The sequence below is a fragment of the Vibrio mytili genome (genome assembly GCF_000830505.1).
Lineage (GTDB): Bacteria > Pseudomonadota > Gammaproteobacteria > Enterobacterales > Vibrionaceae > Vibrio > Vibrio mytili.
The window spans coordinates 115,344-173,014 of record NZ_JXOK01000006.1; the positions used below are offsets into that span (position 1 = coordinate 115,344).

General features: G+C 44.5%; 45 protein-coding genes and 7 pseudogenes (2 of these 52 cut by a window edge). 22 read left to right on the forward strand and 30 right to left on the reverse strand.

Annotated features, from left to right (window positions below):
* Nucleotides 1-968: the 5' portion of a DNA repair helicase YoaA gene (yoaA, locus tag SU60_RS02950; protein ID WP_041154237.1), read on the reverse strand. Its footprint begins 943 nt before the window's first position; only the first 968 of its 1,911 coding nucleotides appear in the window; its start codon is at nt 966-968; its stop codon lies off the left edge, out of view.
* Between the two features lie 216 nt (nt 969-1,184).
* Here yoaA and purU point away from each other — a divergent pair, with 216 nt between their 5' ends.
* Nucleotides 1,185-2,018 carry a formyltetrahydrofolate deformylase gene (gene purU, locus SU60_RS02955; protein ID WP_041154238.1) on the forward strand — a complete coding sequence of 278 codons (834 nt, stop codon included), beginning with the start codon at nt 1,185-1,187 and terminating at the stop codon, nt 2,016-2,018.
* 163 nt (nt 2,019-2,181) lie between these two features.
* Here purU and SU60_RS02960 read toward each other — a convergent pair whose 3' ends face one another.
* Nucleotides 2,182-2,778: a VOC family protein gene (locus SU60_RS02960; protein WP_041154239.1), complete on the reverse strand. Its 597-nt coding sequence runs from the start codon at nt 2,776-2,778 to the stop codon at nt 2,182-2,184.
* Between the two features lie 319 nt (nt 2,779-3,097).
* On the opposite strand from SU60_RS02960, the pseudogene argS reads away from it, so the two are divergent.
* Nucleotides 3,098-4,829, forward strand: a pseudogene (argS, locus tag SU60_RS02965) (arginine--tRNA ligase).
* Between the two features lie 100 nt (nt 4,830-4,929).
* Entirely contained in the window at nt 4,930-5,358 is a 429-nt protein-coding gene (locus SU60_RS02970) for an HIT family protein (protein ID WP_041154240.1), read from the forward strand.
* A gap of 131 nt (nt 5,359-5,489) precedes the next feature.
* On the opposite strand, the gene SU60_RS02975 is transcribed toward SU60_RS02970, so the two are convergent.
* The 5 genes from SU60_RS02975 to znuA form a co-directional block, all read right to left on the reverse strand.
* A complete protein-coding gene (locus SU60_RS02975) occupies nt 5,490-5,720 on the reverse strand; it encodes a FeoC-like transcriptional regulator (protein ID WP_041154241.1) in 231 nt (76 codons plus the stop codon).
* A complete protein-coding gene (gene feoB / locus SU60_RS02980) occupies nt 5,717-7,993 on the reverse strand; it encodes a Fe(2+) transporter permease subunit FeoB (protein ID WP_041154242.1) in 2,277 nt (758 codons plus the stop codon). The genes SU60_RS02975 and feoB overlap by 4 nt, the downstream gene beginning before the upstream one ends.
* Nucleotides 7,993-8,220 (reverse strand): FeoA family protein, encoded by a 228-nt coding sequence (locus tag SU60_RS02985; RefSeq protein WP_041154243.1) that lies wholly within the window; start codon nt 8,218-8,220, stop codon nt 7,993-7,995. The genes feoB and SU60_RS02985 overlap by 1 nt, the downstream gene beginning before the upstream one ends.
* A gap of 931 nt (nt 8,221-9,151) precedes the next feature.
* On the reverse strand, nt 9,152-12,535 hold the full coding sequence (locus SU60_RS02990; protein ID WP_041154244.1) for an AraC family transcriptional regulator: 3,384 nt from the start codon (nt 12,533-12,535) through the stop codon (nt 9,152-9,154).
* A gap of 288 nt (nt 12,536-12,823) precedes the next feature.
* Nucleotides 12,824-13,711, reverse strand: coding sequence for a zinc ABC transporter substrate-binding protein ZnuA (gene znuA, locus SU60_RS02995; protein WP_041154245.1), 888 nt, complete (start codon nt 13,709-13,711; stop codon nt 12,824-12,826).
* A gap of 78 nt (nt 13,712-13,789) precedes the next feature.
* Here znuA and znuC point away from each other — a divergent pair, with 78 nt between their 5' ends.
* Together znuC and znuB are read left to right on the forward strand one after the other, a co-directional pair.
* On the forward strand, nt 13,790-14,575 hold the full coding sequence (gene znuC / locus SU60_RS03000; protein ID WP_041154246.1) for a zinc ABC transporter ATP-binding protein ZnuC: 786 nt from the start codon (nt 13,790-13,792) through the stop codon (nt 14,573-14,575).
* The gene (znuB, locus tag SU60_RS03005) at nt 14,568-15,353 is read left to right on the forward strand and encodes a zinc ABC transporter permease subunit ZnuB (RefSeq protein WP_041154247.1); all 786 of its coding nucleotides are present in this window, start codon (nt 14,568-14,570) and stop codon (nt 15,351-15,353) included. Before znuC ends, znuB begins: the two co-directional genes overlap by 8 nt.
* Nucleotides 15,354-15,487: 134 nt before the next feature.
* On the opposite strand, the gene sucD is transcribed toward znuB, so the two are convergent.
* The 8 genes from sucD to sdhC form a co-directional block, all read right to left on the reverse strand.
* The gene (gene sucD, locus SU60_RS03010) at nt 15,488-16,360 is read right to left on the reverse strand and encodes a succinate--CoA ligase subunit alpha (RefSeq protein ID WP_041154248.1); all 873 of its coding nucleotides are present in this window, start codon (nt 16,358-16,360) and stop codon (nt 15,488-15,490) included.
* The gene (gene sucC / locus SU60_RS03015; protein ID WP_041154249.1) at nt 16,360-17,526 is read right to left on the reverse strand and encodes an ADP-forming succinate--CoA ligase subunit beta; all 1,167 of its coding nucleotides are present in this window, start codon (nt 17,524-17,526) and stop codon (nt 16,360-16,362) included. The genes sucD and sucC overlap by 1 nt, the downstream gene beginning before the upstream one ends.
* Nucleotides 17,527-17,753: 227 nt before the next feature.
* On the reverse strand, nt 17,754-18,959 hold the full coding sequence (gene odhB / locus SU60_RS03020; protein WP_041154250.1) for a 2-oxoglutarate dehydrogenase complex dihydrolipoyllysine-residue succinyltransferase: 1,206 nt from the start codon (nt 18,957-18,959) through the stop codon (nt 17,754-17,756).
* Between the two features lie 14 nt (nt 18,960-18,973).
* A complete protein-coding gene (gene sucA, locus SU60_RS03025) occupies nt 18,974-21,820 on the reverse strand; it encodes a 2-oxoglutarate dehydrogenase E1 component (protein WP_041154251.1) in 2,847 nt (948 codons plus the stop codon).
* Nucleotides 21,821-21,992: 172 nt separating this feature from the next.
* Complete coding sequence (locus SU60_RS03030; RefSeq protein WP_041154252.1) at nt 21,993-22,703, reverse strand: succinate dehydrogenase iron-sulfur subunit; 711 nt, start codon at nt 22,701-22,703, stop codon at nt 21,993-21,995.
* 14 nt (nt 22,704-22,717) lie between these two features.
* Nucleotides 22,718-24,484 (reverse strand): succinate dehydrogenase flavoprotein subunit, encoded by a 1,767-nt coding sequence (sdhA, locus tag SU60_RS03035; protein ID WP_041154253.1) that lies wholly within the window; start codon nt 24,482-24,484, stop codon nt 22,718-22,720.
* Entirely contained in the window at nt 24,485-24,829 is a 345-nt protein-coding gene (sdhD, locus tag SU60_RS03040) for a succinate dehydrogenase, hydrophobic membrane anchor protein (RefSeq protein WP_041154254.1), read from the reverse strand.
* Nucleotides 24,823-25,215: a succinate dehydrogenase cytochrome b556 subunit gene (gene sdhC / locus SU60_RS03045; protein WP_041154255.1), complete on the reverse strand. Its 393-nt coding sequence runs from the start codon at nt 25,213-25,215 to the stop codon at nt 24,823-24,825. Before sdhC ends, sdhD begins: the two co-directional genes overlap by 7 nt.
* A 394-nt stretch (nt 25,216-25,609) precedes the next feature.
* Here sdhC and SU60_RS03050 point away from each other — a divergent pair, with 394 nt between their 5' ends.
* Nucleotides 25,610-26,899 (forward strand): citrate synthase, encoded by a 1,290-nt coding sequence (locus SU60_RS03050; protein ID WP_041154256.1) that lies wholly within the window; start codon nt 25,610-25,612, stop codon nt 26,897-26,899.
* Between the two features lie 174 nt (nt 26,900-27,073).
* Here SU60_RS03050 and SU60_RS03055 read toward each other — a convergent pair whose 3' ends face one another.
* The gene (locus SU60_RS03055) at nt 27,074-27,832 is read right to left on the reverse strand and encodes a Nif3-like dinuclear metal center hexameric protein (protein ID WP_041154298.1); all 759 of its coding nucleotides are present in this window, start codon (nt 27,830-27,832) and stop codon (nt 27,074-27,076) included.
* Between the two features lie 276 nt (nt 27,833-28,108).
* On the opposite strand from SU60_RS03055, the gene SU60_RS03060 reads away from it, so the two are divergent.
* Complete coding sequence (locus tag SU60_RS03060) at nt 28,109-28,864, forward strand: DUF1853 family protein (RefSeq protein WP_041154299.1); 756 nt, start codon at nt 28,109-28,111, stop codon at nt 28,862-28,864.
* A gap of 103 nt (nt 28,865-28,967) precedes the next feature.
* Here the strand turns inward: SU60_RS03060 and pgm are convergent, their stop codons facing one another.
* Both pgm and seqA read right to left on the reverse strand, forming a co-directional pair.
* Complete coding sequence (gene pgm, locus SU60_RS03065) at nt 28,968-30,614, reverse strand: phosphoglucomutase (alpha-D-glucose-1,6-bisphosphate-dependent) (protein ID WP_041154257.1); 1,647 nt, start codon at nt 30,612-30,614, stop codon at nt 28,968-28,970.
* Between the two features lie 91 nt (nt 30,615-30,705).
* Complete coding sequence (seqA, locus tag SU60_RS03070; protein ID WP_041154258.1) at nt 30,706-31,248, reverse strand: replication initiation negative regulator SeqA; 543 nt, start codon at nt 31,246-31,248, stop codon at nt 30,706-30,708.
* 92 nt (nt 31,249-31,340) lie between these two features.
* Between seqA and SU60_RS03075 the strand changes: the two genes are divergently transcribed.
* The 4 genes and pseudogenes from SU60_RS03075 (at nt 31,341) to fcrX (ending at nt 33,686) form a co-directional block, all read left to right on the forward strand.
* Nucleotides 31,341-32,105: an alpha/beta fold hydrolase gene (locus SU60_RS03075; protein WP_041154259.1), complete on the forward strand. Its 765-nt coding sequence runs from the start codon at nt 31,341-31,343 to the stop codon at nt 32,103-32,105.
* Between the two features lie 114 nt (nt 32,106-32,219).
* Nucleotides 32,220-32,434, forward strand: a pseudogene (locus SU60_RS03080) (DUF2788 domain-containing protein).
* A 53-nt stretch (nt 32,435-32,487) separates the two neighbouring features.
* On the forward strand, nt 32,488-33,021 hold the full coding sequence (gene fldA, locus SU60_RS03085) for a flavodoxin FldA (protein WP_041154260.1): 534 nt from the start codon (nt 32,488-32,490) through the stop codon (nt 33,019-33,021).
* 215 nt (nt 33,022-33,236) lie between these two features.
* Nucleotides 33,237-33,686, forward strand: a complete 450-nt coding sequence (gene fcrX, locus SU60_RS03090) for a ferric iron uptake transcriptional regulator FcrX (RefSeq protein ID WP_041154261.1) — start codon at nt 33,237-33,239, stop codon at nt 33,684-33,686.
* Between the two features lie 275 nt (nt 33,687-33,961).
* Here the strand turns inward: fcrX and glnS are convergent, their stop codons facing one another.
* Nucleotides 33,962-35,632 carry a glutamine--tRNA ligase gene (gene glnS, locus SU60_RS03095; RefSeq protein WP_041154262.1) on the reverse strand — a complete coding sequence of 557 codons (1,671 nt, stop codon included), beginning with the start codon at nt 35,630-35,632 and terminating at the stop codon, nt 33,962-33,964.
* A 285-nt stretch (nt 35,633-35,917) separates the two neighbouring features.
* The gene (gene nagE, locus SU60_RS03100; protein ID WP_041154263.1) at nt 35,918-37,489 is read right to left on the reverse strand and encodes an N-acetylglucosamine-specific PTS transporter subunit IIBC; all 1,572 of its coding nucleotides are present in this window, start codon (nt 37,487-37,489) and stop codon (nt 35,918-35,920) included.
* Nucleotides 37,490-37,976: 487 nt separating this feature from the next.
* Here nagE and nagA point away from each other — a divergent pair, with 487 nt between their 5' ends.
* The 4 genes from nagA (at nt 37,977) to asnB (ending at nt 43,915) form a co-directional block, all read left to right on the forward strand.
* On the forward strand, nt 37,977-39,113 hold the full coding sequence (gene nagA / locus SU60_RS03105; protein ID WP_041154264.1) for an N-acetylglucosamine-6-phosphate deacetylase: 1,137 nt from the start codon (nt 37,977-37,979) through the stop codon (nt 39,111-39,113).
* Between the two features lie 2 nt (nt 39,114-39,115).
* Nucleotides 39,116-40,330 (forward strand): DNA-binding transcriptional regulator NagC, encoded by a 1,215-nt coding sequence (nagC, locus tag SU60_RS03110; protein WP_041154265.1) that lies wholly within the window; start codon nt 39,116-39,118, stop codon nt 40,328-40,330.
* Nucleotides 40,331-40,433: 103 nt separating this feature from the next.
* On the forward strand, nt 40,434-42,023 hold the full coding sequence (locus SU60_RS03115; protein ID WP_041154266.1) for a cation:proton antiporter family protein: 1,590 nt from the start codon (nt 40,434-40,436) through the stop codon (nt 42,021-42,023).
* A 227-nt stretch (nt 42,024-42,250) separates the two neighbouring features.
* A complete protein-coding gene (asnB, locus tag SU60_RS03120; protein WP_041154267.1) occupies nt 42,251-43,915 on the forward strand; it encodes an asparagine synthase B in 1,665 nt (554 codons plus the stop codon).
* 96 nt (nt 43,916-44,011) lie between these two features.
* Here asnB and rfaH read toward each other — a convergent pair whose 3' ends face one another.
* Nucleotides 44,012-44,512: a transcription/translation regulatory transformer protein RfaH gene (gene rfaH, locus SU60_RS03125; RefSeq protein ID WP_041154268.1), complete on the reverse strand. Its 501-nt coding sequence runs from the start codon at nt 44,510-44,512 to the stop codon at nt 44,012-44,014.
* A gap of 331 nt (nt 44,513-44,843) precedes the next feature.
* Here rfaH and SU60_RS03130 point away from each other — a divergent pair, with 331 nt between their 5' ends.
* A complete protein-coding gene (locus tag SU60_RS03130) occupies nt 44,844-46,238 on the forward strand; it encodes a peptide MFS transporter (protein ID WP_041154269.1) in 1,395 nt (464 codons plus the stop codon).
* Nucleotides 46,239-46,319: 81 nt separating this feature from the next.
* Here the strand turns inward: SU60_RS03130 and hemH are convergent.
* From hemH to htpG, 3 genes and pseudogenes are all read right to left on the reverse strand, one after another.
* A pseudogene (hemH, locus tag SU60_RS03135) lies at nt 46,320-47,296 on the reverse strand (ferrochelatase).
* A gap of 131 nt (nt 47,297-47,427) precedes the next feature.
* Nucleotides 47,428-48,075, reverse strand: coding sequence for an adenylate kinase (adk, locus tag SU60_RS03140; RefSeq protein ID WP_041154270.1), 648 nt, complete (start codon nt 48,073-48,075; stop codon nt 47,428-47,430).
* Nucleotides 48,076-48,389: 314 nt separating this feature from the next.
* Complete coding sequence (gene htpG, locus SU60_RS03145; protein ID WP_041154271.1) at nt 48,390-50,294, reverse strand: molecular chaperone HtpG; 1,905 nt, start codon at nt 50,292-50,294, stop codon at nt 48,390-48,392.
* Between the two features lie 272 nt (nt 50,295-50,566).
* Between htpG and SU60_RS03150 the strand changes: the two genes are divergently transcribed.
* The 4 genes and pseudogenes from SU60_RS03150 to SU60_RS03165 all read left to right on the forward strand — a co-directional run bounded on the left by SU60_RS03150 (nt 50,567) and on the right by SU60_RS03165 (nt 53,123).
* Nucleotides 50,567-51,463 carry a winged helix-turn-helix domain-containing protein gene (locus tag SU60_RS03150; RefSeq protein WP_041154272.1) on the forward strand — a complete coding sequence of 299 codons (897 nt, stop codon included), beginning with the start codon at nt 50,567-50,569 and terminating at the stop codon, nt 51,461-51,463.
* 11 nt (nt 51,464-51,474) lie between these two features.
* A pseudogene (locus SU60_RS03155) lies at nt 51,475-51,989 on the forward strand (regulatory protein ToxS).
* Between the two features lie 51 nt (nt 51,990-52,040).
* Nucleotides 52,041-52,796 (forward strand): sulfite exporter TauE/SafE family protein, encoded by a 756-nt coding sequence (locus tag SU60_RS03160; RefSeq protein ID WP_041154300.1) that lies wholly within the window; start codon nt 52,041-52,043, stop codon nt 52,794-52,796.
* A 48-nt stretch (nt 52,797-52,844) separates the two neighbouring features.
* Entirely contained in the window at nt 52,845-53,123 is a 279-nt protein-coding gene (locus tag SU60_RS03165; RefSeq protein ID WP_041154273.1) for an Rdx family protein, read from the forward strand.
* Between the two features lie 52 nt (nt 53,124-53,175).
* Here the strand turns inward: SU60_RS03165 and yfcE are convergent, their stop codons facing one another.
* From yfcE to SU60_RS03190, 6 genes and pseudogenes are all read right to left on the reverse strand, one after another.
* Nucleotides 53,176-53,721 (reverse strand): phosphodiesterase, encoded by a 546-nt coding sequence (gene yfcE / locus SU60_RS03170; RefSeq protein ID WP_041154274.1) that lies wholly within the window; start codon nt 53,719-53,721, stop codon nt 53,176-53,178.
* 62 nt (nt 53,722-53,783) lie between these two features.
* Nucleotides 53,784-53,993 (reverse strand): hypothetical protein, encoded by a 210-nt coding sequence (locus SU60_RS21185; RefSeq protein WP_084735573.1) that lies wholly within the window; start codon nt 53,991-53,993, stop codon nt 53,784-53,786.
* 127 nt (nt 53,994-54,120) lie between these two features.
* Nucleotides 54,121-54,531: a CBS domain-containing protein gene (locus tag SU60_RS03175; protein ID WP_041154275.1), complete on the reverse strand. Its 411-nt coding sequence runs from the start codon at nt 54,529-54,531 to the stop codon at nt 54,121-54,123.
* A complete protein-coding gene (locus SU60_RS03180) occupies nt 54,528-54,878 on the reverse strand; it encodes a P-II family nitrogen regulator (protein WP_041154276.1) in 351 nt (116 codons plus the stop codon). Before SU60_RS03180 ends, SU60_RS03175 begins: the two co-directional genes overlap by 4 nt.
* Nucleotides 54,868-55,658 (reverse strand): annotated as a pseudogene (locus tag SU60_RS03185) (DUF1538 domain-containing protein). The gene SU60_RS03180 and the pseudogene SU60_RS03185 overlap by 11 nt, the downstream one beginning before the upstream one ends.
* Nucleotides 55,655-56,389 (reverse strand): DUF1538 domain-containing protein, encoded by a 735-nt coding sequence (locus SU60_RS03190; RefSeq protein WP_041154277.1) that lies wholly within the window; start codon nt 56,387-56,389, stop codon nt 55,655-55,657. The pseudogene SU60_RS03185 and the gene SU60_RS03190 overlap by 4 nt, the downstream one beginning before the upstream one ends.
* A 280-nt stretch (nt 56,390-56,669) precedes the next feature.
* On the opposite strand from SU60_RS03190, the pseudogene SU60_RS03195 reads away from it, so the two are divergent.
* Together SU60_RS03195 and SU60_RS03200 are read left to right on the forward strand one after the other, a co-directional pair.
* Nucleotides 56,670-57,585 (forward strand): annotated as a pseudogene (locus SU60_RS03195) (TIGR01777 family oxidoreductase).
* Nucleotides 57,586-57,623: 38 nt separating this feature from the next.
* Nucleotides 57,624-57,671 (forward strand): annotated as a pseudogene (locus SU60_RS03200) (SDR family oxidoreductase) (it continues 779 nt past the right edge of the window).

Consider the following 57,671-nt stretch of genomic DNA (forward strand, 5'->3'; position numbering starts at 1 on the left):
TCAATAGCCAATTCAAGACTGTCTGTTAACCGAGTCAGTTCACGCTTTATCGATTCCGATTGCAACGCTTCACGCCAGTTGCCACGAAACCCGGGTTCGCCAAGCACAATGCGCATATCCATCGCACTTTGAACCAGCTTGTCACCCACCTTCTGTAACTGACGCATGTCTTTCGCTTCCGTTCGATAGGCAATTTCAATATCTTTGGCAAGATCGTGAATTTGGCGGCTGGAGACTGATTGACCAAAATATTCACTGGCAATATCGGGTAACTGGTGTGCTTCGTCAAAAATAAACACATCCGCTTCCGGAATGAGCTCACCAAAGCCGGTTTCTTTAATCGCCAGATCGGCAAGAAATAAGTGATGATTGACCACGACAACATCGGAGTCCATCGCCCGCTTGCGAGCTTTTAGAACAAAGCAATCGGTATAACTTGGGCACTCTTTGCCTAAACAATTATCGTTGGTTGAGGTGATCGTCGGAATGATCATGCTATCTTCCGGTAAATCGTCACAGTCCCCTAAATCCCCTGTTTTCGTTTCCGATGACCAAGCCCGCACTTTAACCAACTGGGTGAGCAAAGTCGGGTCATCTTCGTTGGTGTGGCTTTCGACCATCTGACGGCTAAGACGGTCAAGGCATAAATAATTAGAACGCCCTTTTAGTAACGCAACTTGCCCATAGAATCCCAAGGCATTCACCATAAGTGGAAGATCACGATGATATAACTGCTCTTGCAGGTTTTTAGATCCCGTACTAATGATGACTTTTTTGCCGCTTAATAGTGCTGGGACAAGATAGGCGAAGGTTTTACCGGTTCCAGTTCCTGCTTCGACAACCAATTGCTGTTGTTCTTTGATCGCATTGCTGACCGCTTCTGCCATATCAATTTGTGGTTGGCGAGCCTGAAAGCCTGGAATGGCCTTGCCCAACGCGCCATCAGAGGAAAATGTTTTTGCGATCATGGCTGAGATTCGATTATAAAAAGTAGTCGCAGTATACCAGAGGATCTGCGACGACATCAGCCCACAACGTAAGCAGGCTTTAGCTCAATACGGATATTTTGTTGAAACGAATCCAAGAATAGATTATTTATGGTGAAAGATGACAGTACGATTACCTCATTACGAGTAAGTAACACTGCGTACCCCAATATTTAAATTCACGGAAGTACCTGATTTATGGAAAAGAAAACACTGCTGACTCACTGCTCTGATGCACCGGGTTTGATCTCAAAAATCACCAATATATGTTACAAGCATCAATTAAATATCGTTCATAACAACGAATTTGTTGATAACGCCAGTGGCCACTTTTTCATGAGAACCGAATTGGAAGGATACTTTAACGATCAAACGTTACTCGCAGATCTAGATCAGGCTTTGCCGCCAGGGGCAAAGCGTAAACTGGTGAGCTCGCGACGCAAGCGAATCGTGGTACTCGTGACAAAAGAAGCACACTGTCTTGGTGACATTTTGATGAAAACCTACGATGGCAGCTTGGACGTTGAGATTGCAGCCGTGGTTGGTAACTACGATAAGTTACAAACGCTGACAGAGCGATTCGATATCCCTTACCATCATGTCACTCATGAGCACGTGAGTCGTGAAGAGCACGAGCAAAACTTACTGGACGTGATTGACCAATATGACGCTGACTACTTGGTTTTGGCTAAGTACATGCGTGTCTTAACACCAGGATTTGTCGAAAGATACCACCATAAAATCATCAACATCCATCACAGCTTCTTACCTGCTTTTATCGGTGCAAAACCATACCAACAAGCGTATGACCGTGGTGTGAAGATTATCGGCGCCACCGCGCACTTTGTGACCAACGACCTCGATGAAGGCCCAATTATTAAGCAGGATGTCATTCCCGTCGATCATACGTTCAATGCACAAGATATGGCTCAAGCGGGTCGTGATGTGGAAAAGAATGTTCTAAGCAAAGCGCTAAACAAAGTCATAAATGACCACGTTTTTGTCTACGGAAACAAAACGGTTATTTTGTAAACACTCAAAAGTATCAGCACCGTCTGTTACTTTAAACAATTTTCTATTTTCAAATTCTTGCGTTAGTTCTAATGCTAGGACGGAATTAAAAATTGAAAAAGGGTTGCCAAGATTAGCAACCCTTTTTGTTTTCATTCATCCATCAAACAGCCGTCTGCACGTTTTAACTTTGCTCAGATTCCACAATACGTTTGAGTGAATGTGGATGCAATTTGATACACACGCCTTGGTATTTAAACGCCACTGTCGGGTTACTTAAACGTTCCCCTTCTCCTTTAGGGCTAGAGAGTTTAACTTTGATCCCTAAGTCTGCGAGCTGATCGAATTGAGCGCCAAAGTTCGGGTAGGTATGCTTTAAATCATCAAGAAACTCGTCCGCAGTTTCAGCATGTGACGGAATCACAAACTCCACGTGCTCCCAACCTTCTAGTGAATACACTTTACCCTCTGCCGGATACGGCAATTCCAAGCACTCAATATTCCAACCACGACAGGTTAAGGGCTGATCAAACTCAAGTACAACGATAGGACGACCATTGATGTGTGCTTGGGAGATGACTTTGCCGTAAGACATCCAAGCCTGGTGCGCTTGTTGAGCGACGTCATTATCATTAATTCTTAATGCGATGTGGTCTGCCTGCGCAAAAGTTAAATCCAACCTAATCATTAAAGCCAGAGCTTCAATTTTAGTCATAAACTCGTCCAAATCTTGGATCATCAGTTCTGGTGTTAGGCGTTTTTCAATTAACTGAGCGTTCATTGTTCTTCTCTGTAAGTATTAATACCAATCGTAGTTAATATCAGCGGTCTGCAAATGTAAGCACTATAAACATGGTCTGTATTCATATTCGGTACAATCACTATGGGGATATAAACAGTACTTCAGCCTCTGCTAAGCTCATAATACTATCCCCTCGTCGAACAACATATCCATTCAATCGAAAAAGTACAAATTTCCCCGATTCCTCTCTGTATGAACCGCAATAAAGTTGTTATTATTGGCCCTATTTTCGTGAAGTCCAATTTACTCGGTATCATTCGATGCCGAGTTTTTCGTCCTTGAATAGAAGGGAACGCGTGTGAATATCCAAGCACTTATAAATGACAAAGTATCTCAGGCTCTAGAAGCCGCTGGCGCACCTGCAGGCAGTCCTGCTGCAGTTCGCCAATCAGCAAAGCCACAATTTGGTGACTACCAAGCAAACGGCGTAATGGGCGTTGCTAAAAAACTGGGTACTAACCCACGAGAATTTGCACAGAAAGTACTGGATGTTCTAGATCTTGATGGCATTGCGAGCAAAACAGAAATCGCGGGCCCAGGCTTCATCAATATTTTCCTAAGTGAAGACTTTTTAGCAAAACAAGCACAAGTGGCACTTGCCGACCCACGTCTTGGCGTGACGGAAGAAGAAACCCAAACTATTGTTGCAGACTACTCAGCGCCAAACGTCGCAAAAGAAATGCACGTTGGCACCTACGTTCAACCATCATCGGTGACGCGGTAGTACGTACTCTCGAGTTTTTGGGCCACAAGGTCATTCGTGCTAACCACATCGGTGACTGGGGTACACAGTTCGGTATGCTTATCGCTAACCTAGAACGTGTACAACAGGAGTCTGGCGAAGTTTCTATGGAACTTGCCGATCTTGAAGCTTTCTACCGTGAATCGAAAAAGCTTTACGACGAAGACGAAGAGTTTGCAGTGAAAGCTCGTAATTACGTTGTCAAACTGCAAGGTGGTGATGAGTATTGCGCACAAATGTGGAAAAAGCTGGTCGATGTCACCATGATCCAAAACCAGCGTAACTACGATCGCTTAAATGTATCGCTAACTCGTGACGACATCATGGGTGAAAGCCAGTACAACGATATGCTGCCAACCATTGTTGCAGACCTGAAAGATAAAGGGATTGCAGTAGAAGATGACGGCGCACAAGTTGTATTCTTAGATGAGTACAAAAACAAAGACGGCGAGCGATGGGTGTCATCGTGCAAAAACGTGACGGTGGTTTCCTATACACCACCACGGATATCGCCTGTGCTAAATACCGTTATGAAACACTAGGTGCGGACCGCGTACTGTACTTTATTGATTCTCGCCAGCATCAGCACTTAATGCAAGCTTGGACGATTGTACGTAAAGCAGGTTACGTCCCTGAGTCGGTTTCTCTTGAGCACCACGCATTTGGCATGATGCTGGGTAAAGATGGCCGTCCATTTAAGACTCGTGCAGGTGGTACGGTTCGCCTAGCCGATCTTCTTGATGAAGCTGAAGAGCGTGCAGCGAAGTTGATTGAATCGAAAAACCCGACTCTATCAGCAGAAGAAAAAGAGAAAATTTCTCGCACGGTTGCAATGGCATCAGTGAAATATTCAGACCTGTCGAAGCACCGTACCACTGACTACGTGTTTGATTGGGACAACATGCTTGCGTTTGAAGGCAACACAGCACCTTACATGCAGTACGCATACACTCGTGTTGCGTCTATCTTCGCAAAAGCTGGAGTTGCAATGGATGAGCTTCAAGGTGATATCCAAATCACTGACGAAAAAGAGAAGACGCTGATTGCAACACTTCTACAGTTTGAAGAGGCCGTACAATCTGTGGCTCGTGAAGGTCAACCGCACATCATGTGTAGCTACCTGTTTGAGCTTGCTGGTCAGTTCTCGAGCTTCTATGAAGCATGCCCGATTCTGATCGCAAAAGACGAAGCCGTAAAACAAAGCCGCTTGAAACTGGCAGCACTGACAGCGAAGACGATCAAGCAAGGCTTGTCTCTACTTGGTATTGAGACACTGGAGCGCATGTAAGCTCTAAGCTCTAAAAACAGCAAAGGTTGACGTGAAAGCGTCAACCTTTTGTTTTATTTGGCGTATACTCAAGCTCATCAATTCTAGTCGGGAAATCATAATGAGTTTTGAACTTCACCCACAACTTGCAAAAGACACAACCGTGATTGGTCACTTCCCACTGTGTGTCGCCTTACTACATAAAGACAATGCCGTGCCTTGGGTCATTCTCGTCCCAAAACGTGAGAATTTAAAAGAACTCCATCATTTACCAATGCAAGAACAACAGCAATTCTTAGTCGAATCTCAAGCCGTCAGCCAAGCGTTGGAAGCAACATTCCGTCCCGACAAATTAAATCTCGGCGCATTAGGTAACATGGTGCCTCAACTGCACATTCACCATATTGCACGCTTTAAAGATGACGTAGCATGGCCTGGACCGGTTTGGGGAAATACCTCAGGAGAGTTTCGATCTGAAGAAGAACAACACGCGCTGCTGGGTCGAATCAGAAATGTGCTGTCGCTAAGTTCAATTTTTCAAAAAGCCTAATAGCAACACCCTACCATTTTTTGATCCTAGTTTTTACTGATACAAACTTATTTCTAACGAATGTAGAAAAGCCGCACCATGTTTGATGCGGCTTTGTTGAAGCCCATAGATGAAAATATGGTTCGGCGCTACTACATGGTCACTGTAAGAGACAGACCATCTTTCCTTGTCATCGCATAACGAACTTTTGACACATCATTCACGCTGTTGGTATCAACCAAGCGGCTAATTCGACCCTTCTTGATCCACACATTTAACATGGCATCAACACCGTCTTCGCTCATCCCGAATCGTTTTGATAACTCCAATTGGGAAGCCTGTCCATGGTCAGTAATATACTGATAAAGGTCGTTTAATATCATGCGACTTGCGCCTCAAACTCTATACCTTGTTTTTGTCCAACACGCTTAAATATGCGATAGGTAGCGATAAAGATGGCCACAATCGCAGCCATCCAAGCACCACTTGTGATTGGTGTTTCAACCACATGCATCATCTGGTTATAGAACGCTGCACTTAAGTACGCCAGCCCCATCGTCCAAGTTGCAATCAACGCGGCAAAACGTTGCCCAAATTCGCGCACGTAAGCACCCATCGCCGCCACGCATGGCGTATACAGCAAAATAAAGATGAGATAGGCAAACGCTGCATGACCGCTGACAAATTTATTTTTGATATTACCAAAAATGGAAGCGTCAACTTCCTGCTCAGCCGCAGCGGCATAAGAATCAGAAAGGTCCCCAACTTCAATACCTAACGGATCCGAGTAGCTCAACCCTGCTAAGTTTTCAGGAATACTCATCACGGCTTCTTGCAAGCTGCCCATTAAGTCATATTCAACGTCTTTATCTTCTCCCGGGGACGTGTATAAACTGTTCAAGGTACCCACGACCGCTTCTTTGGCAAAAATCCCCGTGATAATACCGACCGTTGCAGGCCAGTTGTCTTCTTGGATACCAATCGGAGAAAACACCGGAGTGACCACTTGAGCGGCACTGGATAAAACAGATTTTTCACTGTTTTCGTTGCCAAAACTGCCATCCGTGCCGAGAGAGTTGAAGAAGCTAAGAATAGCGACGACGACGACAATCGTTTTACCTGCCCCTAATACAAATCGTTTCAACTTTTGCCACGTTTTGATGACAACGTTTTGTAACGTCGGCAACTCATAGGTTGGCATCTCCATAATAAAGCTTTCACTACTGCCAGGATAAAGTGTCTTTTTCAAGAACAAGCCAGTGAAAACCGCAGCAATAATACCAAGGACGTATAGAGCGAATACCACATTTTGACCAGAGCTTGGGAAAAATGCCGCTGCAAACAAGGCGTATACTGGCAAACGCGCACCACATGACATAAAAGGCGCCATAGAAGCAGCTAACTTACGCTCACGCTCCTGGTCGAGCGTACGCGTTGCCATGATCGAAGGCACATTGCAGCCAAAACCTAGTACGAGTGGAACAAACGCTTTACCAGGTAAGCCAATTTTCTGCATGACTTTATCCAGTACAAACGCAGCACGCGCCATATAACCAGAACTTTCAAGTACCGCTAAGAATAGATACAAACAAGCAATCACAGGGATAAAAGTTGCAACGGTCTGAATACCGCCACCAATACCATCTGCGATAACGGTGACTAACCAGACTGGTAGGTGCCCATCTAAAAGGTGATGCCCACCATCGACGAGTAACGCACCCACACCAATATCAAAGAAATCGATGAACGCGCTGCCGATATTAATCGAGAACATAAACATCAGATACATCACAACAAAGAAGAAGGGAATCCCCACCCATTTGTTCAAAATGAAGTGATCGAGCTTTTCTGTCACACTATGACTGAGCTTCCCTTCGCTACGACGTACTTTTTTACACTGTTCGTGCAAGTGGGTGTATTTGGTATCGGCGACATGCAGGTCAATATCGAGAGTCAGTTGAGAGAGTATGTTCAACACTTCGCTTCTTTCGCGCTCGGGCATACTGTTCAACACCAGAGTGTCTCTTTCTAATGCACGAATTGCTAATGCTCGATGGGACACGGTTTGATCTTGAAACAGCGGGAGAATACTTGCAATCGCTGTCTCCATCTCATCACCGTAATTCAAGTTTCTCTCTTCAAGCGCCACACCTTGGACAACGGATTTATGTAATACACCCTTAAACTCCGCTACCTGTGATCTGTTCGTTGCCGATAAGCTGAACACTGGGCAGCCCAATGCCTTTTCGAGCTCTGAAACGTTGATGACTTGGCGCTCACGCTTTAGAGCATCCATTTTATTCAGTACAACGATCATAGGACGACCAAGTTCGCGTAACTGTAGCGTCATATATAAGCTGCGCTCTAAACTTGTGGCATCAACAACATTAATAATCAGATCGGCTGGGTGAGTCAGCACGGCTCTAGAGGCTATAGATTCGTCGATGCTGTTGCTATCGTTGCCACTATCGAGAGAATAAATACCAGGGAGATCGGTAAGTAAAAAGTCATCACCGGCATGCTTAAACTGCCCCGTCTTCTTTTCAACAGTGACACCAGCCCAGTTGCCTACTTGCTGCTTGGCTCCAGTTAGGCCATTAAACAATGTCGTTTTCCCACTATTTGGATTTCCGACTGTGAGGATTTGATATTGCATCACACTCGCTCCACTTCAATCTTTTGAGCTATGGTTTCTCTCACCGCAACAGACACACCACGGACTTCAACCTGTAACGGGTCGCCCATTGGAGCACGTCTAATCACTTTAACGTCAGTATTCGGTAACAACCCCATGACCATCAGCTTTTTTCTAATGTCGGAAGAAAGCCCATCTAACACCCGAATGGTGACAGTATTGCCAGGCTGAATTTCTGATAACTTCATAGCGAACCTTATGTTTATTGCTAATGAGAAATATTACTATTCATAGTGACAATAATACGCTTCTATGCCTAGTAATTTATTGTGTGAAATCAAAGTTACCAAGATTGATGTCACATTTTCACCGTCAAATTCGTAAATAAGAAACTCGTCATTTACGTCAAAATCACCCAAATTCGCATCATTCTTATTGAAACAAAAGCATCACAAATTCGGAGGAAATAAAAATAATCCTATAATATCAATGATTTAAATTACACCAACAAACATTGTCGCTTTTCTTATGTAAACGTGTCGTTATTTTTATAAGAAAAATAAGTCGCCTTTTGTATAGTAAATCCATCGAGAGGGCAACCTCTCATACGAATTCCAGAGGTGGCATGGTGACATGTCACTCCGGCAGCAAGCGAAGGTGTCATTGACACCCGTGGTATAGTCCCCCCGGCTATACCACGATATTTTTTTTCTCACGTTCGACCATGATATAAACTCTTCCCAACGACACGTTTTTTCCTTTCATTCAACACCTATATTCCCCTAACCAAAATGCACGGCTTAACGTACAACTGTTGATGGCTCAGATTCAATGAAACTGACAAAACATAGTGACGCTACATAGAGACGCTACAGAGAATAGTGACGCGCCCCTACCCCACGTAATTAAGCACTGAAGGTGGTATGCGAAGACCATCTAAATGGACCAGAACAACGACTTCTTGGCTTTAGAAGCTAGGAAGAATAAGCACGTCTCACCCGGCTAAAGCACTCTCAATTTCGAACAAGTAATGAGACGAGTGTATTTAACAACTGCCGACGGGTGCAGGTTGAAGGACTTAATGATTGAGGGGAAAGCAAGCGACTACGAACAGTAAGTGGTGAGCAATGTGAGCGCGAAAACCAATCACTTAAGACGATAGGAAATGAAAACAGACAACTAGGAATCCTGGCTGTCTTGGTTCTCTTGGCTCAATGCAAACTTTGACGGTGGCAAGCCAAAGTGAAGTTTGAACTTTTGACTAAAATACGATGGGTCATTAAAACCGCAGTTAAACGCAACTTCTGCGATTTTCTCACCAGCCAGCAGTTGTTCACAGGCGGTTTCTAAGCGTACTTCTGTTAAGTACTCTTTTAACGTTTTTGACGAAGCCGATTTAAAGCGTCGCTGCAAACTGCGCTCAGACATGAACAGCATCTTGGCCGCTAGAGCGGTACCGAACTCCGGATCGTGATAGTGCTCCTCCACCAGTTGATAGACTTTATGTAACCACTCAATTTCTGGCGTTACGTTCTCTTCTGAGGCTGCTGGTGTCTCGAACTCTGGCAACGAGTCCTCCACATAGCTCAGCTCTCTTGCCGTAGGCCAAGTTATTTCCATTTTACTCTGTACGTCAGAGGTAAACACCGACAAATGCCCACCACTTTCTGTCACCAATTGAGATAAACTGTCGATATTGAGTTCAAGCGAATGATTGTTTGTCGAGCGCCCCGTCGACGCTTTTGTTGGCAACTGCATCCCGTAATCGATAAAGCTCAACACCACGATATCAGGGCCTTCTTCCAGCATAATTTTCACCGACTGTCCTTTGTAAGAACGTTTAATAATATTGGCAAAAATGCTATTGAAAATCACATCCAAGTTAAAGCTTTCCAACGCAATTCGGCTTGATTTATTCGCGTCTATCAACTCGACCAACAACCCGGCTTTCGAAAAATCGTCCTGCCAGACATCAACCACAGACTGAGTAATTTGACTTAAGTTATAGTTTTGGCTGCCATTACTCGTGCCTGCTGGGTTCGCTCTCAATTCATTCAATTGCCAATACGCTTTAGACAAGTGATCATCGACCTGAGCATCTTTATCGCTGTTCAACTTAGAAGCAATGAAATCGACACTCGACTTAATCGACTGAGCAACGTGGTCAACTAACAGGTTTCGTACTTGTATCTGCTTGCGAAGCTGTTGGTTACTTGTTAAAAGAACTCGGCTTTGATGCCTCAACTGATTGGTTTTCAGCGTCACTTGAGCAGCCAGATCCCGGTTAATTTGCACAACATAACGAGATCGCCAATACATCAGTAACGCAAGAATTCCTATTGCGGCAATCGCAAATCCGATAATAGCGAAAGTGGATAAATACCACGGCTTGAGCACGACAAAGCGAGATTCGAGCCCAACCAAACCTAGTGAGATTTGCGACCCATTGCTGACCTGAAGGTGATACTCCCCTGAGTTAAGGTGCTCTAATGTTAACTGTGCTCCCTCTAAGGTTTGCCAACGTTCATCTTCATTTAATCGATAATACAAGTATTGATTGTCCAGCTTCGGCATCACGCCAAAAAGAAAGCTCAAGGAAGCGCCATAGGGAATCTGTACTTGATTCAGATTAGAACTGCCGACTCGAATTACCTTATTATCCAATACGATTTGGCTAATAATAAATCGTGTTTTAGGCGAATTAGATACTAACAACGTAGACGCGTCGGCCTTAACCAAGCCATACTTAGAACCTATGACAAGTTCTCGTTTACCATCTTCCAAACGGCGGACGGCACTGCAAATACCAGGAAGGAATTCGTTATTGATTAAGCCCGATACGGAAGAGTAATGTTTTACCAACTCACCGGAAAGGCGGTAATAGCTCAATCCCACAGACGAAGCGAGCCATACACCTTGTTCATCACTTATCATGCAGGCAGGCCGAGCATTCGCAACTCGCATATCCAAAAGTTGGTGTTCATTGGTTTCATTCGAACTTTTGAATAGACCAAACGACGAAGCAAACCAGTAGCTCCCATCTGCGGCCATAATCATATCGAGTGATTCACCAAAACTTTCAGAAAAACGATTAAAACGAATTTGGCTATCGATATACTCATAGACACCATGGTCGGTGCCAATCAATAAAACGTCATCTGCGTCATATAATCGCGTGATCTTCGCTGGCAGGTAACGACTGACCAACCATTCGCTACCAAAATTTCTTACTTTTTGTTCAACAATATCAATATTATACAGCTCAGTCCCACTCGTCACCCAAAGCTGTTCAGAGCCATCACGCGTGACATGCTCTACAGGTTGTTCAGCCATCACCTGTAGATACGGGAAATTGACTGGCTTGAGACCATCTAAGTCGAAGACTTCCAATCCTTTTGATGTTGCTATCCACAACATACCGCGCTGAAAGGTAAACGCGTTAATTTGGTGACTCAGTTCGAGGACCTTTTCGTTCTCATCGCCCTGACGACGGTAGAGTTTTCTGTCATCAGCAAACCAAAGCAAACCGTCAGGACCAGATACAGTTTGGCGTATTCTTCCTGATAACGTTTGCGTGTCGTAACTGCTAAAAGTAATTCGGTCGAATTTTTTGCTAAAAAGTGAGTAATAACGGATACCCTGATGAGTCGCAATCCACATTCCTCCCATATTGTCACTCAAAAGGGAGTAGATTTTATTACTGTCTAACTCTAATTCAAGAAAGCTAGCGGATGTGAATTCGGTAACCTGACCGGATAGAAATGAATACAAGAACAAACCATTTTCCGTTCCAATCCAATACTCTTGATTGGTTTCAGCGAAACTAAGAACATGCGATCCACCAATTTTGACTACTGGTTTCTCCGGCTGGCTGATATTGACGATAAGGGCACCTTGTAACGTACCAATCAGAATCTCTCGCCGAGTATGAGAGTAATAAATTTTTTCTATGTAATTCTGTCCGGAGGAAACAATGTGCTGAAATACGTTGCCATCGGATAAATAAAAACCGGAGGTCGTTGCCAGAGCCCATTTGGATTCAACTAAAATAGCGTCATTAATCACAACGTTGCTGCTATTGCTGTACTGATACAGTTGCAACAAAGAAAACGTGGCTAGCTCGTTAGTTTCGATATTGTAGGTATAAAAGTGGGCGCCATCACTGACCCAGATATAGCCGCGTGATGAGCCAATTTTTTTAATTTGTGAGCCGGGATTTAAACTGAACACCAATCGGCGTTCTTGGTTTGGGTAAGCTTGGTAAACCTCGTTTTCAACAAATGTCCAAAATGAGCCTTTATGATACGCCACTTGCGTAACAGAACGACTTAAAAAACTGCCTGATTTAGGCAATACGTTTTGTCCATCGTAGAATAGTACTCTGCCGTGAACGTCGTGGATCCATATCCCACCTTGCTCGCCTAAAAATAGTTGCTTTGCCGCAATAAAAGTCCCCTTAACCTGAGTCGGCAAAGGGTAAAAAATGGCATTGGCGCTAGTTTGCGCGAATGCTTGATAAGAAATGAGAAACCCAAATAAAATTAGGGTGATATGGCGAAGCAAGACGAAACCTTAATCTATCGATTTTTATTACAACTCTTACCTACTGCAACCTCTGCCCAACAAGCTCGGCAATAAATACAGTTATTTTGAGTCGCTAATTATCGATAATAATATCTCAATTCCCTTTAGATAAAAGGCTCGTCTTGCCAAAGGTTATAATTCTTACTGTTAGATCACGTTAAAGAGATATTTTTGACACTCAGTGTCTCTTATGTGACCCAAATCCTCAGCAAATACTCGGTACGATAACGTTGCCAACGTACTCACTCAAAGGATGACGTCGATTGTTTATTTGGCACTCAAACATTGCTCAAAACTGCCTGCCATTTCGTTAAGAAACGTAAAATAGCTGCCGACTTTGACGTCGATACCAGTGCCAAGTGGATCAAGAATTCCTGTCGCGACATCACTCCCACGCATCACACTTTCAACCACTGCTGGAGTAAACTGTGGCTCTGAGAAAACACATGCGACCTCCCCTGAGCGCAATGCGTTGCGAATATGGATCAGTGTTTTTGCACCAGGCTTTCGCTCTGGGCTGACGGTGAAATGACCAATGTTATTCAACTGGTATTGCTTTTCGAAGTAGCCATAAGCATCATGAAAAACATAGTACCCTTTGTCGTTTACTGCTGAGAGTCGCTGACTGATTTCGTTGTTTGTCGCATCCAACTGCACCTCAAACTTTGCGAGGTTTGCTTGGTAAACCGTCGAGTTTGAAGGATCAAGCTCTATTAGTTTGTTGGCCACCGCAGACGCCACCTGCTTCACAGGCTTCACACCCAACCAAAAATGTGGATCGTGTGTACCATGATGATGTCCATCGTGATCGTGACTGTGCTCACTATCAAACTTACGCAAAGCCAAGTTAGGGATTTCGCTAATAGTCAGCGTCTGTTCCTTGTCCTTGCCTTCAGTAACCTTTTCTAAGAATGGCTCAAGGTCGTGCCCGTACCATATAACAAGATCAGCCGAAGCGACCTTCTTTACGTCCGATGGGCGCAATGCATAATCATGGGGAGACGCGTTGGATGGCAAAAGTACATCCGGAGTAGAAACACCTTGCGTCAGTTCCGTTACCAGTAACTGGATTGGTTTTATGCTCGTTAATACCGTCATCGCTTGTGCAGGCACAGCTAACATTGCTGCACTAGCAAGAATTATTGCTCTTTTCATAGTGTTAATTGGAATATAGCGTGGAAAGTAAAATGATGTTACATTATAACACTAATAGTTTGCAAATGAGTTTCATTAATGTCATCACTCATCCATCTTGAGCAATTGTGCGTCGAATTTGACGGACGCAGGGTACTCGATAATATCAACATGGAATTGGAAAAGGGCAAAATTACTACATTAATCGGTCCAAATGGTGCCGGAAAATCAACCCTAGTCAAAGTTATTCTCGGCTTGCAAGCACCCACCAGCGGAAAAGTCATTAAACACAAACAATTAAAAATTGGTTATGTTCCGCAGAAGCTAAAGCTCAACGACTCTTTACCACTGACTGTTTCCCGCTTTTTGAATTTAGCAGGTAAATACAGCAAACAAGAGTGTATTGATGCCCTCAGACTCGTCGGTGCAGAGCATCTATTAAAAAGTAACATGCATCGCCTATCAGGAGGCGAGAATCAGCGCGTTTTACTTGCCCGAGCACTCCTTCAAAGACCTGACCTTTTAGTGCTAGACGAACCAGCACAGGGGGTCGACGTGCAAGGTCAAATCGATCTCTACGATTTGATTGAAAGCATTCGTCATCGCTTTGATTGCTGTATTTTTATGGTGTCACATGACTTGCATTTGGTGATGGCTAAAACGGATGATGTCATCTGCTTGCAACACCATGTATGCTGCTCTGGCTCTCCTGCCGCTATTACTCAGCATCCTTCTTACATTGCGATGTTTGGTACAGCCGCGCAACAATCTCTCGCATTTTATCATCACGAACATCACCATCATCATGATCTCGCTGGCTCACCCGTTTCGGGAGAAGCAACATCATGCTCGGTACACGATCACGGACATCACCATCATGATTGAGTTTCTGCTTCCTTCCATTTTGGCGGGTATTGGTATCGCCCTCATCGCCGGGCCGCTGGGCTCTTTCGTTGTCTGGCGTAAGATGGCCTACTTTGGCGACACACTTGCACACGCCTCGTTAATGGGGTTGGCACTTGGTTTCTTACTCGACGTAAACCTCTATTTAGCGCTACTCGTTTGCTGTTTAGTGTTAGCGGTCCTACTCGTGACGCTACAAAAACAACAATTAGTCGCGACAGACACTTTGCTCGGCATTCTTGCCCATAGTTCACTGTCCATCGGTTTGGTCTCAGTGAGCTTTTTAGATAACGTTAGAATCGATCTTATGAGTTATCTGTTTGGTGACCTACTCGCGGTATCGACTCAAGACTTAATATTTATCTATTCTGGAGTGGTAGCCGTCAGTGCATGTTTATATCTATTTTGGCGTCCATTGCTGTCCAGTACAGTCAGTGAAGAACTGGCTCAAGTCGAAGGGGTGAATACCGATCTTGTTCGATTAGTTCTCATGCTAATGGTTGGTATCGTGATTGCGGTAGGAATGAAATTTGTCGGTGCATTGATTATGACTTCACTGTTGATCATCCCAGCTGCGACTGCGCGTAAAATAGCCACATCACCTGAACAGATGGCGCTGTTTGCCGCCATTATTGGCGCAGTGTCCGTATTGATGGGCTTGAGTCTTTCTTGGCACTTCGATACACCAGCGGGACCTTCTGTCGTTATCTGTGCGACCGCGTTGTTTATGCTGAGCCAGCTCTCCCGTTCCAAAGCATAACGATAAAGATACGCCAAGGTTTGGACACGGTTAACGGACCATTATGACGACCGGATGAGCGTCTTTCAGATATAAAAAAGCCTGGCAGTGCCAGGCTTTTTCAAGACAACTTTTCTAACAAGACAAGTGGTTAATTACCAGCCTGTTACTTCACGTAGACCTTGTCCAATCTCCGCTAGAGATTTCACTGTCTTAACGCCTGCCGCTTCTAGTGCAGCAAATTTGTCTTCTGCAGTACCTTTACCACCAGAGATAATCGCACCAGCGTGGCCCATACGTTTACCTGGAGGCGCAGTAACACCCGCAATGTAAGACACAACTGGCTTAGTCACGTTTTCTTTGATGAATGCAGCTGCTTCTTCTTCTGCTGTACCACCGATTTCACCGATCATGACGATCGCTTCAGTTTCTGGATCTTCTTCGAACAGTTTCAAGATATCAATGAAGTTTGAACCTGGAATTGGGTCACCACCGATACCAACACAAGTCGACTGGCCGAAACCTTCGTCAGTTGTTTGCTTAACCGCTTCGTAAGTTAGTGTACCGCTGCGAGATACGATACCGACTTTACCTTTCTTGTGGATGTGACCAGGCATGATACCGATCTTACATTCATCAGGAGTGATAACACCCGGACAGTTAGGACCGATCATGCGAACGCCTGTTTCTTCTAGCTTCACTTTCACGTCGATCATATCTGTTGTAGGGATACCTTCTGTGATGGTTACGATTAACTCGATACCCGCGTCAATCGCTTCTAAGATGGCATCTTTACAGAAAGGCGCTGGTACGTAGATAACTGTCGCGGTTGCGCCAGTCGCTTCTACAGCTTCACGAACGGTGTTGAATACTGGTAGACCTAGGTGAGTTAGGCCACCTTTACCTGGAGACACACCACCAACCATTTGCGTACCGTATGCGATAGCTTGCTCTGAGTGGAAAGTACCTTGACCACCAGTGAAACCCTGACAGATTACTTTAGTGTCTTTGTTAATTAATACAGACATTATTTAGCCTCCGCAGCAGCAACAACTTTCTGAGCAGCATCCGTTAGCGACTCAGCAGCAATGATATCAACATCAGAATTAGCAAGAACTTCACGACCTAGGTCAGCGTTAGTCCCTTCAAGACGAACAACCACAGGTACGCTCACACCTACCTCTTTAACCGCACCGATAATACCTTCTGCGATCATGTCACAGCGTACGATACCACCGAAAATGTTTACGAGTACGGCTTTCACGTTGTCATCAGATAGGATGATCTTAAATGCTTCAGCAACACGCTCTTTGGTTGCGCCGCCACCTACGTCTAGGAAGTTAGCAGGTTTACCACCGTGTAGGTTTACGATATCCATCGTACCCATTGCTAGGCCAGCACCGTTAACCATACAGCCAACGTTACCGTCTAGTGCGACGTAGTTGAGTTCCCACTGAGCTGCATGCGCTTCACGCTCATCTTCTTGCGATGGATCGTGCATTTCACGTAGCTTAGCCTGACGGTAAAGTGCGTTTGAATCGATATTGATCTTACCGTCAAGACATAGCAAGTTGCCTTCGCCAGTAACCACAAGTGGGTTGATCTCTAGCAGAGCAAGGTCGTACTGAGAGAACATCGTGCCAAGACCCATAAAGATCTTAACGAATTGTTTGATTTGGTCGCCTTCAAGACCAAGTTTGAACGCAAGTTCACGACCTTGGTAAGCTTGTGGACCTACGAGCGGATCGATTGCCGCTTTGTGGATAAGCTCCGGTGTTTCTTCCGCAACTTTTTCAATTTCCACGCCACCTTCGGTTGAAGCCATGAAAACGATCTTGCGACTAGCACGGTCAACGACGGCGCCTAGGTAAAGCTCATTAGCAATATTTGAAGCTTCTTCAACAAGGATTTTCGTTACTGGCTGACCATTGGCGTCAGTTTGGTAAGTCACTAGGTTCTTGCCTAGCCACTTTTGAGCAAATTCTTTTACGCCATCTTTGGTATCGTGCAGTTCAACACCGCCCGCTTTACCACGTCCACCCGCGTGAACCTGACATTTAACGACTTTCTTCTCTGTATTTATACGACCTGCTGCTTCAAAGGCTTGTTGTGGTGTATCACATGCGTAGCCTTCTGGCACAGGCAAACCGAATTCTGCAAACAGCTGTTTGGCTTGATATTCATGCAAATTCATTTTGATATTCCGTTTGTTTTCCCTTAGGGGATTTATAATTTCCGTGACGTCGCAGTCTTGGCTGCTGTACGTCTGTAGGGTCTTCTCAAGTCAATTACCCAATGTGATGTCCCACAAATGCGGCCTTCAACAATGTGTAATTCAAATGAAGGCCAGACGTTGAGCTAGTCTAGCCATTGAAATTTTAGACGTCTAGCTATCTACGATAACTAGACGTTTGAGCGATATTAAACGTCTAACAGGAGACGTGCAGGATCTTCCAACAACTCTTTGATGGTGACTAAGAAGCCAACTGACTCACGCCCATCGATTAAACGATGGTCGTAAGAGAGCGCTAGGTACATCATCGGTAGAATTTCAACCTTGCCATCCACAGCCATTGGACGCTCTTGGATTTTGTGCATACCCAGAATCGCTGATTGTGGTGGGTTGATGATTGGTGTAGACATCAATGAACCGAACACGCCACCGTTAGTGATCGTGAAGTTACCACCCATCAGTTCGTCTACGGTTAGTTTGCCATCACGACCTTTGATAGCGAGCTCTTTAATGCCTTTTTCAACATCGGCGAAACCTAGTGTGTCACAGTCTTTAAGTACTGGCGTAACCAAGCCACGTGGCGTTGAAACTGCCATGCTGATATCGAAGTAGTTGTGGTAAACAATATCGTCACCATCGATAGACGCGTTCACTTCAGGATAGCGCTTCAATGCTTCAGTCACTGCTTTCACGTAGAAAGACATGAAGCCAAGACGAATACCATGGCGCTCTTCAAACTGATCTTTGTACTGTTTACGAAGATCCATGATCGGTTTCATGTTCACTTCATTAAACGTGGTCAGCATCGCCGTGTTGTTTTTCGCTTCAAGCAGACGGTTTGCTACTGTCTTACGTAGGCGAGTCATTGGTACACGTTTCTGGCTGCGAGCCGTTGCTGGCGCTTCAACAACTGGCTCATCTGCTTTAGGCGCAGACTTAGCACTCGCTAAATGAGCTTCGATATCTTCACGTGTGATACGACCACCAACACCTGTCCCTTTAACTTGGCTTGCTTCTAAACCGTGCTCGGCAAGAAGACGTCGAACCGCAGGGCTTAGCGCGTCGTTATTTTCTTCTGTAAGCGCGGCTTTGTGACGCTTATCAGGGGAAGCTTGAGTACCTTCTGTTTTATCAGAGGTTGGCTCACCGGCAACAGCACCAGGCTTCAATTTAGCAAGAATTTGCTTTGATAGTACGGTAGCGCCTTCTTCTTCAACAATGGCTTCTAAAACGCCAGCTTCCGGAGCAGGTACTTCTAGCACAACCTTATCGGTTTCGATATCAACCAACACTTCATCACGCTCAACTGCGTCGCCTGGTTGTTTGTGCCATGTCGCTACGGTTGCATCAGCAACTGATTCAGGTAAATCTGGAACCAGAATTTCAATTGTCATAACTGTTTCTTCCTTTAACTTCTAACTTCTAGTTCTTTGTTCGAAGTTTTTGAGTTCACGTTCAGAGCGTCTTCAACCAACGCTTTTTGTTGTTTCAAGTGCACCGACATGTAGCCAACTGCTGGCGAAGCAGAAGCTTGGCGACCTGCGTATTTCAGCTCGGCACCGGCTGGGATTGCGGCACGGAAGTTGTGCTGACTACAGTACCAAGCACCTTGGTTCTGAGGCTCTTCCTGACACCACACAAAATCTTCAACATTCGTGTATGGAGCGATGGCAGCTTGGACTTCTTCCATTGGGAATGGGTAAAGCTGTTCGATACGCACGATTGCAACGTCATCTTGTTCATTGTTTCTGCGCTGCTCTAGCAGGTCGAAATACACCTTACCGGCACAGAACACAACACGCTTCACTTTGCTAGGCTCTAAATCGTCGACTTCTGGAATGGCAGCTTGGAAACAACCATCTGCGAGGTCTTCGATGCTAGAAGTACAAAGTGGGTGGCGAAGCAATGACTTTGGTGACATGACGATCAACGGACGACGCATTGGGCGAACCACTTGACGACGAATCATGTGATAAACCTGCGCTGGAGTTGATGGAACGACAACCTGCATGTTTTGTTCAGCACACAACTGAAGGTAGCGTTCTAAACGAGCAGATGAGTGCTCAGGGCCTTGACCTTCATAACCGTGAGGCAGGAGCATCGTAAGACCACACAAACGTGCCCATTTCTGTTCACCAGAAGAGATAAACTGGTCGATAACAACCTGCGCACCGTTGGCGAAATCACCAAATTGAGCTTCCCAAATCGTCAAACCGCCAGGCTCTGCCGTGGCATAACCGTATTCGAATGCCAGCACCGCTTCTTCTGATAAAACAGAGTCAAATACCTGGAAAGGTCCTTGCTTATCATGGATATTGGCAAGAGGAATATAGGTGCTTGCGTCCGATTGATTATGCAGTACAGAGTGACGGTGGAAGAAAGTACCACGACCAGAATCTTGCCCGGAGATACGGATACGTTTCCCATCGTCAACCAATGTCGCGTATGCCAAAGTTTCTGCCATACCCCAATCGATGGCTTTTTCACCCGTCATCATGGCTTTGCGATCATTGTATAGTTTATTGACTCGGCTCTGTAACTTGTGGCTCTCTGGGTACTGACACAGTCTATTACCAAGCTCGATAAGTCGTTGCTTATCAACTTGAGAGTTCCACTCCATATCCCATTCATGACCAAGGTATGGTGACCAGTCAACAGAATGCAGCGCCATTGGACGCCACTCTTTCACCACAACTTCACCACGATCGAGCGCATCACGGTACTCATTGACTAGTTGAGTCGCCGTTTCTATATCTGACTCATTTTTATCTATGAGGACATCGGCATAGAGCTTACGAGGTGTTGGGTGTTTTTTAATCTTTTGGTACATCAAAGGCTGGGTCGCATTTGGCTCGTCAGCTTCATTATGACCATGGCGGCGATAACACACCAAATCAATCACGACGTCACGTTTAAACTCATTACGGTAGTCCAGCGCGATACGAGTAACAAACGCGACCGCTTCAGGATCATCGGCATTAACGTGGAAAATTGGCGCCTGAACCATCTTCGCAATGTCTGTACAGTACATCGTCGAGCGGGTATCACGTGGGTTAGATGTCGTGAAACCAACTTGGTTATTGACCACAACACGAACCGTACCACCGACACAGAAGCCACGCGCGAGAGACATGTTGAATGTTTCCGCCACAACCCCTTGGCCTGCAATCGCAGAATCACCGTGAATAGTAATTGGGAGTACCTTGCTGCCTTGTTTATCACCTAAACGGTCTTGACGAGCACGTACAGAACCAATAACAACTGGGTTGACGATTTCTAAATGCGACGGGTTAAACGCGAGCGCTAAGTGAACATCACCACCTGGCGTTGCAAAGTCGGCAGAGAAACCTTGGTGATACTTAACATCACCCGTCCCCCATGTTTCGTCATGCTTACCAGCGAACTCATCAAACAGATCTTGTGGTTTCTTACCGAGTACGTTCACCAACATGTTTAAACGACCACGGTGAGCCATACCAATAACCACTTCACGCATACCGCTGTTACCCGCATGACGAATCAGTTCTTTTGTCATTGGGATAAGCGCGTCACCACCTTCTAGAGAAAAACGCTTTGCACCTGGGAATTTTGCGCCTAAGTAACGCTCAAGTCCTTCAGCTGCGGTAAGTTCTTCTAGAAACGTGAGTTTTTCTTCGTGATCAAATGATGGCTGACCAACCACAGACTCAAGACGCTGTTGAATCCAACGCTTTTGTTCTGTATCAGTCATGTGCATGTATTCTGCACCAATGGAACCACAGTAGGTTTTGTTCAGGGCTTCATAGATGTCTTTCAACTTCATGGTGTCTTGCCCAACGGCAAACGAACCTACGTTAAAAGTTTCTTCGAAGTCATCTTTGGTAAGATTATGGAATGCTGGATCTAACTCCGCCACTGTTGGGCGTTGCCATATACCGAGAGGATCGAGCTCTGCAGCTTCGTGCCCGCGAAAGCGGTAAGCGTTGATTAGCTGTAGAACTTTTACTTGTTTTGCATCGACATCTGGGTCACTAACTTGGACATTGTAATGCTTTGTTTCTTGAGCGAGCCGTCTGAAGTAGTCACGGACACGTGAATGCGGCTGTTCAGCCACTTCTTCTGATGGCTTGGGTAAGCCTTCAAAAACACGTTTCCACTCCTCACTTACCAGATCGGGATCACTTAGATACAGTTCGTAGAGGTCTTCTACATACGTTGCATTGGCGCCAGCCAAGTGTGAAGACTCGAGCCATGCCTTCATCACGCCGTTGTGCATATTTTCCCTTAACCAGTAGTTTTCACGTTTGCTTCGGTCTACGCCGAGCTAATAAGAGCCAACTCTGTGAGTTGGCAATGTCATATTCTTTTACTCAGAACCTGTCGTTGCAATGCTGAAAAATAGATTGTGGGTATTTCACAACACTGCAACGTCTTTACTCATGAGTAAATTAAACCGAACGATTGACCAGCATCGATTTAATATGTCCGATGGCCTTCGTTGGGTTTAGTCCCTTAGGACAAACACTTACACAATTCATAATGCCATGGCAACGAAAAACGCTAAATGCATCATCAAGATCAGACAGACGTTCATCTGTTGCGGTATCTCGGCTATCAATTAACCAACGGTATGCGGCTAACAGACCTGCCGGGCCAATGAATTTATCTGGGTTCCACCAAAACGATGGGCATGACGTTGTACAACATGCACACATAATACACTCGTACAGTCCGTCCAAATGAGCACGGTCTTCTGGTGATTGTAAATTCTCACGAGAAGGTGGCAGTGCCCCTTCATCGATCAAGAATGGTTTCACCTTCGCATAGTTATCGTAGAACTGTGTCATATCAACGATAAGGTCGCGCACCACAGGTAACCCTGGTAATGGACGTATCACTATTTTATCGCCAGTTAGCTCTGATAAAGGCGTAATACAAGCAAGACCATTCTTACCATTCATATTCAAGCCATCAGAACCACATACCCCTTCACGGCATGAACGACGGAAGGCGATGCTTGGATCTTGCTCCTTGAGCAGAATCAGCGCATCCAATACCATCATGTCCGAGCCTTCATCAACGTCCAGCGTATACTCTTTCATGTATGGTTTCGTATCCACGTCCGGGTTGTAGCGGTACAAAGAGAAGTTTAATTTCATCGTCATATCCTCCCTTAGTATGTACGGACTTTCGGTGGGAATGCGTCACGGTGTACTGGCGTCATGTTGACATCACGCTTCGTCATCGCTTCCGTTTCCGGGTTGTAGATAGAGTGGCATAGCCAGTTCGCATCATCACGATCAGGGAAGTCGAAACGAGCATGCGCTCCACGGCTTTCTGTACGGTAGTTAGCGGCGACTGCGGTAGAGAATGCCGTTTCCATTAAGTTGTCCAGCTCCAAACACTCGATACGTTGTGTGTTGAACTCAGAAGACTTATCCGCAAGGTGAGCATTTTGTAAACGCTCGCGAATCACTTTGAGCTCTTCTAAGCCAGTCGCCATTGCGTCGCCCTCACGGAATACCGAGAAGCTATTTTGCATGCAGCTTTGTAGATCTTTACGAATCTGAACAGGATCTTCGCCGCCAGTACTATTCTCCCAACGCATAGTGCGCGCAAGAGACGCTTCAATGTCAGATTCTGTCGCTGGGCGCGCTTCAGCTTGCGCTGCCAGCGTCTCACCGAGGTGTAGACCTGTCGCACGACCAAATACCACCAAGTCGAGTAGTGAGTTACCACCTAGACGGTTTGCACCGTGTACCGATACAGAGGCAATTTCACCACAAGCATAAAGACCTTGAACTTCCGCTTCACTGCCATCAGCTAATTGCTTAATTGCCTGACCTGAAACTTGAGTCGGTACGCCACCCATCATGTAGTGACACGTTGGGATAACTGGGATTGGTTCTTTCACCGGATCAACGTGTGCAAACGTACGAGATAGTTCACAAATACCAGGCAAGCGTGATTCAAGCACTTCTTTACCTAGGTGATCCAGTTTCAATTTAATGTGTGGACCCCATGGGCCATCGCAGCCACGGCCTTCACGGATTTCAATCATCATCGAACGCGCAACAACGTCACGACCGGCTAAGTCTTTCGCGTTCGGTGCGTAGCGTTCCATGAAGCGTTCGCCATCTTTATTAAGCAGGTAACCACCTTCACCACGACAACCTTCTGTAACTAGCACCCCGGCGCCAGCGATACCGGTCGGGTGGAACTGCCACATTTCCATGTCTTGCATTGGCACACCTGCACGCAGTGCCATACCAACGCCATCACCCGTGTTAATGTGTGCGTTAGTAGTCGATGCGTAAATACGACCTGCACCACCCGTCGCTAAAATGGTTGCTTTCGATTTGAAGTAGCAGATTTCACCCGTTTCCATACAAATCGCAGTACAACCCATGATCGCGCCATCTTGGTTCTTGACTAAATCTAGTGCGTACCACTCTGAGAAAATGGTTGTTTTATGCTTAACGTTTTGTTGGTAAAGCGTATGAAGAAGTGCGTGACCTGTACGGTCTGCCGCCGCCGCTGTACGCGCAGCCTGCTCACCACCAAACTCTTTTGACTGTCCACCGAATGGTCGCTGATAGATGGAGCCGTTATCAAAGCGAGAGAATGGAAGACCCATTTTCTCAAGCTCAATGACAGACTCAGGACCATTTTTACACATGTACTCAATCGCATTTTGGTCACCGATGTAATCGGAACCTTTTACCGTATCGTACATATGCCATTGCCAATCGTCCTTGTGAGAGTTACCAAGTGCAACGGTAATACCACCCTGTGCAGAAACGGTATGAGAACGAGTTGGAAAAACTTTAGATAGCAAAGCACATGAAAGGCCTTGCTCCGAAATTTGTAGTGCAGCGCGCATACCTGCACCACCAGCGCCGATTACTACGGCATCAAACTCACGAACTGGAATAGACACTTACGCACCCCACAAAATAAATAGACCAGAGAAAACATAGCCGAATAGAACAGCTATAACACCGAGTTGTAGTGCGCCTCGCAGCTTCGCGCACTTAATGTAATCGGTTAGAACTTGCCACAAGCCAATCCACGCGTGGATCAGTATCGATACAAGTGCCAACATGGTGAATACTTTGGTGAAGGTGCCACCAAAGAACTGGGTCCAAGATGCATAAGAGATATCTGAAAATGCGCAAAAGCCAATCAGATAAATTGTGTATAGGGTCATAATGATGGCGGTTGCACGAATCAGTAGGAAATCGTGTACCCCATTACGACCAAATGAAGATACGTGTTTTACCATACCAAGATCCCCGCCAATAGTGATAAGACTACAGTTGCACCAAACGCGACTTTCGCGCTCATTGTACCGGTATCGAGTTCTTCGAAGTAACCAAGGTCCATCATCAAATGACGAACGCCACCAGCAATGTGGTAGGCAAGTGCAGTTAAGATTCCCCACATGATGAATTTCACGAAAAAGCCATCAACGATGTCAGCGGCTTCCATAAAACCCATAGGGGATGACAGAGAAATGGACAGTAACCAAAGCAATATTCCCACCGCAACAAACGTTATTACCCCAGACACACGGTGCAGGATCGATGCGATTGCTGTGATAGGAAAGCGGATGGTCTGTAAATCTAAATTAACAGGTCTTGACTTTCTTTCTTTCACGGGCTTGCTCACTCAGCTCCATTGAGCATTTATTGTTATAACTAATTTCAGTGTCCAAATGTACAAAAGTTAACACTTTCTTAACACAATTGCCGCTTTAACGCGGAGAAGTTTGTAAAGAATTTGTTAACAGCAGAGCTACAAACAACCTCACTTTTTTGTTTTTAGCCCCGAATATATAAGGATTTAACCAAAATTTTCTCAGCCAATATACGGCCAGCAACATTCTAATACAATTGGTGTAACAAATTATGCTACATAGAACAGATTTTTAACGATTTTCATGAGAAAAATCATAACAAGTGCACACAAACTCGGAGAAAAATTGACTTTAGGTTGTAAGAGAAGTAAAAAAACGGCACATAAACATCCTGGACGGATTAAATTATAAACAAAGGAGATTGTTATGGCGGATAAGAAAGCGACCCTTCATGTTGAAGGCCAAGCGCCAATCGAACTGCCAATTATGGACGGTACACTAGGTACGCCTGTAATTGATGTTCGTAAACTGGGAGCGAATGGTTACTTTACTTTTGACCCTGGTTTTCTTGCCACTGCATCTTGTGAATCATCAATCACCTATATCGATGGCGGCAAAGGTATCCTTTTGCACCGCGGTTTCCCGATTGATCAATTAGCCAATAACGCAGATTACTTAGAAGTTTGTTACATCCTTCTTTATGGTGAAGCCCCAACCCGAGAGCAATACGAACAATTCAAGAAGACCGTTACTCGCCACACAATGGTACACGAGCAGATCGCAAGCTTTTTCCATGGCTTCCGACGTGATGCCCACCCAATGGCAGTAATGTGTGGTGTGGTTGGTGCTCTGGCTGCTTTTTATCACGATTCTCTCGACATCAATAACGATGAGCACCGAGATATCGCTGCTTACCGCCTTATTTCTAAAATGCCGACTCTGGCCGCGATGTGTTACAAGTACTCCATCGGTCAGCCTTTTATCTACCCACGTAACGATCTAAGCTACGCAGAAAACTTCCTACACATGATGTTTGCAAATCCATGCGAAGAGTACGAAGTAAATCCTGTGGTTGCGCGTGCGATGGATAAAATTTTCACCCTGCACGCTGATCACGAACAAAATGCTTCTACATCAACGGTTCGTCTTGCAGGTTCTTCTGGCGCAAACCCATTTGCATGTATTGCAGCTGGTATTGCCTCTCTGTGGGGACCAGCGCACGGCGGTGCTAACGAAGCTTGTTTGAGAATGTTAGAAGAGATCGGCAGTGTCGATAAGATCCCTGAATACGTAGAACGCGCGAAAGATAAAGATGATCCATTCCGCCTAATGGGCTTTGGTCACCGTGTGTACAAAAACTACGACCCTCGTGCGACAGTCATGCGTGAAACCTGCCATGAAGTACTCAAAGAGCTTAATATACAAGATCCATTGCTTGATGTTGCTATGGAACTTGAACGCATCGCACTTTCTGACGAATACTTCGTGTCTAAGAAACTTTATCCGAACGTAGACTTTTACTCAGGTATTATTCTGAAAGCGATCGGTATCCCAGTTTCTATGTTTACCGTTATTTTCGCTCTGTCTCGCACAGTAGGCTGGATCGCACATTGGAACGAAATGCACAGCGACCCACTAAACCGCATCGGTCGTCCTCGTCAGCTATACACTGGTGAGAGTCAGCGCGAGTTTTCGCCTCTTCATGAGCGTGAATAATCGCTAAGCTGAGCGTCAAACAAAAATAAAGGGTTGAGACTCATGTCTCAACCCTTTGTGTTTTGAACCGTTCCTCTTTTACCGCTTCTCCAACCATGGGAGCTGACAGAACGAACTCAGCTTCGAATTTACAAAGTGTTAACCCCGTCGAATTATACGCTTTAGATACCTGGATTAAACCGGGTTATCGATATCAATAAACTCAACCAATAAGCCATATTCATCTGCAAGCCATTTCCCCAGAGCCTTAATCCCATATCGCTCCGTTGCATGATGCCCAGCGGCAAAATAATGGATGTCCATTTCGCGCGCTGTGTAAGTGGTACGCTCAGAAATTTCCCCTGATATAAACGCATCCAATCCATGCTGAACCGCAAGCTCAATGAAGTCTTGTCCGCCACCAGTACACCATCCGACGGTTTCGATCATTTTGTCTGCGTTTTCTGGCGCGATGTGTAGCGGTGCTCGGTTCAACACTTGATTGATCTTGTTCGCAAACTCCGCACCTGTCACTGGTTTCTTCAGTCGTCCAAACATAGCAACGGATTGTGGGTGCCCTTCCAAGCCCCCTTCCACTTCGATCTCAAGCAAGCGGGCCAGTTCAGCGTTATTACCCAGATCAGGATGGATATCGAGTGGTAGATGATAACCGTATAAATTGATGTCGTTTTTAATCAAACTACGGATCCGTTTCCCTTTCATACCACGAATGGGCTCTGGTTCTCCCTTCCAAAAGTAGCCATGATGAACAAGCAATGCGTCAGCATTAAGTTCCACAGCTTTATCTATTAAGGCTTGAGACGCCGTAACTCCCGTAACAATGCGGTTTACTACCGATTTTCCTTCGACTTGCAGCCCATTTGGCGCATAGTCTTTAATTAACTGTGGTGACAGTTTTTCGTTAAGAATCTGTTCTAGCTTTAAGTTGTTCATAATTCGTTCCAATTTCTGGCGCATGTGTACGACAATAAACTTGAGATGCTTCGCTCGGTATGAATCACTGAGAACATAGACAGCCCAACACTTTGCATCCTGCATCTTGAAGTCTTAAAGTGTATATCGAACTTAGATAGAGATGCCAGAGTCAGCGCCATTCGCTTGTGACTTTGCTTAGACATCATCAAATATTTGCATTCACTGTGCAAAACATCTTGAGGCTATTTGGGTATACAATGGTGCTTTAACTTCTCTTATGGTTAAGGAATGGCTTTGAATCAACTGCAACGTTTCTATCAATGGATCGCCAACTCGCCTCCCCTGTTTTATCTGCAACCACCGTTTGCAACACTCGAGGATGTCTCGGCAGCATCTTTAAACGAGTCAGAGGAATATAAGGGTAATCCACGACTTGGCTTTCTTTATCAGCATTTATGCACCACCTTACTTGAGAACTCTCAACGGTATCAAATCATTGCAGACGAAATTCAATTAAATGATGACAATGGCCAAACCATTGGAGCCATTGACTTACTGCTCAAGAATACCGAATCCAACCAAGTCGAGCACTGGGAAGTCGCGATCAAGTTTTATCTGTTACACAAGGGGATATGGTACGGCCCGAATGCACACGACCAGTTACACAAAAAACTGGATCGAATGCTAACGCACCAATTAAAAATGAGCAAACGACCTGAATTGCAGCAAATCGTACCATTGGACACTCCGCCAGAAGAGCGGCTCCTGATGCAAGGACGGCTTTATATCAATCCTTTCAGCACAGAGACAACACCTACTGAGTGTCTGGGTTTTGAGCTAAATCCAAATCAAATAACTGGATTTTGGTGCTACAAAAGCCAATGGGATTTAATCGGCCAGCCACTTTACCACTTACATAAACCATGCTGGGCGATTGGTACAGATGATTTCTCTCAACCAATTGAAAAACCTTCAGATCGATTTATACATGCCCAAACGAAGGACGGTCAATTCTGGTTCGTCGTGCCTGACTCATGGCCAGGAAACTAGATTCATGATCGGGAAACTAAGCTGATCAGGACGGTTAAAATACAAAAGGGTTGATGCTTTCACATCAACCCTTTTAATAAGCTGTTACTACGTGAGGTTACTTTTACAAACCAGCTGCAGCAAATACTTGATTTACAATATCTTGAGCTTCACTTTCAATTTGTTTTAGGTGTTCTTCACCTTTAAAGCTTTCACAGTAGATTTTGTAGATATCTTCTGTGCCCGATGGGCGCGCAGCAAACCAACCATTTTCAGTCGTGACTTTTAAACCACCAATCGCAGCACCATTACCAGGCGCATGCGTCAAACGAGCCGTAATAGCATCGCCAGCTAGCGTTTCTGCTGACACCATTTCTGGAGAAAGCTTCTTCAACACTTCTTTCTGTGGACCGTTCGCAACGGCTTGAATACGGTTGTATTTAGATTCACCGTGCTTAGCCGCCAACTCTTCGTAGTACTCTTGAGGGTTCTTACCAGTCACTGCCGTTATTTCAGCAGCCAGTAAACAAAGAAGAATACCGTCTTTGTCTGTCGACCATGGCGTACCGTCTTTGCGAAGGAATGAGGCACCAGCACTCTCTTCACCTCCAAAGCCAAATTTGCCAGTGTACAAGCCATCAACAAACCACTTGAAACCCACTGGTACTTCGCATAACTCGCGACCCAGGTCTGCCACCACACGGTCAATCAGCGCACTCGATACGAGCGTCTTACCTACTGCTACATCTTTACCCCATGCATCACGATGACGGTAAAGGTAATCAATACAGACAGCTAAGAAATGGTTAGGATTCATTAAACCTTTTGGCGTCACAATACCATGGCGGTCGTAATCAGGGTCGTTACCAAATGCAAGGTCGTATTCGTCTTTAAGAGCAAGAAGACCCGCCATTGCATATGGAGATGAACAATCCATACGGACAACACCATCTTTGTCTAACGACATAAATTGGAACGAAGGATCAATGGCTTCACTGACAAGCGTCAGGTCAAGGTCATACGCTTTTCCGATTTGACGCCAATAATCAATACCACTGCCACCGAGAGGATCCACGCCAATTTTTAGATTGGCTTTTTGAATCGCTTCCATATCGATAACGTTAACGAGATCATCGATATACGGTTTCACTAAATCAACTTCAACAAACAAGTCAGAGGCTTTTGCTTCAGCAAGCGGTAAACGCTGCACTCCTTCTAAGTTCATTGCAATTAACTCGTTCGCACGATCTTCAATTGCTTGCGTTAACTCAGCTTCCGCAGGCCCACCGTGAGTAGGATTGTATTTGATACCACCATCTTGTGGTGGGTTGTGAGAAGGTGTAATGACAATGCCATCCGCTTTATCGTCATGTTTAACGTTGTAAGTCAGGATAGCATGAGAAATACCAGGTGTCGGTGTGTAGCCATTGTCTTGTTGTACCACAACGTTAACGCCATTGGCGATGAGCACTTCGACCACTGTTGAGAAAGCCGGTTCAGACAACGCATGGGTATCTTTACCAACGAATAGCGGACCTGTTGTACCTTGTTTAGCACGAACCTCTGCTACCGCTTGTGCGATCGCTAGAATGTGATTTTCATTAAACGTTTGCTTATCCGCGGTACCACGATGTCCAGAAGTACCGAACAGTACTTTATGTTCCGGATTCGCAGGTTCAGGTTGGAGTAAAAAGTAATTAGCAACGAGCGCAGGGATATTATGAAGATCTTCCTGTTGCGCTTTTTGCCCAGCACGAGGGTGCATAGCCATGTTGACATCCTTTATCTTTTAAATAATACAACGAAAAAAGCCTCATAATATCCACGAAAAGATGTACATTATGAGGCTTCTATCAGATTTCTTAAATTGAACCTGTCACTTTCTCAATTAAATCGGGCTGGAATCCCATATGAGACATCACTTGTTCAACCATTTGCCTTTTGCGACTGGTGTTGTTATTGGTGATAACCCAAAACGGTGTATCTGGAATTGCTTTTGGCTTTGTTGTATTACCGTTTGCCAACAGGGTTTCTTCATTGTCAGCAAAATAAACACGCTTACGACCTTTCACATTTGTCGCTTGTGCAAAACCTTCTGAGTCTAGTTTATATAGTGTCGATAAAACCAACATAAAGCGATCAATCGCTTTTTTCAGATCAGCAAACTCATCAGAAATTAGCAGAGAGCGCATCTCTTTTACTGTATCTAAAGACTCAGCTTTTCCGGCATCTTTACTTACGACAATCCCTTGCGGCTTCTCCACTACAGGTTTAGTGTTCGCTTCCTGCAACTGACCATCAAGGTTTAGAAGGCGTCGCAAAATGTCCGAGGCGCTTTCACCGATATGCTTAGTTTGGCCGGCAATATAACGGTACAGATCCTCATCAACCTCAATTGTTTTCATTCGCTTTTCACATTCTCAATGTATAAACTCTGGGGGATTATAACGAGATCCTAGCGGATACTCCACGTTAAACCCATCACGAATAAGATAAAATGTCAGCATTACTCAACTATAAGCTTGAAGGCCAAGGCCAACCGGTTGTTTTGATCCACGGATTGTTTGGCAGTTTAGGCAATCTAGGGCTATTAGCTCGTGATCTTGCCACTGATCATACCGTCATCAGTATCGACCTCAGAAATCACGGACTTTCGTTTCATTCAGATACGCACAATTACGCTGATATGGCACAAGATGTTGCAAAGTTACTCCGCCATTTAAATCTAGACCCCGCTATTATCATTGGCCATTCAATGGGTGGCAAAGTCGCGATGAAGCTTGTCGATATTGCCCCGACGCTGGTCACGCAACTGGTCGTACTCGACATCGCGCCTGTGGCGTATACCGTTAATCGTCACGAAAATGTTTTCAAAGGATTGCAGGCTGTTCTCGAAAACTCCCCCACTTCCCGTCAGCAAGCTATGAGCATTCTTGAACAGCACATCGAAATAGATGGTGTACGACAATTCTTATCCAAATCTTTATTCAAAAACGGAGACAAGATGGACTGGCGTTTTAACGTTACCAGTCTTTTCAAACACTATGCCGACATTATGGGTTGGCAACAAATTACACCAACAGATGTCCCAACACTGTTCGTAAAAGGTGGCGATTCTGACTACCTATTGCCAGAGCACCAGCAATCGGTACAAATGCAGTTTAACAATACCAAAGCCCATATTATCGCCAATACGGGTCATTGGCTACATGCGGAAAAACCGCTCGAAGTATTGCGCGTGATACGAAAACACATTTCTTGATAAAGAATTCGTTAGCAAGCATCGATTATTGAAATAACCCCTATCATCGTGCATTAACTTTACCGTTTAACAGTGGTATAGTGCGCCAAATAATTTTCGGCATGACGGACTAAAATGCTATACGACTACATGGACATGCTTGAGTCAATTGGACTCGATTTGCTTTTTGCTGCTATCTTTTTTTTCATTGGGATGGCAATAAAAGACGTGCTTAATCAAGCAATGTCCCAGCTTTTGGTCGTCGAATTGTATGGTTAGTTCTCTTCTTGGGCTGTGCAGGCTTTATTGCCAAAGGTATTATTCAGCTCACTTGGGAAGCTCAGGGTTAGGTTAAACCCTCAGTACCATCGCCAACAACACACAATGTAAAGGTATAGACTCTATGGCAAGTGTAGGTATCTTCTTCGGTAGCGACACAGGTAATACTGAAGCCGTTGCAAAGATGATTCAAAAGCAGCTAGGTAAGCACCTAGTTCACGTTCAAGACATCGCCAAAAGCAGCAAAGAAGACATTGATAACTTTGATCTTCTGCTTCTCGGTATCCCGACTTGGTACTACGGCGAATCACAATGTGATTGGGATGATTTTTTCCCGGAACTAGAGCAGATTGATTTCTCGACCAAGCTCGTTGCGATCTTTGGCTGCGGTGACCAAGAAGACTACGCAGAGTATTTCTGCGACGCAATGGGCACAGTTCGTGACATTGTGGAAGCTAAAGGTGGCACTATCCTTGGACATACATCAACAGAAGGCTATGAGTTTGAAGCATCCAAAGCCCTTGTTGAAGGTGATGATAGCCAATTTATTGGTCTGTGTATCGATGAAGATCGTCAGCCAGAACTGACAGATGAGCGTGTAGAAAATTGGGTTAAGCAAATTTACGAAGAAATGTGCCTAGCTGAATTAGAAGACTAAATCGCTTTTTATTAAGATGATCAAGGCCTCCATTATGGAGGTCTTTTTATATCAAACAAAAAAGCAAGCACCGAATATAAGCAACCCATTTCAAATTTGACGTAAGAATTTATTAACCCTTTGAAGTTCGTGGTTTAATGTTTTTGACGCATCGCCTATAATGTATCGTTATTGAATTCTGTTAAATCTCTGCAGATGATCCAACGGGAAAGTATATGTCAGATAATAATCAGGCGCTGAAGGATGCGGGTTTAAAAGTTACCCTTCCAAGGCTAAAAATTCTAGAAGTACTTCAGCAGCCAGACTGCCAGCACATCAGTGCTGAAGATTTGTACAAAAAGTTGATTGATCTAGGTGAAGAGATCGGTCTTGCTACCGTTTACCGAGTACTAAACCAGTTTGACGATGCAGGTATTGTCACTCGTCACCACTTTGAAGGTGGTAAATCTGTGTTCGAATTGTCGACCCAGCATCACCACGACCACCTAGTGTGTCTGGACTGTGGCGAAGTTATCGAATTTTCGGATGAAGTCATCGAAGAACGTCAGCGTGAGATTGCAGCAAAATACAATGTTTCGCTAACAAACCACAGTCTTTACCTATACGGAAAATGCTGTGACGGCAGTTGTAAAAACGACCCGAACGCACACAAACCTAAGAAATAACGAATTTATAAAGCGCTCAAAGAGCGCTTTTATTTTATCGGTTAAATACCTCACATGCCCATTTATTAGTAAATCCACTTGCGTCCAATCTGACAGATTTACACATGCTGATGTTTATACCAATCATCGTAAATACCGGGACATTCTAACTGGTTAAAATGCTCCCTAGCTATATTGTCTTTTCGGTTATAAAAAGCTTATTTGAATCGGTATGACAGCTACACGATAGATATAAAAATGCCAGTCGATGACTGGCATTTTTATTTTCATTACGATTACTGAGCTTCAATCTTTGCCCAAGTGTCACGTAAGCCTACTGTTCTGTTGAACACTAGCTTATCAGTCGTCGAATCTTTCGAATCCAAACAGAAATAGCCAGTACGCTCAAACTGATAACCTTTTTCCGCTTCAGCAGAGGCTAAGCTTGGTTCGACAAAGCCGTTAATCACCACCAGTGATTCTGGGTTAATAGTCGCCGCGAAATTTTCTGCTGCTGCTGGATTTGGTACAGTGAACAAACGATCGTACAGACGAATTTCTGCTGGTAAGGCTTTATCCGCAGATACCCAGTGAATTACGCCTTTTACTTTACGACCGTCAGTCGGATTTTTACCCAAGGTTTCCGAGTCATAAGTACAGAAAATCGTTGTGATGTTACCTTCTGCGTCTTTCTCAATACGTTCAGCTTTTATTACATAAGCACCACGTAATCGGACTTCTTTACCTAGAACTAAACGCTTGTACTTCTTGTTTGCTTCTTCACGAAAATCTTCACGCTCAATCCATACTTCACGCGTAAATGGTACGTCACGTGTGCCCATTTCGGGCTTGTTTGGATGGTTTGCAATGGTTAAGTTTTCCACGACACCTTCGTCAAAGTTTTCAATCACCACTTTGACGGGATCGAGAACAGCCATTGCACGCGGTGCATTTTCATTTAGGTCGTCACGAATACAAGACTCTAACGAGCTAAACTCGATCATATTTTCTTGTTTTGTAACCCCAATACGCTTACAGAATTCTCGAATAGATGCTGGAGTAAATCCACGTCGACGTAAGCCTGATACCGTTGGCATACGAGGATCGTCCCACCCGCTTACCAACTTCTCAGTGACAAGCTGACTCAACTTGCGTTTCGACATGACTGTATATTCAAGGTTTAGACGGCTGAATTCATACTGATGAGGTCGCGCATCAATGGTGATGTTATCCAGAACCCAATCGTACAAACGTCTGTTATCCATAAACTCAAGAGTACAAATTGAGTGAGTAATCCCTTCAATCGCATCAGAAATGCAGTGAGTAAAGTCGTACATCGGGTAGATGCACCACTTGTCACCAGTCTGGTGGTGAGTAGCAAAACGTACACGATAAAGAACCGGGTCGCGCATCACCATGAATGACGAACCCATATCGATCTTGGCACGAAGACAGGCCTTACCTTCTTCAAATTCACCAGCACGCATTTTTTCAAATAACGCGAGGTTTTCTTCCACAGAACGATCACGGTATGGACTCGGCTTACCAGGAGCCTTTAACGTACCGCGATACTCACGAATCTGATCAGGACTTAGCTCATCGACGTACGCTAGTCCTTTATTAATCAATTCAATTGCATATTCGTAAAGCTTATCAAAGTAGTTTGATGAGTAGCACACGTCACCACTCCACTCAAAGCCCAACCAGTTTACATCTTTCTTGATAGACTCAACGTATTCGACGTCTTCTTTTTCTGGGTTTGTATCGTCAAAACGTAAGTTACATTGACCCTGGTAGTCCTGAGCAATACCGAAGTTCAAACAGATAGACTTAGCATGGCCGATATGCAGGTAACCATTCGGCTCCGGCGGAAATCGAGTATGCACGCTAGTGTGTTTGCCATCCGCGAGATCTTTATCAATGATCTGGCGAATAAAGTTTGATGGACGAGCATCAGCTTCACTCATCTATAGCACCTCAAAAATTAGTATTGTCAGAGAAAATGAAACTCTGTCACCCAACTTGGTGTTACAGAGCCTAATGCCCTTAATGATCCACAATTCTGAGCCAATAAACAACAAGAACTCACGTTAAAACGGGATTATTTATTAAGTTTTATCTAAATGTCATCAAATTACGCAAGTGATTACTCAAAAATAGGATAAGAAAACAGCGGCAATGAATGAAGAACCGTAGAAACAAAAAAGGCCTCCGTATCTGGAGGCCTAAAACATTAAGTGTTCTCTATTCCACTACGGAAGTTTTACGTCCGATAGGTCTTCGCTTGCACCGATGGCTTTCATTTCGCCAGCAACGATTTCTGCTAGAGGACCGAGGATAACTTGAAGGTTGTTCTCACCAAGCTTCACAACACCTTTAGCACCAAGCTTCTTCAACACCTCTTCGTCCGCAACAGAACGATCTTTCAGGCTTAGGCGTAAACGAGTGATACATGCATCAATTGAAGTCAGGTTGTCGTGACCACCTAGCGCTTTTAGATATTGACGAGCTAAGTCACCACCTTTTGCCTCAGCTGCAGGAGCTGAAGAGGTAGAATCGTCATCTTCACGGCCAGGTGATTTAAGGTTGAATGTACGAATCGCAAAGGTGAACGTGAAGAAGTATAGCGCACCAAAGCCAAGACCAACGGCACCAAGTAGCAGTGGTTTCGTCGCCAGACCGTAGTTCAACAAGTAGTCAATCAGACCTGCAGAGAAGGTGAAACCATGTAGGGTACCTAGCATGTTTGCAACAACCAGTGATAGGCCAGTAAATACCGCGTGAATTGCGTATAGAGCCGGCGCTAAGAAGACAAACATGAACTCTAAAGGCTCTGTGATACCAGTTAGGAATGAACAGAATGCAACTGAGAATAGTGCACCACCTACTTGGCTACGTTTTTCCGCAGGAGCAGCTAGGTACATAGCTAGAGCCGCGCCAGGCAGACCGAACATCATCACAGGGAAGAAGCCGTTCATGAAGACACCAGCAGATTTGTCACCACCGAAGAAACGGTGTAGGTCGCCAGATTTAACGGTTTCAGTCACTTCTTTAACTGTCGCTGTGATTTCAGGCGTAACAGAATTTGCAAACTCAAACGTATGTACGTGACCAACAGTCAGAGTTTTTGCTAGAGCAGGGTCAACACAAAGCTGTTGTAGAGTAGGAAGAGCTTGGCCAGCGGCATTTGCGCCAGTAACAAGAACTTCTTGACAAGAACCCATACCAAACCAGAAGAAAGAGTTAAGTACGTGGTGTAGACCTACAGGGATAAGGGCACGGTTTAATGTACCATAGAGGAATTGACCGATGGCACCAGAGGTAGAGATACCGTGAGCTAAAGCGTCTAAGCCACCCTGAATGGTTGGCCATACGAGACCGCCAATCGCGCCCGCCACCAATGCAAACAGACCAGCCATAATCGGTACTAGACGTTTACCAGAGAAGAACGCCAACCATTCTGGAAGACGTGTCGCATGGAAAGCGTTGTAAGAATGGCCGGCGATGATACCAGCAATAATACCACCGAAGAACGACATATTAACTGTTGAATCAATGGTTGATGCGGTAGCAGTTAAAACAAAGTAAGCAACTGCACCTGCAAGACCAGCAGCACCTTGACCGTCTTTCGACAAGCCAATAGCAATACCTAGGCCAAACAATAATGGAAGATTTGAAAAGATTGAGTTACCAGCTTGTGCCATAAACGCGATGTCAAAGACATCTGGTTGTCCTAATCGCAACAACAAACCTGCGATTGGCAAAGTCGCGATAGGAAGCATCAATGCTTTACCTAACTTCTGCGCGTATCCGAGAATATTCACCTTAAGTTCCCCCTATAGGATTAGATGTCGTAGTGAATGACTTATTTTAGTCGTTCAATTTAGTCATAATTAGTTTATGGAATATATTTCGCCCCGCAAATTAAAAGCTAATTGTTTGTGATCCTAGTCACCAGATTTCCCCCTTAGCGAGGGTTTTTGCTAGCGAGATCATAAAACTTATTTTATCATACGAAAAAATGGCGTTTTAAAGTTATGATTCTCTCACTATTTACAAGATAGAATCGGTGTTATGTTGGTAAATTTGCGGATAATAAAATGTCTATTCGCTGAGAAAAAACACCAATTAATGAACAATATTTCTATTTTTCATTGAGTTGAAACATACGCCACTAGTAAAACGCGGCTTGCTGTGTGTAATTCGTTATCTAATTGAGTGTTGCAAACTAAGTAACCGAAGTTCAAGAGTGCCACCACTTCGATAACATTACAGACAGAATGAATTCTCATCTATAAGGACTGGCTGACTATGTACGCGCTAAGTAACTGTAAAATTTATACCGGTAGTGATGTTCTTACCGATCATGCGGTTATCATCGAAAACGACTTAATTCAATCCATTGTTCCTGCTGATCAACTGCCAAGCGGCATTGAAATAAAAGACCTCAACGGTGCAAATTTAAGTCCTGGGTTTATCGATCTTCAACTTAATGGTTGTGGTGGTGTCATGTTGAATGATGATATTACGCCAGAAACAATACAGATTATGCATGAAGCCAACCTTAAATCTGGATGTACTAGTTTCCTACCAACGTTGATCACTTCATCCGATCAAGATATGAAAGCCGCTATAGAGGCCGCAAGACAATATCACAATAAGTATAAAAACCAATCACTTGGTCTACACCTTGAAGGTCCTTATCTCAATGTTGCGAAAAAAGGCATCCACAGTGTCGATTTTATCCGACCTTCAGATGACGAAATGATAGACCTAATCTGTGCCAACACAGATATCATAGCAAAAGTTACGTTAGCTCCTGAACTTAATGATCCTGAACATATTTCTCGTTTAAAGTCAGCAGGCGTTGTGGTCTCGATTGGCCATACCAATGCCACCTACGCAGAAGCGCGTAAAGGTTTCGAAGCAGGCATTACCTTTGCAACTCACCTGTTTAACGCCATGACACCAATGGTAGGACGAGAGCCTGGCGTGGTTGGCGCAATCTACGATACTCCTGATGTTTATACCGGTATCATCGCCGATGGGTTTCACGTCGATTACGCGAACATACGAATTGCCCATAAAATTAAAGGCGAGAAGCTTGTTTTGGTGACGGATGCCACAGCTCCAGCAGGTGCTAACATTGATCACTTTATTTTTGTCGGCAAGAAAGTATATTACCGTGATGGTAAGTGTGTTGATGAAAATGGCACATTAGGCGGCTCAGCTTTAACGATGATAGAAGCAGTTCAGAATTCAGTTGAGCACGCAGGTATCGCTTTAGAAGAAGCTTTACGTATGGCTACGCTATATCCAGCAACCGCTATCGGTGTGGAAGAGCGTCTTGGCCGAATTCGAAAAGGAATGGTGGCGAACCTAACTATTTTCGATCGTGACTTCAATGTAAAAGCGACGGTTGTTAACGGACAATACGAGCAAAATTAAGCATGAATGGCGGACAGATTGGTAATGTAGATTTAGTAAAACAGCTTAACAGCGCAGCCGTATACAGGTTGATCGACCAGCAAGGGCCTATCTCCCGTATTCAGGTAGCGGATGTTAGCCAGCTCGCCCCCGCGAGTGTTACCAAAATAACCCGCCAACTCCTAGAGCGCGGCCTTATTAAAGAGGTAGCGCAACAAGCTTCTACGGGTGGTCGACGAGCGATTTCGTTGACCACTGAAGTAAAGCCCTTCCACTCTATAGCTGTTAGGTTAGGACGTGACTACGTTCAATTCTGTCTATACGATTTGGGCGGTAACGCACTTGCCGAAAACCAGCATGAGCTGCATTATCGTAATCAAAAAGACTTAATTGCTGGACTGATTGAATTACTTAAAGACTTTGTCAATCAGAACCAAGACAAAATTGATCAGTTGATCGCTATTGGTATTACCCTACCCGGCTTGGTTAACCCCACCACTGGTGTTGTTGAATACATGCCAAATACCGATATCGATAACCTGGCTCTCGGTGAAATCATCAGTGAAAAATTTCATACCGCTTGTTTTGTTGGTAACGATGTGCGTGGTATGGCGTTAGCGGAACATTACTTCGGTGCAAGTCAGGATTGTCAGGACTCCATCTTAGTCAGTGTCCATCGTGGAACGGGAGCGGGTATCATTGTAAATGGTCAGGTCTTTCTTGGTTTTAACCGTAATGTTGGTGAAATTGGTCATATCCAAATTGATCCATTGGGTGAACAATGTCAATGTGGCAACTTCGGTTGTTTAGAAACCGTTGCAGCAAACCCCGCAATCATAAAACGCGTAAAACAACTGATTGCTCAAGGTTATGAATCTAGCCTAACGGATGTTGAAAACATAACGATTGACGATATATGCACTCACGCAATGAGTGGTGATGAACTGGCAAAACAGAGCTTAGTGCGTGTTGGCAATCAGTTAGGTAAGGCAATCGCAATTACAATTAACCTATTTAATCCACAAAAAGTTGTCATTGCGGGTGATATTACAGCCGCACAAGATATCGTATTCCCAGCGATTAAGCGCAATGTCGAAAACCAGTCTCTAAAAACATTCCATAATGAACTCCCTATTATCGCTTCGGAAATAGACAAGCAGCCGACAATGGGCGCATTTGCCATGATCAAGCGCGCGATGTTAAACGGTGTTTTGTTACAAAAATTGCTTGAAGACTAAAGCTTTAACCCTGAACCTTATTTAGGTATCAGTAATAAAATGAGTTACACTTTCGGGCTGTGTTTACACAGCCGTTTTGCATATCAGGAAACTCTCATACCGTATGGAAATCATCTTAATTTCAACTGCTTTTTTAGCAGGATTCATCGCGCTTAAGTGCAGTCTTCCACCTTTAGTTGGCTTTTTGCTTGCGGGGTTTGGCTTGCATGCATTCGGTTACCAAAGTAATGATGTGATTATCACACTTGCCGATCTCGGTGTGACCCTGTTGTTATTTACCATCGGTCTTAAACTCGATGTAAAAACCTTACTATCAAAAGAGATCTGGGGAGGTGCAACTGCGCATAACCTGCTCTCCACTGCATTCTTTGCCGTCGCTCTTGGCGGGTTAAAGCTTTTGGGACTAACGTCTTTAGCCAGTATGGACAGTGGACAAATTCTTCTTCTTGCATTTGCGCTGTCCTTCTCTAGTACCGTATTTGCAGTCAAAACACTGCAAGAAAAAGGGGAAATGAGCGCCACTTACGGTACGCTCGCGATAGGTATCTTGGTGATGCAGGATATCTTTGCGGTCATCTTCCTCTCTGTCTCTACTGGCAAAATCCCCGAATGGTATGCGATTGGTCTGTTTACCCTGCCTTTCTTACGTCCTGTGTTTTACAAGTTATTGGACAAAGTTGGTCACGGTGAAATGCTTGTACTGTTTGGCATCTTCTTTGCGCTTGTGGTTGGAGCTGGCTTATTTGAATTCGTCGGAATGAAGCCTGACCTCGGTGCGTTGATTTTAGGTATGTTACTCGCTGGGCATAGCAAAGCTTCGGAGCTGTCCAAATCTTTGTTTAATATGAAAGAACTCTTTTTAGTGTGCTTTTTCCTCAATATTGGCTTATCGGCCTCTTTGAGCTTTACCGGTATTGGATTAGCACTCTTGTTTATTTTACTACTGCCAGTAAAAGGGTTGCTGTACTTTTTGACGATAAATCACTTCAAGTTTCGCGTTCGTACTTCTTTACTGGCCTCGTTGTCACTATTTAACTTTAGTGAATTCGGTCTTATCGTTGGCGGCCTCGCGTACAAAATGGGCTGGATGCCGAGTGATATGTTGGCGGCAATTGCAGTGGCGGTATCGCTGTCATTTATTATTTCTGCGCCGTTAAACCGCTTAAGTCATAAAATTTATCAACATTCGGGTAAATGGCTGCAAGAGACCGCAGCCGAAAAGCTAAATCAGCGCGATCAACTCATTAACCCTGGGCATGCTCAAGTACTCATTCTTGGTATGGGGAGAATTGGCACCGGTGCGTATGATGAACTACGTGCTCGCTACGGAAAGATATCGCTTGGTGTTGAAATTCGCGAAGACGCAGCACATCAACACCGCACAGAGGGTAGAAATGTGATTGCCGGCGATGCCACCGACCCGGACTTCTGGGAGCGTATACTCGACACTGCGAACGTAAAGTTGGTATTGTTAGCGATGCCTCATCATCAAGGGAATCAAACCGCATTGGAACAACTTCAGCGACGAAACTATCAAGGGCAAATTGCTGCGATTGCAGAGTATCCGGACCAACTTGAAGGTCTATTAGATAACGGAGTGAATGCCGCGTTTAACATCTACAATGAGGCGGGTAGCGGCTTCGCACGGCATGTATGCCAACAATTAGAGCTGAAATTTACGCCAATGAAATAAATTTTTGATTCGTTCATTTTTAAGCCTTCCCATTAAAGGAAGGCTTTTTTGTGTATTTTTTGCACCAAACCTTGATCTTATTCACCAAAACAACTCCTTATTTAAATATTATTTACCTTCAAAGGGTTTTTATCATTTTTTTAATCACAAAGCGTTGCTTTTTTTATTCATAGTGGCAAATTGGAGCTATACCGATTAGAAATTGTTTAGTTTAAAAAGGATGTTGTATGTGTTCAGTATTTGGCATTTTAGACATAAAAAGTGATGCAGCGGCCCTGCGCCCTATCGCATTGGAAATGTCGAAAAAACTTCGGCACCGTGGCCCTGACTGGTCAGGTATCTACTCATCAGAGCGCGCAATCTTAGCTCATGAGCGCTTGGCTATCGTCGGTCTCAATAGCGGAGCTCAGCCACTATACAGCCCAGACAAAAAACTTATCCTTGCGGTAAACGGCGAGATCTACAACCATAAAGAAATCCGCGCCCGCTATGAAGGAAAATATGAGTTCCAAACGGATTCAGATTGCGAAGTTATTCTAGCTCTCTACCAAGAAATGGGCGCTGACCTTCTTGAAGAACTAAACGGTATTTTCGCATTCGTTTTATACGATGAAGAAAAAGACGAGTATTTAGTTGGCCGTGATCACATTGGGATTATTCCGCTTTACCAAGGTTACGATGAGCATGGTAACTACTACGTGGCTTCTGAAATGAAAGCGCTTGTCCCTGTATGTAAAACTATTAGTGAATTTCCTCCTGGTAGTTACTACAGTTCGAAAGACTCAGAGCCCCAACGTTATTACGTTCGTGACTGGAACGAATACGCAGCCGTACAAGGCAACACAACCAGCAAAGAAGAGCTGACTGAAGCGCTTGAAGCTGCTGTAAAACGTCAGCTGATGACAGACGTGCCTTACGGTGTGTTGCTCTCGGGTGGTCTGGATTCCTCCATTACGTCAGCAGTAGCAAAACGTTTTGCGGCAATGCGTATTGAAGATGATGAGAAATCCGCGGCTTGGTGGCCACAGTTACACTCTTTTGCTGTCGGTCTTGAAGGCGCTCCAGATCTAAAAGCGGCACGTGAAGTTGCTGATCAAATCGGTACCGTTCACCACGAGATGACTTATACGATTCAAGAAGGTCTCGACGCCATTCGTGATGTGATTTACCACATCGAAACCTATGACGTAACCACAATCCGCGCGTCGACGCCTATGTTCTTAATGGGACGTAAAATCAAAGCGATGGGTATCAAGATGGTGCTTTCAGGTGAAGGTGCAGATGAAATCTTCGGTGGGTACTTATATTTCCACAAAGCACCGAACGCACAAGAGTTCCATGAAGAAACCGTTCGTAAGCTTCTAGCTCTGAACATGTTTGACTGTGCACGTGCCAACAAATCGCTGGCGGCATGGGGTGTTGAAGGTCGTGTTCCTTTCCTAGACAAAGAGTTCATCGACGTTGCGATGCGCCTCAACCCAGCCGACAAAATGTGTGGCAACGGCAAAATGGAAAAACACATTCTGCGCGAGTGTTTTGAACACTACTTACCTGAATCTATCGCATGGCGTCAAAAAGAGCAGTTCTCTGACGGCGTTGGCTACAGCTGGATTGATACACTAAAAGCCGTAGCGGAAGAAAAAGTAACCGATCAACAGATGGAAACGGCTCAATTCCGCTTCCCTTACAATACACCAACCACAAAAGAAGGTTATGTGTACCGTGAGATTTTTGAGGAGCTGTTCCCACTACCATCTGCAGCAGAATGTGTACCGGGTGGCCCATCGGTGGCGTGCTCTTCAGCAAAAGCAATCGAATGGGACGAGTCATTCAAAAACTGTGTTGACCCTTCAGGCCGAGCAGTACAAACCGTTCACAACGACGCTTACTGATCGCTCACAGCGCCAGCTAACGTATTGTTAGCTCGGGCAATAAATCAAAAAGGGCTGGTATCAACCAGCCCTTTTTACTCTGCATGTAAACCTAAACTAATTCAGGTCTAAGTCACTGTTGTCAATACTCACTGGGACACGCTTTGTTATCATCTGCACCAGCATTATCGAACGCTTTTCTCCATCTTGTTCTTGGAAAATCGCATCAATACCAGCAAACTGTCCACTCTTAACTCGAATTTCATCACCGGGTTTAGGCAATCGTTCAGATGAATGGTCGTCGCTACAACACATTTCCAGTTTGGACAGCTCGTCAATCAATTCTGTGGATATTTCTTTCGGCTGAGCACCGAATCGAACGAAATCAACGACTCCACGAGTTGAGCGAACGCTAGTAAAGTTAGGACCTTTTTCATAGTCAAAGTGAGCAAATACGTAAGACGGGAATAGCGGTTCTTCGACTTTTTGCCTCTTACCACGCAAGATTTTTTCAACCTCTATCGTTGGATAAAAGCATTCGACATCTTGGTTTTCCAGATGCTGCTTCGCTCTAACCTGCTCGCCACGCTTACAATAAAGTAGATACCAACGTTTCATTCTATTTCTAACCACTTATGATTTTGTTTGCATCCTAGCATTTCACTCGTGTTGCGTCATAAACATTTACCAGACATGTAAAAAGTGCTTACAAAACAGCCAAGTAAACATTCTTTCTATTAAAATGTCACTCGCACTCGTCTACAGGTAAAAATGAAAAATTAGTTTGCAAAACATTAATAAAACCATTCATTCAACCACAAAAACACCGTATATCAGTTATTTAATCGATTAAAAGCCAATATTATAAAATTTTATCATTTGTCAGTCATTAAATTGCAATGTATAGGTAAGTCTCAAAAAAATGTAATAACTATGATAAGACTAGCTTATGTCAAACCAACATCAATATTTTGGCCACCCACGTGGCTTGTTCTTACTGTTCGGCACAGAACTTTGGGAGCGATTCTCTTACTATGCAATGCGTGCCATTTTGGTACTTTACCTCACAGATCAAACAATGAATGGCGGCCTTGGTTGGTCGACCAAAGACGCGTTGGATCTTTATGGTATCTATACCGGCCTTGTGTACATCACACCGCTTATCGGTGGATATCTAGCAGATAACTATTTGGGGCAGCGCCGTTCCATTCTGCTTGGTGGCGCCTTAATGGCGATCGGTCAATTTACATTGGCTCTACCAGCCGATGCACTAGGTATAGGCGCAATGCACTCTTTCTATCTAGGTCTAGGTTTGCTGATTGCAGGTAATGGCCTGTTCAAGCCAAACATCTCAACAATGGTGGGTGACCTTTATAAAGAAGGTGATAATCGCCGCGACGGTGCTTTCACTATCTTTTACATGGGCATCAACATTGGTGCTTTGCTTGCAGGCGTTATTTCTGGCTCAGTCACCAACTCATTTGGTTGGAAAGCTGGCTTTGTCGCTGCCGGGACAGGTATGGTTATTAGCTTAGTGATGCAAGCCTTTCTTGCTCAATCTTGGCTTGGTGACATTGGCCGAGAGCCAGCAGCGAAACGCGCACTGGCAAACGGCAAAACAGATAAAAAGCAACCATTAACCAAAGAAGAAGTGGATCGTCTTAAAGTGATCTTGGTCATGGGTCTATTTACTATCGTATTCTGGGCAGGTTTTGAGCAAGCAGGTGGCTTGATGAACATTTACACCCAAGAATACACAGACCGTATGATAGGCAGTTTTGAAGTGCCAGCAGCTTGGTTCCAATCTCTTAACCCGTTCTTCATTATCACGCTAGCGCCTGTCTTAGCTGCATTCTGGGTCAAGATGGGCAAACGTGAGCCTAACTCGCCCGCTAAGTTCGCTTTGGCGTTGTTCTTCTTGGCAATCGGCTTCTTATGCATGGTTGGTGCTGTGGTTGAACAAGGTGGCGATACGGCGGTTAAAACCTCAATGATGTGGTTAGTGGGCGCCTTCTTCTTCCATACTTTAGGCGAACTATGTTTGTCACCAATTGGCCTTTCTTTGGTAACAAAACTCGCACCGTTACGCCTTGCTTCACTAATGATGGGCGCATGGTTTGGTTGTAACGCTATCGCAAACTATGTTGCTGGTTATATTGGCTCGCATGTTGGTGAACTTGGTGCAATGGCGATCTTTGGCGGTATTGCAGTCACCGCTACCGTTAGTGGTGCAATTCTACTGCTATTCTCTGGCACGCTTGTTCGTTGGATGCACGGTGCAGAAAGTGGCGCGGTAGCCGAGCCTGTGGCAGAAACAGCAGAACAACAAGTTCAACCTGCATAACAAAATCATGACTATACAACAACAAAAGGGTCGCTGAGTGCGACCCTTTTTTTATTACCAATAATCAAGAGGGGCTGGCTATCAGGCCGGTAAATTATGTTGTTTGCTACGAACCAGTTCCGCCATCATTTCTATGTGTAAGTCATCGTCGTTCAAACATGGGATATAGTGAAATTGCTCACCTCCCGACTGTAAAAATATCTCTTTATTTTCGCCCGATATCTCTTCTAGCGTTTCCAAACAGTCGACAGAGAAAGCAGGCGTCATCACGTCGATTTTCTTCACACCTTTACTTGGTAATGCCTCGACCGTTTTATCTGTATAAGGTTGAAGCCACTCCTCTCTACCAAAACGGGACTGATAAGTCATGCCAATCTGATCTTCACTTAAACCAAGTGCTTGGCCTAATAAACGTGTCGTTTCTTCACAATGCTGCGGGTAGATATCCCCGTTATCCGCATAGCGCTGCGGAATACCATGATAAGAACATAATAGGTATTCCCCTTTGCCGTGCTCTTCCCAGTAACGTTTAACAGACTGAGCAAGCGCTTCGATGAACATTGGATGATTATAGTAGTCCCGAACAACACTTATCCCAGGTATGACCGGAAGCGTTTTAAATGCTTTAGCGAGGCCATCAAAAACTGCCGCGGTTGTGGTTCCGGAATACTGTGGGTATAGAGGAAGCACAATAATGTCTTCAACACCTTGGTTCTGAAGCGCTTCAACTCCCGATTGAAGACTTGGATTCCCATAAGTCATACCAAGCTCAACAGGCAAGTTAATCTTCTGAGCTAGCTTATTAACTTGACGTTTGAGTACACCATCAAAGGCGATCCTTCTTCCATCCACACGGACTGGTAGAGTTTTGCAACCTTTGGCGACCGTATCGGTAAAATAACGCCGTGTAGAATCGGGCACCACAACCAGCGCGTCATATCAACAACACGGTGATCATGAAGGAACTGGCTAAGAAAGCGCTTTACCGCGGGCGCCGTTGGTTCATCGGGTGTCCCTAAGTTCACCAGTAGCACACCTTGTTTTTTTATTTTTTGCATAGTGCCCCTATTTTTAACTAATAGTTTTTAGTTTCTTGACGTATGTGTTCGACGAAAAATGTATAAAAAAAGCGACCTTACGGCCGCTTAACTATAACAAAATTATTAAAAACCTTGATAATAGGTATTGTCTATTGTGCTAATGCCTTCTCGATATCAGCACTAACTTCAGCAACTTGTTTGGTACCGTCGAATTTCAGGTACTTGGTATTACCCGCTTCAGCTTCTTTACCATAGTAGTTGATAAGTGGTGCAGTTTGATCATGGTAAACACCTAGACGAGCACGTACAGTCTCTTCTTTATCATCATCACGAACCACTAAGTCTTCGCCAGTGATGTCGTCTTTACCTTCTACTTTAGGTGGATTGTAAACAACATGGTAAGTACGACCAGAAGGAAGGTGAGCACGACGACCTGCCATACGATCAACGATGACATCATCTGCCACGTCGAATTCGATAACGTAATCGACATCAACACCCATCTCTTTTAGACCATCAGCCTGTGGGATAGTGCGAGGGAAGCCATCTAGAAGGAAGCCTTTTGCACAGTCATCTTGAGCGATACGTTCTTTGATAAGGCCAAGAATGATCTCATCAGAAACTAGCTGACCAGCATCAATAACAGCTTTTGCTTGTTTACCAAGCTCTGTACCTGCTTTGATAGCAGCACGAAGCATATCACCAGTAGAGATTTGTGGAATACCGTATTTTTCCATGATGAAGTTTGCTTGTGTGCCTTTACCTGCACCTGGAGCACCTAGAAGAATGATGCGCATGATTTATCCTCTTTACTATTTAAGATTTATACCGAAGCTCACAATAGCCACCTTCTTTGCGTTATCTGCTCAGAAGTTTTCACAACGATAAGTTTCGGTATAACGTTTAGGCGGCAAAAATACACGCCTTATGACTGACATTCAAGTTGCAGATTCTATCACAGGTTATATGAGCAAAAAGTGAATTAAGACTAAAGAATGCTAACAACTGAATTTTAATGCAATTATTGACCATTAACTCAATACTGATATTGAGTTTTTTGCTTCAGCAAACAAAAAGCTCGCGATTGCGAGCTTTTTATAGATAACGACGATTAAACCTTAGTCAAAAGCTTATTGATCGCCCCTAGGAACTGAGACGGATCTTCCATAGAGCCTCGTTCCGCGAGCATCGCTTGACCAAGAAGTACTTCAACCCAACGACCAAACGCTTCTTCATCGGTTTCATCCGCCATGCGTTTAACCAGTTCGTGTTTTGGGTTAATTTCGAAGATGTATTTCACTTCTGGCACCGCTTGACCCGCGGCTTCAAGTAATTTCGCCATCTGAGTGCCCATTTCGAAATCATCCGTCACCACGACGGCTGGTGTCGTCGCGAGTTTAAAGGTCGTGCGTACTTCTTTTACTCGATCTCCCAAGTAACCTTTTGTACGTTCAACAACAGACTTAAATTCTTCTTCGGTTTCTTTCTGCTTCTCTTTGTCCGCCTCGTCCTCGAACTTACTCAAATCCAAGCCAGCTTTGGTGATTGACTGGAATTGCTTGCCATCGAACTCAGTTAGATAATTCATCAACCACTCATCGATGCGATCATACATTAAGATAACTTCGATACCTTTCGCTTTGAACTGCTCCAAATGAGGGCTGTTTTTCGCAGCGGCGTAGCTGTCTGCTGTTAGATAGTAGATCTTATCCTGACCTTCCTTCATACGCTCGACATACGCCTGTAGACCAATGGTTTGTTCTGCAGAATCGACCTCAGTCGATGCAAAACGTAGCAGGCTCGCAATTTTTTCCTTATTGCTCATGTCTTCTGCCGGGCCTTCTTTCAAGACCAAACCAAATTCTTTCCAGAATGATTGGTATTTTTCTTCGTCATTTTTCGACATGCGCTCAAGCATAGTGAGTACACGCTTCGTACAAGCGTTACGCAATGATTGAGTGACTTTATTGTCTTGCAAAATTTCTCGAGAAACGTTTAAAGGTAAATCGTTGGAGTCGATCAAACCACGAACGAAACGCAGGTACGATGGCATAAACTGTTCAGCATCATCCATGATGAATACACGTTGAACGTAAAGCTTAAGACCTGACTTATGATCACGATTCATCATATCCCATGGCGCTTTAGATGGGATGTAAAGCAGACTGGTGTAGTCGTTTTTACCTTCAACGCGGTTGTGGCTCCACACCAATGGTTCACTAAAGTCATGAGACACATGTTTGTAGAACTCTTGATACTCCTCATCAGAGATATCAGACTTGCTACGAGTCCACAGAGCCTGAGCTTTGTTGATTTGTTCCCACTTAGTCTCGCCTGTTTCTTTGCCTTCTTCATCACGCACAGCCGTCTGAATAGAGACAGGAATACCGATGTGATCAGAATATTTACTTATTACCTCACGCAGACGCCATTCGTTTAGGAACTCTTTACCCTCTTCGCGCATATGAAGAATGATATCGGTACCACGTGACTCTTTGGTGATGTTTTCAATCGTATACTCGCCTTCACCCGCTGAATGCCATTGCACGGCTTCCTCAGATGGTAGCCCTGCAGCGCGAGTTCGAACGGTAACCGCATCTGCGACAATAAACGCAGAATAAAAACCAACGCCAAACTGTCCGATGAGCTGTGAATCTTTGCTCTGATCTTCTGAAAGTTTCGAGAAAAACTCCGCCGTACCTGATTTAGCGATCGTACCTAAATGCTCAACGACATCAGCACGGCTCATACCAATACCATTATCAGAAATCGTTAAGGTATTTGCGGACTCATCAAAGGCTAGCTTAACACCGAGGTCAGCGTTCCCTTCATAAAGGTCAGGGTTGGATAACGCTTGAAAACGCAATTTGTCTGATGCATCTGATGCGTTTGATATCAGCTCGCGCAAAAAGATCTCTTTGTTGGAATAAAGAGAATGGATCATTAAATGAAGTAACTGTTTAACTTCTGATTGAAAACCACGCGTTTCTTTATTTTGAGATACGGTTTCGCTCATGTTCGCTCCATAACATCTAAACTAACAAACTCATTCAACAGACAAAGTCCCCGACTCTATCTTTTGAAATCGCCTTTCGAATATGTCATGTAACATGAGGCTGACAATTGTAAATTCAAGGTCAACATTACTAAAAACAGTGTTTTTTTAGATAATTTTTATTATTCTAACGTTCTAAAAGCTCCTAAAATCAAGCACAACCATTGATTAAATAAGCGCTTTTTGAATAAAAATCTTTTTAATTACAAAATCATCCATCTAAGAAGAACTAAATGACCAACATTTGTACCAAGTTTTTACTTGCGAAAAGGTTCACTTTTGATCCAAATAGCAATTCGCTGACTGATCAACAAAGCAGCAGCGAAATTGTACGATTGGGAAGCAATGAAAGTCGCATTCTCTTGATGTTGGTAGAGCGGCCCAACGAAGTATTAACGCGTAGTGAACTGCATGAATTTGTTTGGAGAGAACAAGGTTTTGAAGTGGATGACTCAAGCCTAACCCAAGCAATATCAACCCTCCGTAAGATGCTAAAAGATTCAACGAAGTCCCCCGAGTTTGTTAAAACCGTACCGAAGCGCGGTTATCAACTAATTTGTTCGGTTGAGCGCATCAACCCACTATCCAGTGGTGCTATCGAACAGGAAGAGCAAAAACTGGATGAAGAAACACATTCTGTATCAGAACTCGTACTGACAGAGGATTCACCAGTTCAGACAACGACTGATACGCCAAATCTAGAATCCACGCCACAACCGGAACGACAACATAAAGTGAGCACAGCTCACACAGCGCATTTTTCAGCTGCGAGCAATAAGTGGCTACCTTATTTTCTGCTGCTGCTGGCGGCATTGCTGCCTGTTAGCGTGTTTTTATTTACTCACCCCGCCGAGTCTCAGTTTCGTCAAATTGGTAACTACGACAACGTACTGGTGAAAACCCCAATTAACCACCCACAGCTTGATAGCTGGCTACCGTCAATCAAACAGTGTGTTGAGAGCTATGTGCGGCACCATAAAAAGGACTCGATGCCCGTCGAAGTGATAGCAACAGGTGGACAAAGAAACCAACTCGTTCTGAATTATATCCATGATAGTCAACACTCGTATGAAAATGTGACGCTACGTATTTTCTCAGGACAAAATGATCCCGCCGAGATCTGCCAATAAAGGAGGCCAGAATGAAGATTAAATTTGCATCTGCGGTTTTGGCCGTATCCACCATTTTTAGTGGCTGGTTGTATTGGGGGAGCGATCTCAAAATAGAGCAAGTTCTCACCACAAATGAATGGCAGTCTGCATGGTGACACTGATTACGGATAATTTGCCAAATGATCCTGTCGGACCATTACGTCGTGTGAACGTCGACTCTAACGTCAAATACCTCCCAAACGGTAGTTACCTTCGAGTGTCCAATATTAAGTTGTTTGCCCAAGGCTCAAACGAAGAATCGGTCATCAATATCTCCGAGAAAGGTCACTGGGAAGTCAGTGACAACTATTTACTGGTGACGCCTTCAGAATTCAAAGATATCTCATCTTCCCAATCAAAAGATTTCTCTGAAAGGCAGTTACGTCTCATTACTCAAATTTTTAAGCTTGATGCCGAGCAAAGCCGCCGAATAGACGTAGTGAACGAAAAAACCTTGCTATTAACTAGCTTGAACCACGGTTCTACGGTACTGTTTAAAAACTGATTTTATTTGAGATGAAGGAGGCAGATGCCTCCTTCATCGTACTTATGGCTCATGGACTGGCTCGATACGTTAACCCTCTTTCTTGGCTCACTCATTGCAAACACCCTCGCCTCACTGTCTGGTGGCGGTGCTGGTTTATTGCAATTTCCCTTGCTGATATTCCTCGGTTTACCTTTTTCGGTCGCTTTGGGAACGCATAAAGTCGCTTCCGTTGCCTTAGGTTTGGGCGCAGCGAGCACTCACTTAAGAGCCGGTACGATACAACGCTCCATCGCCTTATATTTGATCTTAACTGGTAGTATTGGGGTCGTTATTGGTGCCAATGTCATCGTCCATATTCCAGACGCGATTGCAGAAACCTCACTAGGAATTATGATTCTAGCGCTTGGGATTTATTCGCGGTTTAAAAAACAGCTAGGGCAACAAGAAGTTAAACGTCATCGTGATCGACTGGGGTGGGCTATTGGGGGCGTGGTGATAATGCTTATAGGCATCATTAATGGCTCATTGACAGCAGGGTCTGGCTTACTTGTCACCTTATTTTTGGTTCGATGGTTTGGCTTTGATTACAAAACAGCCGTTGCTTACACAATGATTTGCGTCGGTTTATTTTGGAATGGTATTGGTGGAGCCGCAGTCGTTCAAGCTGGTGCTCCTATACACTGGGCTTGGCTGCCCGTGCTACTAGTCAGCTCTTTTTTGGGCGGCAGCTTGGGGGCCTGGGCAGCAACTCGGTACAGCAACCACGTTATTAAGATCGCATTTGAAATTCTCACTTTTGCCGTTGGGATAAAGCTGCTTATTTAACTTATTGCTCATGTAACTTATTGCTCGTATAACCTATAGGAAAGCAAAATGGATAAGGCAATCATCGATATTTACTACTGCCGTCAATGCAACTGGATGTTGCGCTCTACTTGGCTAGCCCAGGAGCTACTACATACCTTCAGCGAAGAGATTCAAACGGTGAGTTTACACCCGGACACTGGCGGTCGCTTTGAAATTCATTGCAACGCTAAGTTGATTTGGGAGCGCAAACAAGATGGCGGTTTCCCAGAAGCGAAAGTGCTAAAACAACGGGTTAGAGATATTATTGACCCAGAAAGAGATCTCGGCCATTCAGACAAAAAATAAGGGAGCGCATGCTCCCCTATATGATATGTCAACCAAGGCTTTGAAGCGGATACTAAATCGTTACCTGAGCCAATACTTCGCCCTCTGGAGTACGCACCGATAAGGCATCTCCTTCCATCACACCATAACTTCTTGGCAAGTCATTACGTGGGAACGTCATTGAACCAGGATTGAAGACAATTGCATCGTCTTGTCGCTCGGCAACGGGGATATGTGTGTGTCCATGGACAATGATATCCCCACTTTTGAGCGGTGGCCGCTGCGAACTGTTGTAGAGATGTCCATGAGTAAGAAACATTCGCTTGCCCGATTCTAAAAGAACCCACGCAAAATCCATCATCATTGGAAAATTTAATAACATCTGGTCGACTTCGCTATCACAGTTTCCGCGTACCGCAATGATTTGCTCACTATACTGGTTAAGTAACTCAGCGACCTGTGACGGATTATAACCTTCGGGTACTGGATTCCGTGGGCCGTGATATAAAATATCACCCAGCAGAATCAAGTGCTCTGCCCCCGATGCTAAAAAGAGCTCAATGGTTTCTTGGGTTGCTGGCAAAGATCCATGCAAATCTGAGGCAAAAAATAGTTTCACGACATCATCTCCTCATAAACTATGCAGGTATTTTACGATAATTTGCCGCTCACTCAACCTCATTACTGTTCACGCACGAAATCAATCAGCATGGGAAGTAAATAGAACCAAGCGAAATACCCAGCGCCAACCAAAACGACTGCCCAAAATATTATTGAGATAAACTTAGTCTTGGCTAAGTGGTTTAACGGATCTGGTTCACCACACCCCGGGCAGGTATGGGCACGTTTTGATATTTGTTTTTCACATACCGGACAAGAAACTAAAGGCATGATTAAAATTCCTCGACTATTCATTAGGGCACAAAGAATAAGCATCTATCAAAACATATGCAACATAACTAACAATCCAATATATTAACGTTTACTGACTGTCGCTGAGTTGAGAAAGGAATACTAGCTACTCGACGTCATCCCTTATCATCCCGTAAATCACAATATTATTGTAACTCACCATACCAATAACCTCTCCATCCTCAATGACAGGAGCACGACTAATTCCGAATCGCTCAAACAATCGAGCGCAGTATTTCACGTTCATATTAGGATCAACGCACAATGCTGGCTTGGTCATCACTTCATAAATATTAGTACGCTTTGGAGAACGGTTATTCGCCAACACTTTCTTAGCGATATCATTCATTAATACGATCCCGTATTCGTCGTTTTCATCTCTTTTCTGGACCACCAGCGCTTTGACCTGATATTTTTTCGCCAGAGCAATCCCATCATAAACGGTCATCAATCCATCCACTATGACATAAGTGGACGCCATCACATCCCGTACTCTGACTAGTGTTTGACTGTTCATAACTCATCCTCAACAACCTTGACCAAGGTCTCAACTTGATGGGCGACTCCCACCGCATCTTCGATATCAATTTGAATGGCGATGCCTTGTCCTGATTCTTGGTCGAATTCACCCACATCACTGATCGTTTCTAAAATGTGTCTGGACAAATGTTCTTCTACCACAAACAACAATACGTCTTTCTGCACATCCAACGTTAAGCCAAAAAATGTTCGCTTCTGATTCAAACCCTCTCCACGAGCATTATTAATCACCGTCGCGCCAGTTGCGCCAGCCTCACGGGCGGCATCCAGCACTTTGTCGGTTTTGGCATCCTCCACAAAAGCGAGTATTAATTTAAAGCGCATTTTCTTCGTCCTCCGAGGTGTCTTGGTTCATCCACTGCGTTAATTGTGCGTAACCCATGACCGATATAATCGGAAACAAACTGGCAAAGGCAATTAAGCCAAAGCATCTATCATGGGGTTCCTACCTGGCACAGTGGATGCCAGCCCTAATCCCAATGCGGTGACAAGGGGCACCGTTACGGTAGATGTCGTCACGCCGCCTGAATCGTACGCCAATGGGATAATCAGCTTGGGAGCATAAAACGTTTGGATAACCACAACGATGTAACCCGCGATAATGTAGTAATGAATAGGATCACCGACGACTATCCGATAACTTCCGAGCGCAATACCAAAGGCAACGCCTAACGCAACCGCAACTCGTAATCCATTCACACGAATGCTGCCACCAGAAACTTGGTTAGCCTTAATAGCGACGGCGATTAAAGACGGCTCTGCAACCGTCGTGCTAAAGCCAATACAAAAAGCAAAAGCGTACACCCAATAATAGTCAACCCAGTTCAACTCCTGTCCGATCGACACTTGAAACTCACGTAAAAAGTCAGGATGAGTCAGTTGTATGGCCATGGTTTCGCCAAGAGGAAATAACGCCATATTGAGACCAAGAAGAAATAGCGATAGACCCAGGATCACATAGACAAAACCAATCACTACTTTTCTGAGGTTGTTAATTGGACGGCGTAATACGACGAGTTGAAAGCCAAAAATAATGCATACGATAGGAACGACATCACCGATCGTAGAAAGCAGCGTTTCGAAAAAATTGGCGAATGAAATCATGTCACTAGCATCCCATATACCATGACAAACATCATCGGTAATAAAGAGGCAAATGCGATTAATCCAAAACCATCAATCATAGGGCTTCGACCTTTGATTGCTGACGCTAGCCCTACCCCTAGTGCGGTGACTAATGGAACCGTTATGGTTGAAGTCGTCACGCCACCAGAGTCATAGGCCACGCCAATAATCGACGCTGGTGCAAACCAAGTAAGCACCACCACCCCTAAGTAACCTCCGATGATCATGTATTGAATTGGCCATCCTTTCAAAATACGTAATACACCGAGGACGATCGCAATTCCTACAGATAAGGCAACCGTCATTCTTAGACCCATGCCATATTCTTGTTTGGATTGCTCAGAGTTAACAATCATGCCGCCTTCGGCTGCAACCTGGGCTGCTTTCTCCGCCACAGCCGTTAACGCTGGCTCAGCAATCGTAGTACCAAACCCTAGACAAAAAGCGAAGAGCAACAACCAAAACACACTGCCCTTTCGCGCAAACGCTTGGGCCATGTTTTCGCCAATGGGAAATAGCCCTAACTCCAAGCCAAAGATAAAAAACGTCAACCCCAAAACAACAAAAAACAGACCAAATAAAATAGAAACAAGGTTTGGCAATGGCTCTTGCAGCACAGCTAATTGAAAAAAAGCAATCACCAAAACAATGGGTAACAGATCACGACCACTACTCAAGAGTGCTCGATACAGAGCCACGAATGCATCCATACAGAACCTCCTTAGGTTATTGGTCGATAATCAAGTGGATAAATCACGACTCTTAGCGTGATCCGATTTCGCTTTTTGTCTCACAATCAGTCTGGCAGAAAATAATTAGATCGGGAGTGAAGTGGCTATCGTCATGAGTAATAAATAGTTACACTTTTTTCAATATGTGACCTTGGTATGCTAGTGAATATTCATAGTCTAAAATCAAGCAGAAAGTTAACGCCAATACAAAACATAAAACGACTATAATGTTCTAATATTTTACGTTCGAAGAGGTGTCATGAAGATATTACTGACCGGTGGAACAGGATTTATAGGCTCAGAGCTACTCAAACTGCTAACGACCCACCAAGTCGTGCTCCTGACACGCTCCCCCGAGAAAGCCAAGCAACAATTACAACATGCCGATTTAGGAAATATTGACTATCTTGACACGTTGGACAATCTTGCAGATCTCAACGACATAGACGCCATCATTAACCTCGCTGGTGAACCCATTGCAGATAAACGATGGACACCTTCACAAAAAGATAAGATTTGTAATAGCCGCTGGAAGATTACAGAAAAAATCGTCGAGCTGATTCACGCAAGTACGGAGCCTCCTTCCGTCTTTCTTAGCGGCTCAGCGGTCGGTTATTATGGTGACCAACAAGAGCACCCATTCGATGAATGTCTGCATGTCAACAATAATGACTTTGCTCATAAGGTCTGCGAGCGTTGGGAGCACATTGCCAAAAGAGCCGAGTCAGAGCAGACCAGAGTTTGCTTGCTCAGGACAGGCGTTGTGCTTGGTGCTCAAGGAGGAGCGTTGGCCAAAATGCTACTGCCTTACAAACTAGGATTAGGAGGACCACTCGGAACAGGAAAACAATATATGCCCTGGATTCATATTCTCGATATGGTCAGAGCAATCATGTATTTACTCGAGACGCCTCACGCACATGGCGCGTTCAATATGTGCGCACCACACCCTGTACCCAACCGTATTTTTAGTGCGACGCTTGCTAAAACCTTAAAGAGGCCTCATCTATTTTTCACCCCGAAGTGGTGATGGATATTGTAATGGGAGAATCGGCGTGTTTGCTCTTCGACAGTATAAGGGCGAAGCTAAAAAACTCACTGAGCTTGACTTTAAGTTTAGCTACTCAAGAATAGAACCCGCACTGAAACACTTGCTTCATGATAGAAGTTGCTGAATGATAAGAGTTATTCTTTCAGCATTTTGTCTACAACTATGAACAAGTCCATTCTCATTACAGGTTGCTCCACGGGTATTGGTTAT

Excerpts from the sequence above, each read along its gene's own strand:
- purU (WP_041154238.1), top strand. The coding sequence starts at position 1,185 with ATGGAAAAGAAAACACTGCTGACTCACTGCTCTGATGCACCGGGTTTG.
- SU60_RS02960 (WP_041154239.1), bottom strand. The coding sequence starts at position 2,778 with ATGAACGCTCAGTTAATTGAAAAACGCCTAACACCAGAACTGATGATC.
- SU60_RS02970 (WP_041154240.1), top strand. The coding sequence starts at position 4,930 with ATGAGTTTTGAACTTCACCCACAACTTGCAAAAGACACAACCGTGATT.
- SU60_RS02975 (WP_041154241.1), bottom strand. The coding sequence starts at position 5,720 with ATGATATTAAACGACCTTTATCAGTATATTACTGACCATGGACAGGCT.
- feoB (WP_041154242.1), bottom strand. The coding sequence starts at position 7,993 with ATGCAATATCAAATCCTCACAGTCGGAAATCCAAATAGTGGGAAAACG.
- SU60_RS02985 (WP_041154243.1), bottom strand. The coding sequence starts at position 8,220 with ATGAAGTTATCAGAAATTCAGCCTGGCAATACTGTCACCATTCGGGTG.
- znuA (WP_041154245.1), bottom strand. The coding sequence starts at position 13,711 with ATGAAAAGAGCAATAATTCTTGCTAGTGCAGCAATGTTAGCTGTGCCT.
- znuC (WP_041154246.1), top strand. The coding sequence starts at position 13,790 with ATGTCATCACTCATCCATCTTGAGCAATTGTGCGTCGAATTTGACGGA.
- znuB (WP_041154247.1), top strand. The coding sequence starts at position 14,568 with ATGATTGAGTTTCTGCTTCCTTCCATTTTGGCGGGTATTGGTATCGCC.
- sucD (WP_041154248.1), bottom strand. The coding sequence starts at position 16,360 with ATGTCTGTATTAATTAACAAAGACACTAAAGTAATCTGTCAGGGTTTC.
- sucC (WP_041154249.1), bottom strand. The coding sequence starts at position 17,526 with ATGAATTTGCATGAATATCAAGCCAAACAGCTGTTTGCAGAATTCGGT.
- odhB (WP_041154250.1), bottom strand. The coding sequence starts at position 18,959 with ATGACAATTGAAATTCTGGTTCCAGATTTACCTGAATCAGTTGCTGAT.
- sucA (WP_041154251.1), bottom strand. The coding sequence starts at position 21,820 with ATGCACAACGGCGTGATGAAGGCATGGCTCGAGTCTTCACACTTGGCT.
- SU60_RS03030 (WP_041154252.1), bottom strand. The coding sequence starts at position 22,703 with ATGAAATTAAACTTCTCTTTGTACCGCTACAACCCGGACGTGGATACG.
- sdhD (WP_041154254.1), bottom strand. The coding sequence starts at position 24,829 with ATGGTAAAACACGTATCTTCATTTGGTCGTAATGGGGTACACGATTTC.
- SU60_RS03050 (WP_041154256.1), top strand. The coding sequence starts at position 25,610 with ATGGCGGATAAGAAAGCGACCCTTCATGTTGAAGGCCAAGCGCCAATC.
- SU60_RS03055 (WP_041154298.1), bottom strand. The coding sequence starts at position 27,832 with ATGAACAACTTAAAGCTAGAACAGATTCTTAACGAAAAACTGTCACCA.
- pgm (WP_041154257.1), bottom strand. The coding sequence starts at position 30,614 with ATGGCTATGCACCCTCGTGCTGGGCAAAAAGCGCAACAGGAAGATCTT.
- seqA (WP_041154258.1), bottom strand. The coding sequence starts at position 31,248 with ATGAAAACAATTGAGGTTGATGAGGATCTGTACCGTTATATTGCCGGC.
- SU60_RS03075 (WP_041154259.1), top strand. The coding sequence starts at position 31,341 with ATGTCAGCATTACTCAACTATAAGCTTGAAGGCCAAGGCCAACCGGTT.
- fldA (WP_041154260.1), top strand. The coding sequence starts at position 32,488 with ATGGCAAGTGTAGGTATCTTCTTCGGTAGCGACACAGGTAATACTGAA.
- fcrX (WP_041154261.1), top strand. The coding sequence starts at position 33,237 with ATGTCAGATAATAATCAGGCGCTGAAGGATGCGGGTTTAAAAGTTACC.
- glnS (WP_041154262.1), bottom strand. The coding sequence starts at position 35,632 with ATGAGTGAAGCTGATGCTCGTCCATCAAACTTTATTCGCCAGATCATT.
- nagA (WP_041154264.1), top strand. The coding sequence starts at position 37,977 with ATGTACGCGCTAAGTAACTGTAAAATTTATACCGGTAGTGATGTTCTT.
- nagC (WP_041154265.1), top strand. The coding sequence starts at position 39,116 with ATGAATGGCGGACAGATTGGTAATGTAGATTTAGTAAAACAGCTTAAC.
- SU60_RS03115 (WP_041154266.1), top strand. The coding sequence starts at position 40,434 with ATGGAAATCATCTTAATTTCAACTGCTTTTTTAGCAGGATTCATCGCG.
- asnB (WP_041154267.1), top strand. The coding sequence starts at position 42,251 with ATGTGTTCAGTATTTGGCATTTTAGACATAAAAAGTGATGCAGCGGCC.
- rfaH (WP_041154268.1), bottom strand. The coding sequence starts at position 44,512 with ATGAAACGTTGGTATCTACTTTATTGTAAGCGTGGCGAGCAGGTTAGA.
- SU60_RS03130 (WP_041154269.1), top strand. The coding sequence starts at position 44,844 with ATGTCAAACCAACATCAATATTTTGGCCACCCACGTGGCTTGTTCTTA.
- adk (WP_041154270.1), bottom strand. The coding sequence starts at position 48,075 with ATGCGCATCATTCTTCTAGGTGCTCCAGGTGCAGGTAAAGGCACACAA.
- htpG (WP_041154271.1), bottom strand. The coding sequence starts at position 50,294 with ATGAGCGAAACCGTATCTCAAAATAAAGAAACGCGTGGTTTTCAATCA.
- SU60_RS03150 (WP_041154272.1), top strand. The coding sequence starts at position 50,567 with ATGACCAACATTTGTACCAAGTTTTTACTTGCGAAAAGGTTCACTTTT.
- SU60_RS03160 (WP_041154300.1), top strand. The coding sequence starts at position 52,041 with ATGGACTGGCTCGATACGTTAACCCTCTTTCTTGGCTCACTCATTGCA.
- SU60_RS03165 (WP_041154273.1), top strand. The coding sequence starts at position 52,845 with ATGGATAAGGCAATCATCGATATTTACTACTGCCGTCAATGCAACTGG.
- SU60_RS21185 (WP_084735573.1), bottom strand. The coding sequence starts at position 53,993 with ATGCCTTTAGTTTCTTGTCCGGTATGTGAAAAACAAATATCAAAACGT.
- SU60_RS03175 (WP_041154275.1), bottom strand. The coding sequence starts at position 54,531 with ATGAACAGTCAAACACTAGTCAGAGTACGGGATGTGATGGCGTCCACT.
- SU60_RS03180 (WP_041154276.1), bottom strand. The coding sequence starts at position 54,878 with ATGCGCTTTAAATTAATACTCGCTTTTGTGGAGGATGCCAAAACCGAC.
- SU60_RS03190 (WP_041154277.1), bottom strand. The coding sequence starts at position 56,389 with ATGGATGCATTCGTGGCTCTGTATCGAGCACTCTTGAGTAGTGGTCGT.